63 protein-coding genes and 1 tRNA gene are annotated in these 56,617 nt (G+C 68.1%); 60 read left to right on the top strand and 4 right to left on the bottom strand.

The features are described from left to right. Positions 1-396 precede the first annotated feature (396 nt). On the top strand, positions 397-918 hold the full coding sequence (locus tag ADL12_RS39900; protein WP_062712576.1) for a hypothetical protein: 522 nt from the start codon (positions 397-399) through the stop codon (positions 916-918). A 162-nt stretch (positions 919-1,080) separates the two neighbouring features. Here the strand turns inward: ADL12_RS39900 and ADL12_RS39895 are convergent, their stop codons facing one another. Continuing rightward, a complete protein-coding gene (locus ADL12_RS39895; RefSeq protein WP_063806791.1) occupies positions 1,081-1,593 on the bottom strand; it encodes a hypothetical protein in 513 nt (170 codons plus the stop codon). Positions 1,594-1,756: 163 nt separating this feature from the next. On the opposite strand from ADL12_RS39895, the gene ADL12_RS39890 reads away from it, so the two are divergent. The 5 genes from ADL12_RS39890 to ADL12_RS39870 all read left to right on the top strand — a co-directional run bounded on the left by ADL12_RS39890 (position 1,757) and on the right by ADL12_RS39870 (position 3,605). Next, a complete protein-coding gene (locus ADL12_RS39890; RefSeq protein WP_159053440.1) occupies positions 1,757-2,131 on the top strand; it encodes a hypothetical protein in 375 nt (124 codons plus the stop codon). Beyond that, entirely contained in the window at positions 2,121-2,540 is a 420-nt protein-coding gene (locus tag ADL12_RS39885) for a DUF6093 family protein (protein ID WP_062712571.1), read from the top strand. The genes ADL12_RS39890 and ADL12_RS39885 overlap by 11 nt, the downstream gene beginning before the upstream one ends. A gap of 86 nt (positions 2,541-2,626) precedes the next feature. Beyond that, positions 2,627-2,938, top strand: a complete 312-nt coding sequence (locus ADL12_RS39880; RefSeq protein WP_159053438.1) for a hypothetical protein — start codon at positions 2,627-2,629, stop codon at positions 2,936-2,938. Continuing rightward, the gene (locus tag ADL12_RS39875; RefSeq protein ID WP_062712566.1) at positions 2,935-3,174 is read left to right on the top strand and encodes a hypothetical protein; all 240 of its coding nucleotides are present in this window, start codon (positions 2,935-2,937) and stop codon (positions 3,172-3,174) included. Before ADL12_RS39880 ends, ADL12_RS39875 begins: the two co-directional genes overlap by 4 nt. Then, positions 3,171-3,605, top strand: coding sequence for a hypothetical protein (locus tag ADL12_RS39870; RefSeq protein ID WP_062712563.1), 435 nt, complete (start codon positions 3,171-3,173; stop codon positions 3,603-3,605). Before ADL12_RS39875 ends, ADL12_RS39870 begins: the two co-directional genes overlap by 4 nt. A gap of 534 nt (positions 3,606-4,139) precedes the next feature. Here ADL12_RS39870 and ADL12_RS39865 read toward each other — a convergent pair. After that, entirely contained in the window at positions 4,140-5,564 is a 1,425-nt protein-coding gene (locus tag ADL12_RS39865; protein WP_062712560.1) for a tetratricopeptide repeat protein, read from the bottom strand. Between the two features lie 339 nt (positions 5,565-5,903). Between ADL12_RS39865 and ADL12_RS39860 the strand changes: the two genes are divergently transcribed. From ADL12_RS39860 to ADL12_RS39820, 9 genes are all read left to right on the top strand, one after another. Further along, positions 5,904-6,404, top strand: a complete 501-nt coding sequence (locus ADL12_RS39860; RefSeq protein WP_482262878.1) for a phage tail tube protein — start codon at positions 5,904-5,906, stop codon at positions 6,402-6,404. 139 nt (positions 6,405-6,543) lie between these two features. Next, positions 6,544-7,131 (top strand): hypothetical protein, encoded by a 588-nt coding sequence (locus tag ADL12_RS39855; protein WP_159053437.1) that lies wholly within the window; start codon positions 6,544-6,546, stop codon positions 7,129-7,131. Between the two features lie 32 nt (positions 7,132-7,163). Further along, a complete protein-coding gene (locus ADL12_RS39850; protein ID WP_062712551.1) occupies positions 7,164-7,478 on the top strand; it encodes a hypothetical protein in 315 nt (104 codons plus the stop codon). A 37-nt stretch (positions 7,479-7,515) separates the two neighbouring features. Next, positions 7,516-12,480 carry a phage tail tape measure protein gene (locus ADL12_RS39845; protein WP_062712549.1) on the top strand — a complete coding sequence of 1,655 codons (4,965 nt, stop codon included), beginning with the start codon at positions 7,516-7,518 and terminating at the stop codon, positions 12,478-12,480. Continuing rightward, the gene (locus ADL12_RS39840) at positions 12,477-13,367 is read left to right on the top strand and encodes a phage tail family protein (RefSeq protein WP_062712546.1); all 891 of its coding nucleotides are present in this window, start codon (positions 12,477-12,479) and stop codon (positions 13,365-13,367) included. The genes ADL12_RS39845 and ADL12_RS39840 overlap by 4 nt, the downstream gene beginning before the upstream one ends. Positions 13,368-13,388: 21 nt before the next feature. Beyond that, positions 13,389-14,321, top strand: coding sequence for a hypothetical protein (locus tag ADL12_RS39835; RefSeq protein ID WP_062712542.1), 933 nt, complete (start codon positions 13,389-13,391; stop codon positions 14,319-14,321). Next, complete coding sequence (locus ADL12_RS39830) at positions 14,318-15,409, top strand: hypothetical protein (protein WP_062712538.1); 1,092 nt, start codon at positions 14,318-14,320, stop codon at positions 15,407-15,409. Before ADL12_RS39835 ends, ADL12_RS39830 begins: the two co-directional genes overlap by 4 nt. 20 nt (positions 15,410-15,429) lie before the next feature. Next, entirely contained in the window at positions 15,430-17,715 is a 2,286-nt protein-coding gene (locus ADL12_RS39825) for a hypothetical protein (RefSeq protein WP_062712535.1), read from the top strand. Positions 17,716-17,733: 18 nt separating this feature from the next. Next, positions 17,734-19,065 carry a glycoside hydrolase family 6 protein gene (locus tag ADL12_RS39820; RefSeq protein WP_079052527.1) on the top strand — a complete coding sequence of 444 codons (1,332 nt, stop codon included), beginning with the start codon at positions 17,734-17,736 and terminating at the stop codon, positions 19,063-19,065. A gap of 88 nt (positions 19,066-19,153) precedes the next feature. Here the strand turns inward: ADL12_RS39820 and ADL12_RS39815 are convergent, their stop codons facing one another. Beyond that, entirely contained in the window at positions 19,154-19,783 is a 630-nt protein-coding gene (locus ADL12_RS39815) for a hypothetical protein (protein WP_062712531.1), read from the bottom strand. A 135-nt stretch (positions 19,784-19,918) separates the two neighbouring features. On the opposite strand from ADL12_RS39815, the gene ADL12_RS39810 reads away from it, so the two are divergent. The 7 genes from ADL12_RS39810 to ADL12_RS58715 all read left to right on the top strand — a co-directional run bounded on the left by ADL12_RS39810 (position 19,919) and on the right by ADL12_RS58715 (position 24,380). Beyond that, on the top strand, positions 19,919-20,278 hold the full coding sequence (locus ADL12_RS39810) for a hypothetical protein (protein WP_062712520.1): 360 nt from the start codon (positions 19,919-19,921) through the stop codon (positions 20,276-20,278). Between the two features lie 60 nt (positions 20,279-20,338). Then, entirely contained in the window at positions 20,339-21,394 is a 1,056-nt protein-coding gene (locus ADL12_RS51740) for an N-acetylmuramoyl-L-alanine amidase (protein ID WP_079052526.1), read from the top strand. After that, positions 21,391-21,609, top strand: coding sequence for a hypothetical protein (locus tag ADL12_RS39800; RefSeq protein WP_062712517.1), 219 nt, complete (start codon positions 21,391-21,393; stop codon positions 21,607-21,609). Before ADL12_RS51740 ends, ADL12_RS39800 begins: the two co-directional genes overlap by 4 nt. Before the next feature lie 373 nt (positions 21,610-21,982). Next, a complete protein-coding gene (locus tag ADL12_RS54540; protein ID WP_062712514.1) occupies positions 21,983-22,543 on the top strand; it encodes an RNA polymerase sigma factor in 561 nt (186 codons plus the stop codon). Next, positions 22,540-23,172: a hypothetical protein gene (locus tag ADL12_RS39790; protein WP_062712512.1), complete on the top strand. Its 633-nt coding sequence runs from the start codon at positions 22,540-22,542 to the stop codon at positions 23,170-23,172. The genes ADL12_RS54540 and ADL12_RS39790 overlap by 4 nt, the downstream gene beginning before the upstream one ends. Continuing rightward, positions 23,169-23,336 carry a hypothetical protein gene (locus tag ADL12_RS54535; RefSeq protein ID WP_159053436.1) on the top strand — a complete coding sequence of 56 codons (168 nt, stop codon included), beginning with the start codon at positions 23,169-23,171 and terminating at the stop codon, positions 23,334-23,336. Before ADL12_RS39790 ends, ADL12_RS54535 begins: the two co-directional genes overlap by 4 nt. 477 nt (positions 23,337-23,813) lie before the next feature. Further along, positions 23,814-24,380, top strand: coding sequence for an ATP-binding protein (locus tag ADL12_RS58715; RefSeq protein ID WP_079052524.1), 567 nt, complete (start codon positions 23,814-23,816; stop codon positions 24,378-24,380). Positions 24,381-24,503: 123 nt separating this feature from the next. Here the strand turns inward: ADL12_RS58715 and ADL12_RS39780 are convergent, their stop codons facing one another. After that, a complete protein-coding gene (locus ADL12_RS39780; RefSeq protein WP_063806790.1) occupies positions 24,504-25,367 on the bottom strand; it encodes a GNAT family N-acetyltransferase in 864 nt (287 codons plus the stop codon). A gap of 265 nt (positions 25,368-25,632) precedes the next feature. On the opposite strand from ADL12_RS39780, the gene ADL12_RS39775 reads away from it, so the two are divergent. The 38 genes from ADL12_RS39775 to ADL12_RS39600 all read left to right on the top strand — a co-directional run bounded on the left by ADL12_RS39775 (position 25,633) and on the right by ADL12_RS39600 (position 56,428). After that, positions 25,633-32,148 (top strand): SDR family NAD(P)-dependent oxidoreductase, encoded by a 6,516-nt coding sequence (locus ADL12_RS39775; RefSeq protein ID WP_079052523.1) that lies wholly within the window; start codon positions 25,633-25,635, stop codon positions 32,146-32,148. Positions 32,149-32,198: 50 nt separating this feature from the next. Then, entirely contained in the window at positions 32,199-33,692 is a 1,494-nt protein-coding gene (locus tag ADL12_RS39770; RefSeq protein WP_062712504.1) for an FAD-dependent monooxygenase, read from the top strand. Beyond that, the gene (locus ADL12_RS39765) at positions 33,682-34,125 is read left to right on the top strand and encodes a nuclear transport factor 2 family protein (protein WP_062712501.1); all 444 of its coding nucleotides are present in this window, start codon (positions 33,682-33,684) and stop codon (positions 34,123-34,125) included. Before ADL12_RS39770 ends, ADL12_RS39765 begins: the two co-directional genes overlap by 11 nt. Beyond that, positions 34,008-35,066 carry an NAD(P)-dependent oxidoreductase gene (locus ADL12_RS39760; RefSeq protein WP_341846399.1) on the top strand — a complete coding sequence of 353 codons (1,059 nt, stop codon included), beginning with the start codon at positions 34,008-34,010 and terminating at the stop codon, positions 35,064-35,066. Before ADL12_RS39765 ends, ADL12_RS39760 begins: the two co-directional genes overlap by 118 nt. A 303-nt stretch (positions 35,067-35,369) precedes the next feature. Beyond that, complete coding sequence (locus ADL12_RS39755; protein WP_159053434.1) at positions 35,370-35,945, top strand: hypothetical protein; 576 nt, start codon at positions 35,370-35,372, stop codon at positions 35,943-35,945. A gap of 130 nt (positions 35,946-36,075) precedes the next feature. Then, positions 36,076-36,408 (top strand): hypothetical protein, encoded by a 333-nt coding sequence (locus tag ADL12_RS39750; RefSeq protein WP_159053433.1) that lies wholly within the window; start codon positions 36,076-36,078, stop codon positions 36,406-36,408. A 44-nt stretch (positions 36,409-36,452) separates the two neighbouring features. Continuing rightward, entirely contained in the window at positions 36,453-37,565 is a 1,113-nt protein-coding gene (locus ADL12_RS39745) for an AAA family ATPase (RefSeq protein WP_062712492.1), read from the top strand. Between the two features lie 73 nt (positions 37,566-37,638). Beyond that, on the top strand, positions 37,639-38,784 hold the full coding sequence (locus tag ADL12_RS39740; RefSeq protein WP_107120146.1) for a hypothetical protein: 1,146 nt from the start codon (positions 37,639-37,641) through the stop codon (positions 38,782-38,784). A 90-nt stretch (positions 38,785-38,874) separates the two neighbouring features. After that, positions 38,875-39,729 carry a helix-turn-helix domain-containing protein gene (locus ADL12_RS39735; protein WP_062712487.1) on the top strand — a complete coding sequence of 285 codons (855 nt, stop codon included), beginning with the start codon at positions 38,875-38,877 and terminating at the stop codon, positions 39,727-39,729. Between the two features lie 221 nt (positions 39,730-39,950). Next, positions 39,951-40,367 (top strand): hypothetical protein, encoded by a 417-nt coding sequence (locus ADL12_RS39730; RefSeq protein ID WP_062712484.1) that lies wholly within the window; start codon positions 39,951-39,953, stop codon positions 40,365-40,367. Continuing rightward, complete coding sequence (locus tag ADL12_RS39725) at positions 40,364-40,882, top strand: hypothetical protein (RefSeq protein ID WP_062712481.1); 519 nt, start codon at positions 40,364-40,366, stop codon at positions 40,880-40,882. The genes ADL12_RS39730 and ADL12_RS39725 overlap by 4 nt, the downstream gene beginning before the upstream one ends. Positions 40,883-40,912: 30 nt before the next feature. Then, positions 40,913-41,374 carry a hypothetical protein gene (locus ADL12_RS39720; RefSeq protein ID WP_062712479.1) on the top strand — a complete coding sequence of 154 codons (462 nt, stop codon included), beginning with the start codon at positions 40,913-40,915 and terminating at the stop codon, positions 41,372-41,374. Further along, a complete protein-coding gene (locus ADL12_RS54530) occupies positions 41,371-41,535 on the top strand; it encodes a hypothetical protein (RefSeq protein ID WP_159053432.1) in 165 nt (54 codons plus the stop codon). Before ADL12_RS39720 ends, ADL12_RS54530 begins: the two co-directional genes overlap by 4 nt. 101 nt (positions 41,536-41,636) lie before the next feature. Continuing rightward, positions 41,637-41,984, top strand: a complete 348-nt coding sequence (locus ADL12_RS39715) for a hypothetical protein (RefSeq protein WP_062712476.1) — start codon at positions 41,637-41,639, stop codon at positions 41,982-41,984. An 85-nt stretch (positions 41,985-42,069) separates the two neighbouring features. Continuing rightward, positions 42,070-42,378 (top strand): hypothetical protein, encoded by a 309-nt coding sequence (locus tag ADL12_RS39710; protein WP_062712473.1) that lies wholly within the window; start codon positions 42,070-42,072, stop codon positions 42,376-42,378. A 172-nt stretch (positions 42,379-42,550) separates the two neighbouring features. Next, positions 42,551-42,859 carry a hypothetical protein gene (locus ADL12_RS39705; RefSeq protein ID WP_062712471.1) on the top strand — a complete coding sequence of 103 codons (309 nt, stop codon included), beginning with the start codon at positions 42,551-42,553 and terminating at the stop codon, positions 42,857-42,859. 85 nt (positions 42,860-42,944) lie between these two features. Continuing rightward, the gene (locus tag ADL12_RS39700) at positions 42,945-43,253 is read left to right on the top strand and encodes a hypothetical protein (protein ID WP_062712468.1); all 309 of its coding nucleotides are present in this window, start codon (positions 42,945-42,947) and stop codon (positions 43,251-43,253) included. After that, the gene (locus ADL12_RS54525; protein WP_159053431.1) at positions 43,250-43,426 is read left to right on the top strand and encodes a hypothetical protein; all 177 of its coding nucleotides are present in this window, start codon (positions 43,250-43,252) and stop codon (positions 43,424-43,426) included. Before ADL12_RS39700 ends, ADL12_RS54525 begins: the two co-directional genes overlap by 4 nt. A 3-nt stretch (positions 43,427-43,429) precedes the next feature. Next, positions 43,430-43,876, top strand: a complete 447-nt coding sequence (locus ADL12_RS39695; RefSeq protein WP_062712465.1) for a hypothetical protein — start codon at positions 43,430-43,432, stop codon at positions 43,874-43,876. After that, positions 43,873-44,109 (top strand): hypothetical protein, encoded by a 237-nt coding sequence (locus tag ADL12_RS39690; RefSeq protein WP_062712462.1) that lies wholly within the window; start codon positions 43,873-43,875, stop codon positions 44,107-44,109. The genes ADL12_RS39695 and ADL12_RS39690 overlap by 4 nt, the downstream gene beginning before the upstream one ends. Then, the gene (locus tag ADL12_RS39685; RefSeq protein ID WP_062712459.1) at positions 44,106-45,131 is read left to right on the top strand and encodes a DUF3560 domain-containing protein; all 1,026 of its coding nucleotides are present in this window, start codon (positions 44,106-44,108) and stop codon (positions 45,129-45,131) included. The genes ADL12_RS39690 and ADL12_RS39685 overlap by 4 nt, the downstream gene beginning before the upstream one ends. A 131-nt stretch (positions 45,132-45,262) precedes the next feature. Beyond that, positions 45,263-45,790 (top strand): hypothetical protein, encoded by a 528-nt coding sequence (locus tag ADL12_RS39680; RefSeq protein WP_159053430.1) that lies wholly within the window; start codon positions 45,263-45,265, stop codon positions 45,788-45,790. Position 45,791: 1 nt separating this feature from the next. After that, complete coding sequence (locus ADL12_RS39675) at positions 45,792-46,361, top strand: hypothetical protein (RefSeq protein ID WP_159053429.1); 570 nt, start codon at positions 45,792-45,794, stop codon at positions 46,359-46,361. 112 nt (positions 46,362-46,473) lie between these two features. Further along, positions 46,474-47,526, top strand: coding sequence for an N-6 DNA methylase (locus ADL12_RS39670; protein ID WP_079052521.1), 1,053 nt, complete (start codon positions 46,474-46,476; stop codon positions 47,524-47,526). Positions 47,527-47,675: 149 nt separating this feature from the next. Further along, positions 47,676-48,047: a hypothetical protein gene (locus ADL12_RS39665; protein ID WP_062712448.1), complete on the top strand. Its 372-nt coding sequence runs from the start codon at positions 47,676-47,678 to the stop codon at positions 48,045-48,047. 73 nt (positions 48,048-48,120) lie between these two features. Next, positions 48,121-48,723 carry a hypothetical protein gene (locus ADL12_RS39660; RefSeq protein ID WP_062712445.1) on the top strand — a complete coding sequence of 201 codons (603 nt, stop codon included), beginning with the start codon at positions 48,121-48,123 and terminating at the stop codon, positions 48,721-48,723. A gap of 62 nt (positions 48,724-48,785) precedes the next feature. Then, positions 48,786-50,468 (top strand): ParB/RepB/Spo0J family partition protein, encoded by a 1,683-nt coding sequence (locus ADL12_RS39655; protein ID WP_062712442.1) that lies wholly within the window; start codon positions 48,786-48,788, stop codon positions 50,466-50,468. Between the two features lie 117 nt (positions 50,469-50,585). Continuing rightward, positions 50,586-51,239 carry a hypothetical protein gene (locus ADL12_RS53420; RefSeq protein WP_062712437.1) on the top strand — a complete coding sequence of 218 codons (654 nt, stop codon included), beginning with the start codon at positions 50,586-50,588 and terminating at the stop codon, positions 51,237-51,239. After that, positions 51,236-51,682 carry a hypothetical protein gene (locus tag ADL12_RS39645; RefSeq protein WP_062712435.1) on the top strand — a complete coding sequence of 149 codons (447 nt, stop codon included), beginning with the start codon at positions 51,236-51,238 and terminating at the stop codon, positions 51,680-51,682. Before ADL12_RS53420 ends, ADL12_RS39645 begins: the two co-directional genes overlap by 4 nt. After that, positions 51,679-51,960, top strand: coding sequence for a hypothetical protein (locus tag ADL12_RS39640; protein ID WP_062712432.1), 282 nt, complete (start codon positions 51,679-51,681; stop codon positions 51,958-51,960). The genes ADL12_RS39645 and ADL12_RS39640 overlap by 4 nt, the downstream gene beginning before the upstream one ends. Further along, positions 51,948-52,484 carry a hypothetical protein gene (locus ADL12_RS39635; protein WP_159053428.1) on the top strand — a complete coding sequence of 179 codons (537 nt, stop codon included), beginning with the start codon at positions 51,948-51,950 and terminating at the stop codon, positions 52,482-52,484. The genes ADL12_RS39640 and ADL12_RS39635 overlap by 13 nt, the downstream gene beginning before the upstream one ends. Continuing rightward, positions 52,481-52,852: a hypothetical protein gene (locus ADL12_RS54520; protein ID WP_062712426.1), complete on the top strand. Its 372-nt coding sequence runs from the start codon at positions 52,481-52,483 to the stop codon at positions 52,850-52,852. The genes ADL12_RS39635 and ADL12_RS54520 overlap by 4 nt, the downstream gene beginning before the upstream one ends. A gap of 70 nt (positions 52,853-52,922) precedes the next feature. Further along, the gene (locus ADL12_RS39625) at positions 52,923-53,720 is read left to right on the top strand and encodes a YgjP-like metallopeptidase domain-containing protein (RefSeq protein WP_062712421.1); all 798 of its coding nucleotides are present in this window, start codon (positions 52,923-52,925) and stop codon (positions 53,718-53,720) included. Beyond that, positions 53,717-54,235, top strand: a complete 519-nt coding sequence (locus ADL12_RS39620) for a hypothetical protein (RefSeq protein ID WP_062712418.1) — start codon at positions 53,717-53,719, stop codon at positions 54,233-54,235. Before ADL12_RS39625 ends, ADL12_RS39620 begins: the two co-directional genes overlap by 4 nt. Then, entirely contained in the window at positions 54,232-54,702 is a 471-nt protein-coding gene (locus ADL12_RS39615) for a hypothetical protein (protein ID WP_062712416.1), read from the top strand. Before ADL12_RS39620 ends, ADL12_RS39615 begins: the two co-directional genes overlap by 4 nt. After that, entirely contained in the window at positions 54,695-55,162 is a 468-nt protein-coding gene (locus ADL12_RS39610; RefSeq protein WP_062712413.1) for a hypothetical protein, read from the top strand. The genes ADL12_RS39615 and ADL12_RS39610 overlap by 8 nt, the downstream gene beginning before the upstream one ends. Then, positions 55,159-55,887 (top strand): hypothetical protein, encoded by a 729-nt coding sequence (locus ADL12_RS39605; protein WP_062712410.1) that lies wholly within the window; start codon positions 55,159-55,161, stop codon positions 55,885-55,887. The genes ADL12_RS39610 and ADL12_RS39605 overlap by 4 nt, the downstream gene beginning before the upstream one ends. 468 nt (positions 55,888-56,355) lie before the next feature. Further along, positions 56,356-56,428: transfer RNA gene (locus tag ADL12_RS39600), tRNA-Arg, on the top strand. Positions 56,429-56,617: the final 189 nt, after the last annotated feature.

Here is a 56,617-nt window from a genome sequence, read left to right as displayed (position 1 = left end):
GGCTGTATGGCCGGATTCCCCAGCAGCTCCACATCCCACAGTGGCCGATGAGCTGTCAGCTAGCGGTTTCTAGCCATGCTGTGGCGCCATCCCGCCCAAGCCCTCTACCGCGCTTCAAGGTGATCCGAAAGAGAGGACCTAGCCCCGCCGCACAAACCGATGCCTGCCTGCGTCCGGCGGGGGTTCAGAAGCCTCTGCACCAAGAACGGCTCTCCATCTGGCGCACCGAGACCGTCACGGCCCGGCCCAGCACGATCACTTGGTTCGAAGAAGGGCCCCCGCCACCCGTCATGACGCGTCCTCGCCACCGGTGAGACTTCCACGACCCCGCCCACCGCAGGAAGGGAACACAGCCCCGACGTGCTGGATGAGGGACGAGACCAGCAGACTGGGCCCATGGACGCAGGACTCGCCGCTCTGCTCGGTGCCGCCGTCGGCTCTCTTGCCACCCTTGGTGCCGCGATCGTGAGCGGCCGGGCACAGGCACGATCACAACACGACCAGTGGCGCCGTCAGCACCGCCGTGACGCATACGCCAGCTACCTCAGCGCCCTCCATGACCGCGACATCGCCATGGACGCCATCCTTGACGCACTGCGTTCAGATGACCCCGAACTACCCGACGTCGACGAGAAGATACGCCGCTTCATCACCCTGGCCCGGGAGGTCCACCGCGCAGTCGAAGTCGTCATCCTTGAAGGGCCGGCTCCCCTCGCGGAAGTCGCCGGACGAGTCACCCAGGCCTCTGCCGATCTCTCACATGTCATGCGGCGGATGGCCGAGAACGCGCGTGGAGGGGACACCACCCGCAAAGCCGAAGACACCGCCCTGGCGGCCGAAAGAGAACGAATCCTCTACCAAGCGGTCAAGGACTTCCGCCTCGCAGCCCGCAGCGCCCTCGGCAACACCGTGGAGTAGGCGGAGAAGATCCGTGCTCCGCCCCTGCCTGACGGAGGTGCGGAGCACGGTCGAGCAATGCAGCCAGCAGCTCGGATAGGACGTGCTTCACGGTACGGCAGCCAAGGAGACATTTCTGGTGTCTGCCGTGCGGCTGCTTGGAGGGCTCGCGCTGGTGGTCGCCTATGCGAGTTCGCTCGCGATCGGGGCGGCATCAGACGGCAAACGGGTGCTGGTGTCGTCGGATTCTTCGCTTGAGAATCCCCAGAAGTAGATCTCACGCGGTGTGCCCTCATTGTCGTGGAGCACGGCGCAGCGGCCGAATCCGCGTTGTGAGGCGAGGTCGCGAATCGCGTCCACATGCGCGCGAGTCAGCACATCAGTGCCCACTCGGGCCCGTGCCTCGTCCGCCGAGACGATCTGTGCGGTTCCGGGCTCAGGGGTCGCGTCCGGTCCGATAACTTTGTCTACGTCGAGAATCGAGTCTGTTCCCTCCTCTTGCACGTAGTCGTCGTCCCAGAGCTCATCGAGGGTGAGCGGTCGCGGCAGCCAGCCTTCTCCCTCGTCGCCGAGCGGTTCGTCCTCCCGCGGCCACCAGTACTCGTCCTTCGCGAAGACCGTTCGGTGCAGCTCGTTCAGAGCCGCATTGAAGTCTTCGCGGTACGGGACGTAGTAGCTCCAGCCTGATGCGTCCACGATGTTGTCCTCCCCGTGCTCTCTGCGTGACCTTGCTTGTCGGAAGCTACCGGAAGCCACTGACACCCCTTTGTCCATGGTGCTCCTGCATCACTTCGCCGGTGTGAGGGGCTGGCCGGCGCAGCTGAGAGGGCGCGTTCTTCGCGCACCTAGGGTCGGGATCATGAGCACCACATGCGAGGATCACCGCCGCGTACGGATTACCGGAGCCCCCGGTGAAGGGGCGGTCATCGAGATCGACGGACACGACGTTGCGTCCGCGGTTGAGGCGTACCGGATCACGCAGACCGTCGACGAGGGGCCCGAGGTCACTCTGTATGTGCAGCAAGGCTGGAAGGGCATGCAGTTCGAGGGGCTGGCCGAGGTACTCGTGGAGCCGGCAGACGTACGGCACGTCGTCATCGGATTCCTCGACAGCGTGGACTGGCGGCAGCTCGATGATGCGGTGCTCGGCCGTAGCGACCTGGACGGGAAGCCGGGCGAGCTGACTCGTGGTGTGCTGGCGCAGCTGAGGGAGTGGGCTGCGGGTGCCGCTTGATCAGACGGGCATAGCCCGGTTCGCGGAGCGTCACCTCATGCCGGACAGGGTGGAGATTACCCGCGGCAGCTGGGAGGACATGCTGGATCCGGAGACTGGTGATCTGGTTCCCGCGCCGCCCTTGCTCGTGTACGCCGACAGTGCTGGCTTGTATGCGCATCAGGAGCGCATCCGCGGCAAGGGAAGCCGCGACGGGGCCTGGGTGGAGGAGGTACGGCCGGGCTACCGGATGCTGCTGCCGCTTGCCGCCCCGGAGGTGCAGGAGGACGACTCCGTACTGGTTGTGGAGGCTCGGGACGAGCAGGCGGTTGGCCGCACGTACCGGGTGGCGGCCCTCGGTGAGGTGTCTTCGTTCCCTGTGCTCCGGACGGTGTGGCTGGAGGAGCACAACCGGAAGGCCGTCTCGTGAGTGGCGGCGTGTTCACGGAAGCGGGAGCGTTGGCTTCGGCTTTGGGTCGCGGGGCGCAGCGTTCGCTGTCGGCCACGGAGACGGTTATGCGTCACAGCGTCCAGGTCCTGGTGAAGGGTGTGCAGTACAACGCGTCAGGGCGCCCTGGTCCCCGCGTGATCACTGGCAAGTACAGGGCTTCGTGGACGAGCGACGTGCACCGTGCGGGGCCCGTTGTCGTGGGCGAGGTGGGCAGCGCGGCACGGCAGGCACGGCGTCTGGAGTTCGGCTTCGTCGGCGTCGATAGTATCGGCCGGCACTACAACCAGCGGCCTTATCCGCACCTGGGACCGGCTGTTGAACAGACCGGGCCAGCACTGGTGCGGGCTCTCGGGCACGCTGTGGCGGAGGCGCTGTGAGTGCGCTGGCCATGGACATGGAGCAGTCGCTCGCCAAGGTCCTGGCCGAGCACGAGCGGGGCATGTTGGCCCGCGCCGTTGTCGTCGCCGAGCTTCTGGACGATGACGGCGATCGGTCGCTGTCTGTGCTGACTAGTCCCGGCATGCCGGAGTGGGATGCGCTGGGCCTGTGCCGCTACGGCGCGCTGTCCATCGAAGGGCCTGCTGCCGCGTTCTTCACTGAGGACGGCGAATGATCGACCGCGCGCCGGTGTCCGAGGCTCTCCAACACCTGATCGTGAAGGCGACGGGCCGACCGTGCGGTCTTGGCGCGCTGCCGTTGGTGAATGGGAAACCTGCCGAGGTGCCATACGTGGTGCTGTATCCGCTCGGCGGGCCAGTGGGGGGTGCGCCGCTGGCGGATGCGTCAGAGGATGCCGAACTCGTCTATCAGCTGACGTCGGTCGCTGGCCGCACCGATCAGGCGGAGTGGATGGCCGACCGTGGGCGTCGAGCCGTCCTGGAGCGCGCACCGTCGGGCGCCTGGCGGAATTCACTCGAGATACCCGGAGTTGATGTCTGGGGGCGCGAGCTCGATGCCGACGACGGCACGGACACCACCGCCTCCGCCCAAGGCGTGGTGACCAGCTCACAGCGATACCGGCTGAGCGCCACCAGTAGGACCTGACGCTCCTGCCGTCCGACTCGGACGGCGCCCAGCACGCCTGACCCAATTAGTAAAGGTGCGCGGTACCGGCCCCCTGGGGATATCGGCCGCAGAGTTCCCGGTTCGGCCCCGGGGGCGGGCACAACAACCTGCGCTGTCTGGCAGACGCCTGTGGCCGGAGCCGCTTATGACCAGATGATTGAATCCAGGGGGTTAGGCAGTTTCGTTTGGATCATCTGGCCAGAAGGAGATGCCTGCGATGTGGAGTCCTGCCAGGTAGATCGTGGCGGTCTTCTTGTAGCCGGTGGCGATGCTGGCCACTGGTCGGGGCTGTTGATGCGCCGCTCGGCGGTGTTGCGCTGCCGGTAGGTGTGGCGGTCAAAGCCTGGTGGCCGACTGCCCCAGCTGCCTCGCCGATTGCGGTTGGCGACCTGATCCGCCGGCTGCGGGATCACCGCCCGGATGGCAGCCTGCCGTATTCGCGCATCATCTGCGTCCATCCGCCGATGCCGTGGCGGTTAAGTCCGCCGCCAGTTCACCGGCCTGCGCCGCTGGTCACCGGTTGATCAGCGGCCGGAAGGCGTCACGTACGTCGGCCTTGGACTCGGTGACCTGCACGTCCGACGGCGGGCCGAGATCGGTGGGGCCGTAGGTCTCGTACTCAAGGACCTCGGGGCAGCTCGCGCCGCCGATTTGCACCTTGCGGTCGGCCACGAGCTTTCCGGTCCGCAGCTCGTAGACCTTCACGGGGATCGCGATCTTGTGGAACGTCACCTTCCTGGGGAACTGTGGGAAGGTCTTGTTCTCGTAAGGGCACGTCCGGACGGCGGTCCCGTCCTCGTCGTCGTCCGCGCAGACCACCAGCACGGCGTGGGCGGCGTCGGTGGCCTTCCACTCCGCGGGGAGCAGGTCCGCGTAATATTTGTTGCCATAGAACAGCGCGCGGTTGGTTCCCTTACCGTAGGGGGCGGCGCCGCTGTACTTCGCCGGTGTGTCGCAGTACTCGGGTTCCAAGTAGGTCGATCCCTTGAGAAGGCTGCGAACGTTCGCCAGCTCGATGGTCAGCGTGGTCTTCTTGACTCCGCCGCGGGCCTTGGCCGTGAGTGCGTCGTCGGGGTACTGGTCGAGCAACTGCTGATAACGCGTCCGTGCCTTCTCCCAGTCCTTGTCGGCCAAGAGGTCGTCACCGCATCCGACGAGCGCCGCGGGCGCGGTCCGCGTGGCGGTGTCGGCGGACCGGTCCAGCACGTTGTGGCTCGGCTTCCGTTCACGAAGCCAGTCGGTGACCGTGACGGTGTCGCAGGGTTCCTTGGCGGGCAGGCCGCTGAGGAACCCGTTCAAGACCGCTTCGACCGTCTTGTCGTTGCCGGGATCCGTGAGGACCGAGGCGAGCGTGGCGAAGCCCGCCTTCAGCGCACCGGTGTCGCCGGTCAACCCGGTGGTCAGCCTGTCCTTGGCCGTCCGCAGCCGGTGGCACGCCTGGACGGTTTCGTCGCCGCGGACGGTCAGCGGGGCGTCAGCTATGCGGTGGCCGAACCACACCCTGTCCTGGGCGGTCAACACGTCTGCGCAGTCGCCGCTTTCGCGGGCTCCGGTAACGCTCCGCTCGATCCTGGAGGCGTCGAACCGCAGGAGCCCCACGGTCAGCAGCACCGGAACCGTAACGCCGAGCGCGACCAGGCGCAGCCTGCGCACCGCGACCCGGCGAGTGCGCCTGGCCGCCAGGAACCACCCGTGCGCAATAACGGCTGCCCACCACAGGAGCACGACGACTTCGCACCACGGCCGGGCGACCGAGGCAAGAACGGAGACGAGCACGACGGTGACCACCACGGCGGCGACAGCGAGTTTGCGCCGCCCCAGCATCAGGTAGCCGACGCCGAGCAGGGACGCATTGCCAAGGGCAACCGCCAGCGGGTCATGCGCCCGACCCTCGGGTGGCGCGGGCTCTGACGGAACGGTGTGTGTCGGGTAATCCATCCTGGTCTCCCCCTGTCACGGAACGAGCGCGAGCCGTCCCTCAGTGTTTGTCCCCGTTTCCGGGACCCCTCCCGGAAACGGGGACACTCGTGACACCGGGAAAGGCGCCCTTCCGCTGGGGTTCCGGACAAGCGGGATCTTGACGGCAGTATCGTGATCTACACGCAGCAGCTCGGACTCGCCGATCTTGACTGAGGCTGCGAGCACCCTCACCGCGGAGGCCCCGCGCGGACGCCCACCCAACCCCTGGGATGGGCCGGTTCCCCGACACCACGTCGAGGGACGGGGCCACCCTCTGATGCGTAACTGGCTGCCGTCCCTGGAATCGGACAGCAGACCTTGCAGGTAAAGAAGTACTCACGGCGCGGCGTGACGCGCGTCCTCTGGCTCAGCGCGGTCGCCGACCCGGGCCATGTGCCGACTCGTCCCGAACTGACCGCCGGCACCGACCTCACCAACGCCGTTGCCGCGATCGACGGCTGGACCCTCGCCAACCAGGGCATCGAGACACCCGACCTGGGCAGCACCTTCGAGAGCAGCATCCCCGGGTCGGACAAGGCCGACGACTCCTCGCTGGGCTTCTACGAGGACAAGGTCAGCGACGATATCGAGCGGTTGCTGACCAAGGACGCTACAGGGTGGATCGTCTTCCTCCGCAAGGGCGATGTGCCGGGCTCCCGGAGCATGGACGTCTTCCCTGTCCGAGTCGGCTCCCGCTCGCCGAACTATTCGACGGACAACGAGGCCGCGAAGTTCACGGTGAACTTCTCGATCACCGAGAAGCCGACCCAGGACGCGGAGATCCCGGCCGTTGGAGCCCCACCGAAGATCGAGAAGTAGCCCGGCCGCCGCCCTTGAACTGCCCGGCAGGCCTGCGCGCGTTGCAGCGCCATCCCTCTCCGTTCCGGCGCTCCGCCGTACGGTCCGGCCGGGCTCCCCGCCTGTTTCCCCCTCATCGCGCTTCTGTGTGGAGTCCTGCATGTCCAGCACCACCCGTCCCACCCCTGCACCGCCCGCGAACGCTGTTGCCCGTGACGCACATTGGGCTCGCAAGCTGGCTCGTCTTCGTGCCCGGCAGCTTCCGGAGCACACCCTGCAGATTTGCGACGACCTGGCCGCGAAGAAGCGCCTTGAGCAGGCGAAGCTGGAGGTAGCTCGCTGCCGCATGGCCGACGCGGAGGCCGAGCGGACCACCAGCGCGGAGACGGAGCGGGCGGAGCACGACCTCGTGGTGGCTCGGGAGGCGTTCGACGAGGTCTCGCTGACGCTGACGTTCAAGGCTCTGCCCCGGCCCGTGCTGGACGGGCTGATCAAGCGGTTCCCGCCGACGGAGGCGCAGGCCGAGGACGGGGACGCCTGGAACCCGGAGACGTTCCCTGCGGCGCTGATCGCGGCCGCGCACATCGAGCGGCACGACGCCGGCAAGGCTGTCGAGGGACTGACCGAGGACGACGCCCAGGACCTCCTGGACTCGTGGCCGGTCGCCGAGTCCAATGCACTGTTCGCCGCGGCGTGGCAGGCGCAGCAGATCGTCCGTACCAGCACCGTGGAGCTGGGAAAAGACTGATCGCGGACGCACAGCTCCGGGCGGAGCTGGAGTTGTGCGACCGGTATCGGATCCCGCACAGCTTCTTCCTCGGTGCGGGTGACGGCGCCTGGTCGGAGACGGACCGGGCGAAGGCGCTCGCGTACGAGGCGTACCGGTCCAGTGTGTGCGCGAACTGCGGTACTCGGGCTGCGGAGTGGGATGAGGCCCAGGGTGGTGACCGGTACGCGTACGTCACCACCACAGTGCGGTGCGTCGGCTGTGAGCTGATCACCGCTGAGCAAGAGCAGGTCCCGGACGGGGCCGATGGGTATGGCGTGCGGATCGGCCTCGTTCCGCGCCGCCAGTGGGAGCAGCGCAAGGGGTAGAGCGGGAAAGGGGCGCGGGGAGTAAGGGCACCGTCCGGTGTCGAACTACACGCTCAGCGTGCAGATGCGCGCCGACGCGTCCCGCCTCCTGTCCGAGGTCCGGCAGGCATCGCGCGCCGTCCGCGGACTCGGTCGGGACGTCACTGCGCTGAACCGGCAGCTCGGTCAGACCGGCTCCGGTGCGCGGGGCGCGGCATCCGGGCTGCACACCCTGGGCCGGCACGCCGATGGTGCCCGCGCCGGTCTGCGCCGCGTCGGCTCGGACGGGCGTGCCTCGATGCGCCAGCTGCGGCACGGGCTGCTCGGCGCCCGGCAGGAAGCGCACCACCTGCGCAATCTCGTCGTCGGTGGCGGCATCGTCGCCGGCCTCGCGGAGATCGCGAAAGAGGGCAACGAGTACCAGCGCGCCATCAACAAATGGGGCGCGGTCACCGGCGCTTCCGGCCAGGAGATGGTGCAGGCCGCGGCGAAAGCCCGCGAGCTCGGCGCCGACCTGAACATCCCCGGTACGTCCGCGGCGAAAGCTGCGGACGCGATGCTGGAGCTGGCGAAGGCCGGCCAGACCTCCACGTCGTCACTCGCGAACGCCCGCGCTGCGATGCAGCTCGCCGCCGCCGACAACCTCTCGGCCGCAGACGCCGCCCGCTACTTGGGCGACGTGATGGACCAGTTCGGTCTGTCGTCGAACAACGCAGGCCGAGCGGCGGACGTTCTTGCCGCGTCCGCGAACGCGGCGTCCGGCGGGTTGCAGGACATCTACTACGCGATGTCCTACACGGGCCCGGTCGCCGCCCAGTTGGGCATCTCGATCGAGGACACCTCCGCGGCGGTGGCGATGCTGGCCCGTTCCGGCATCCTCGGCTCGAAGGCCGGTACGTCGCTTCGCGGCATGCTGACGAACCTGGCCAAGCCGACCGCGAACATGCGCAAGGGCCTGGCAGAGCTCGGCATCGAAGCCTGGGACACCCAGGGCAACTTCAAGGGCCTGCGGACGGTCATCGAGGGCTTCGAGCAGGCCCAGCACCGGATGTCGCAGAAGGACTTCCTGGGGGCGCTGGCCAACGTTGTCGGCAAGCCCGCCCTCGCCGGTGCATCGGCCCTCGCGCATCAGGGCGTCGAGGCGTACGACCAGATGCACACCGCGATCGCCCGTACCGGCGCTGCGGAAGAGATCGCCGCCTCCCAGACCAAGGGGCTGTCGGGCGCGGTCACCCAGCTGAAGACGCAGTGGAAGAACACCGGCCAGGTCCTCTACACGGCTGCTGCTCCCGCGCTGGAGAAGGTGACGCGGCTGGCGACGTCCGGGCTGCAGGCCGCGACACCGCCGATCGCGAAGGCGATGGACTACGCCCGCGGCCTGTACACGCTGGCCAGGCCCGGGCTTTCGTCGGCGGCGGCATCCGGGGTCGAGGAGCTCACCGACGCGTTCAGCGGGATGGGGAAGCCGCTGAAGGAGCTGACGTTCGATGCCGCTGCGGCGGGTTTGAACGTCCTGGTCAACGGCGGCCGCGCGTTGATAGAGATCCTGCGGAACGTCGGTTCCGCCGTCTCCCCCGTCGCTGAGGCGATCGGGGACCTGGGAGACGAGTCGGACGCCGGGTCGACGGCGCTCGACATGATCGTCACGGCCTTGAATCTGGTCTCTTCTGCGGCCGGCACGGTCTCCGGGGTGCTCGTGCCGATCGGGCACACCGTCGCCTGGCTCGTTCAGGGGTTTGCTGCTCTGCCCGGGCCTGTGCAGACGGCGATCATGGCGATGCTGCTGGCCCGCCGGGTCACCCCCACGTTCATGAACCTGGGCCGCACCGTGTCCGGCCCGGTGACGGGGGCTTTCCGGACTTTCGGCGACCAGATGCGGGTCCAGCAGCAACTCGCTGCCGCATCCGGGCAGTCCATCGGCCGAGTGGGGCAAGCCCTGGCCGTCTTGCAGACGCGGATACCCGTGGTCGGGCAGATGACGGCCGCGTTCCGTAGTGCCTCCGGGCCGGTCTCCGGTCTGACGCGGGCCATCGGTACCGGGCTCGGTGGCGCTGCCCGCGGGCTGATGGGCGCACTCGGCGGGCCGTGGGGTGTCGCGATCGCAGCTGCGGGTGTCGGCCTGTCGATGCTCGCCTCCCACCAGCAGAAGGCCGCCCAGGCTGCGGCCGAGCACCAGTCGAGGATCAATACCCTCACCCAGGCGCTGCGCGACTCCAACGGGGCGGTCAACGACAGCGTCCGTGCCGCGGCCGCGCAGTCGATCATGGACACGAAAGTCTTCGACGGGAAGAACCGGCTCGTCGACGTCATGTCGAAGGCCGGCGTATCCGTCAGGGATCTCACGGAGGCCTATCTCGGGCAGGACGGCGGTCTAACCGCACTCCAGAAGCGCCTGAACGAGACTGCCGAGGCCAACGTCGAATGGCTGGCCACCCAGGGTGGCGCGGCGAAGGCGTACAACGACCAGGGCCTGGCCGCAGCGAGGGCTGCGGATGCGCTCGGCTCGGTCAAGGGCGAGATGTCGCAGGCCGTCAAGGACGCCAAGGACCTCGCCGATGCCACCGGATCCGGAGGTCGCTCCGCAGCAGACGCCGTCGGCCCGTTCGGGAAGTTCTCCGACGCGATGCGCCGCCTGTCCGACAACACAGCCGACGCCGACACCCGGGCCCGCGCCCTCCACGATGCCTTGAACGTCCTGGCCGGCGGCTCGGTGAACCTGTCCGCGGCCGAGGCCCGGTTGAACCGGTCCGTGTCGGATGCTGCGGAGTCGTTGAAGGACGGCGTCGACCAGGCGCAGGGGTACGGCAAGTCGCTGCTGAACATGGACGGTTCGCTCTCGACCGTCACCCGCAACGGGCAGAAGCTGTACGACCTGTTGCAGGGGCTTTCGACGAACTCGGCGGACGCCGCGCTGGCGGCGTACCAGTACGCGGAGGCGAACGGAAAGAGCGTCCCGGAGGCGCTGAAGGCCGCGCAGCAGCAGATGGAGACCGCCCGCGAGTCGGCCATCACCACGGCTCAAGGCTTCGGGCTGGGCGCTGATCAGGCCGCGAAGCTCGCCGACGCTGCCGGGCTCGTGCCCGAGCAGGTCTCCATCCTTCTGCAGACCGCCGGCATGGACGAGTCGATGGCCGAGCTGATCGCCGTGCAGCAGGCACTCAAGGCCACGCCGGACAACAAGACCGTCACCATCGCCACCCTGAGCAATGAGGCTCGCGAGGACCTGAAGAAGCTCGGCTTCGACATCAAGGACCTCAAGGACCGGCGCGTACAGGTGACCGCCCCGACCGACATGGCACGCACGGATCTGGACGCGCTGATCGCGAAGATCGCTCAGACCCCGGGCGGTAAGCACGTCAAGGTCACGTCCGCGACACAGGAGACGATCGCCAGCCTGGAGGGGGTCAAGCAGAAGATCGCCGGAGTACCCGGCGGAAAGACCGTGACGGTCAGCGCGCCCACTGACGAGGCGCGGCAGCAGCTCGAAGCCCTGGGCATCAAGGTCACCGACATCCCGGGCAGCAAGAACGTCACCGTCACGGTGCCGACCAGCGGGCCCATTTCGGCGGCGGGGAGCATCCAGAGCGCGATCAACGGGATCATGGGCCGGACCATCGGTGTCGGCGTGTCCCTCAGAGCCACGAGCTGGGACCGGGACGGCAACGGTGTCCCGGACGCGATCCAGGCCCCGCAGGCCCGTGGCTCTGTCCTTGAGTTTTACGCGAACGGTGGCGTCCGCGAGAACCACGTCGCGCAGATCGCTCCGGCCGGAGCGATGCGCGTCTGGGCGGAGCGGGAGACTCAGGGCGAGGCGTATGTGCCTCTGGCGTCGAGTAAGCGGCCCCGCAGCAAGGCGATCGTCGAGGAGGTCGTCCGCCGTTTCGACGGGGATGTCACCTGGTATGCCGATGGCGGCCTGTCGAACTGGTCGTACCAGCCCCTCGGGGGCTCGGGCTTCTCTGTCTCGGACCTGGTCTCGAAGTCACAGCGCAAGGGCAAGGGCGGCAAGGAGCACTTCGACCTCGGCATGTTCGAGCGGAACCTCCGAAAGTCGGTCCGCACTGCCTCGGCCTGGCGCAACGACCTGGCGACCGTGTCCCGTCGCGCGGGAACGGATGTCGCCAAGGCCCTGGAGGAGATGGGCGAAGACGGTGTCGCGCTCACCCGGAAGATGGCTCGGGGCTCCAACAGGTACGTGAAGTCGATGGCCGCCCAGCTCACCAAGCTCGCCGGCACCGCCAAGGCAACGTTGGGCGACTACACCGGGCAGCTCCAGAACGCGGTCAGGGACTCCACCACCTTCCAGGACAACCTCGCCAAGCTGGCCTCCAGCGGCTACGGCGCGCTCGCTTCGCGGCTGGCGGAGCAGGGCGATGAGAACGCTGAGGCGCTCGCCGCCCAGGCCGTGCGCGACAAGAAGAAGGCGAAGCAGGCCAACAGCGCAGCCCAGTCCGCGGGCAAGACCCTCGACTCAGATCAGCTCGGCGACTTTGTGAAGCTCATCGGCGCCCTGGCCAAGGGACGCAGCATCCATGCCGTTGCCGAGTCGACGGGGATCGACGAAGACCGGCTCATCGAGATCGCCAACCGCTCCAACGGTCAGATAAGGAAAACGGGCAAGGCGGACCGGTTCCTCGCCGACCTGGTGAAGGCCAACGCTGGGAAGGCGTACGCGAATGGCGGCCTGTGGGAGCCCGGCGTCTATCCGCCCTCGGGGAATGGGCTGATCAAGTTCGCCGAACGCTCGACGGGCGGGGAGGCATATCTGCCTCTCGGCACTGCCAAACGTGGCCGGGCGACGGCCGTGCTGGGGCAGGTCGCTGACCGGTTCGGCTACGGACTCGCGCCGAAGAAGCTCATCGACGCCGCAGGCGGGCGTGCCCGGGTCGTCGTCATCCACCAGGCGCCAGCCATCGGCAGCCAGACCATCCACGTCGCCCAGACCGGCGCGACCGCGAGCGACATCGCATCCACGGTCGCCTATCAGATGCGGCGGGCGAAGCGCGGAGGCGTCCTGCGATGAGTACCGCTGAACTGAAGGATTTCCAGCTGGACTTCGGTGGCATCGTCCTCGGCCACGACACCGCCATCCCGATCGCGGAGATCGAAGGCCTCGGCCGTCCGGGTACGCGCGGCGAGCTGGTCGAGCAGCCCGGCGCGGACGGCGCATGGGCGGCACCGGACTGGTACGAGGCCCGCACCTTGCGCATCGATTGCGCGATCAAGACCCCGGGTGACCCGGCCGCTGCCCGGCAGGTCCTCGCCGACCTGGAGACCATCGCAGACAACAGGAAGATCCGCACGGTCGGCGGGGCGGTGATGCCGCTTCGCATCAAGTGGCCCGGCTCTCCGGTGCGGGTCCTGTACGGGCGGCTGAGCAAGCTCGAACCGTCATGGGAGAAGGCCGCATTCGGCTGGGTACCCCTCGATGTCGAGTTCGTGGCCCCGGATCCCCGCTACTACGCCGACTTCGAGCAAGGAACGCAGCTGCGGCTCGGCTGGCTGTCCGGCGGCGGGTTCACTGCGCCCGTGCAGGCACCGATCCGGGTCACCAGCGGCAGCCCGAACGGGCAGAACCGCCCAGGTTGGGTGACCAACGGCGGAGCCATCGACGCGCATCCGGTGATCACTGTGCACGGGCCGTGCGCGAACCCCGTCATCACGCACGTCGGCACCGGCCGCTCCGTTGATCTGCCGGTCACGCTCGCCGCCGGCCAGTGGATTCGCATCGATACCCGGCCCAGCCGGATCAGCGTGACCCGCGAGAACGGTGGTACCGCGCCGACCACTTCCCGCCTGGACACGTTCGTGCTCCCGCCGGGGCGCAGCGAGATCCGCTGGACCGCATCCGATCCCACCGCCACCGCGCGCCTCACCGTGGCGTGGCGCGACGCCTACATAGCCCTCTGAACCGAAGGAATCCGTACACCTATGACGCTCGCGCAAGCCCCTCTGCTCGTCGACGGAGCCACCCACTCCGCGCAGACGTTCCGCATGATGATCAAAGATTTGAGCCGGGGTGGTGAAGGCATCACCGAGGCCGCGGATCTGAAGGTGACGCCGCTTCCCGTGCCCGGTGCCGGCGTGCAAATCGCGGACGGGTCGGCGGTGATCCGCGGCAAGGCGAACATGTGGCAGGGCTCGTACACCGCCTACAACATCGGCGTCGCGACGGTGCCGGTCGCACCGACAGGTGCAACACCGCGCTCGGATCTGATCGTCCTGCGGATCACGGACCCGGAGTTCGAAGGCGGTCTCGATCCAGCGAAGGACCAGATCAACGTCTTCGACGTCATCCCCAATGTCGCTGGCACCGCCACCACCGTGCCCAAGGGCGTCACGGGGATCGCGATCGCGCGCCTCGACATCCCGGCGAACACCGGAACCATCACGGCGGCGATGATCCGCGACCTGCGCAAGGTGGCCAATCCCCGCCGCGAACGCACCCTCTACACCGCTTATCCGAGCAAACTGACCAAGGCATACAAGGACGATGACAAATGGCATAACTGGCCGCCCGAGGCACGCTGGACGATCCCGGTCCCGGACTGGGCCACCAAGCTGATCCTCACCGTGACGATCGCCGGGCTCCGTATGGACTTCGACAGCCTCTACGGATACCTCCAGCCGGTCTTCGGCACCATCGAGGGCCAGGACACCATCGTGGACGACAACCAGGGCAAAGTCGTTCGCCGCGGCACAGCTCTCGTTGCCGACACCATCACCCTGCCCGCCTCTTACCGGGGCACCAGCCAGGCTCTGTACCTCCAGGCCAAGATGTCGAAGGACTGGAAGGGCGACCTCGGCGCGGACGCCGGCACCAGCATCATCGCCGACGTGGAGTTCACCGAGGGCCCGGTGTGACCTACCGCTACCTCACCCAGAACGCCCTGACCGGCGAATGGCTGTCCCCCCACCTGCCGCTCAGTGGCGTCGAGTTCGGACCTGAGCTCAACGGGCCTGGCCATCTGCGAGGGACGCTCTCGCCACGGTTGGCGTGGCTGCATCCTGAGCTCGCGGATCCGGGCAACACGCTCATCTACGCCGAGCGGAACGGGATTCTGCGGTGGGGCGGGCTCATCTGGCAGGCCGAGCCCGAGGGCAACGCGCTCAAGGTCGAAGCAGCAGGCTGGTCCTCGTACTTGCACAGTCGGCACGACCTGGACGGCGAGCTCGGCGGGCGTGGCCCGTACGTACGCGCCGATCCGTGCAAGGTCGCCCGGGACATCGTGGCCTACGCCCAGTCCATCCCCGATGGGAACCTCGGCCTGAGCGTCGACTCCACGGTGTCGAAGGCAACGGTCGGTACCCCGGCGGAGCCGTGGCACTCCCGATGGTGGGAGACCCCGGTCCTGGGCGAGCAGCTCGATGACCTGGTGAAGGGGCCGGACTCCCCCGACTACACCTGCACGACGTGGTGGGACAGGGACCGTCGGCCGGTCCGCCGCATTCAGCTCGGCTACCCGCGTCTGGGGGCCCGGCGTACGGACATTGCGTTCTCGAGCGGCATCAACATCATCGACAGCCCTCCGGTCATATACAGCGCGGACGAGTACGCGCAGGTGGTCATCGCCACCGGCACCGGCGAGGGCCGCTCACAGCAGCGCGCGATCGAGGCCGTCCGCAACCGCAGGCTCCGCCTGGAGCACGTCCTGGAGCTGCCCGAGGTGCGCGGACGCGACGTCCTCGCGCAGCGGGCGAAGGCGGAGAGGGCGTGGCGGCAGACCCTCGGCCAAGTCGAGGAGATCACCGTCCGCGATCACCCCTCCGCACCCATCGGCTCCTGGCAGATCGGCGATGACGTACGGGTCACCGTCCGCGACCAGTGGACGAACTGGTCCGGCTGGTGCCGCATCACGGGCTTCACCATCCGCCCCGACACCGAGGCCGGCGAGACGGCCACGCTCCAGCTCGACCCGGCGGGCGCCCACCAGTACGGCACTGCCGCCTGATCACCCTCAAGGAACATCGCTTGCCCACCGACATAGGTACCCGTCTCGCCCGGCTGGAGAGGCTCCTGCGGAGCACTGTCCGCGCGCCCAAGCTGGTCAACGCCAGCATCGAGAGCGGCGCGATCGACGTGTACGACGAGAGCGGCTCCCTGCGTGCCGTCGTCGGCCAGCAGCCCGACGGCACGAGCGGCGTCGTAGCCGTGAACGGGCCACGACCGCCCACCCCATCGGTCCCGGAGGTGGAGCCGGTCCTCGGCGGACTGCGCATCACCTGGGACGGCAGCTTCGCCGACGCGGCTGCCGCACCGCTGGACTTGTCTCGCGTGCAGGTGCATGTGCTGACGTCGGCGAGCATGGTGCCCGATGCGCGGTGGCCGACGGCGACGATCGAGGCCGCGTCCGGCGCCTCGGTCACCGTCGCGGTCAATCACTACGGGTCGCTGTGGGTACGGCTGGTGGCCGTCAACACCTCCGGTGCCCCCAGCATCCCCTCCGATGCTGTCCATACGACGGCACGCCGTGCCGTCTCGGGTGATCTCGGCAATGCCGTGGTCCAGCAGGGCCACATTGCGGTCGGGGCCATCACCACGCCTCATCTGGCGGTCGGCTCGGTCACTCCCGATCAGCTCGCCGTCGGCCAGGGAACGAATCTGGTGCCGGACCCCGGGTTCGAAGGTGCCGCGACGGCCAACGTCGTCGCGGCTGCCGGGCCGGCGTGGTCGTTCGCTCCGGGCAACCGGTCCGGTGTGGGAGTCCGGCTCGACTGCACAGCGGACACGGCCACGCACTTCACGCTGCCGCTGGCGGCCGTACCGGTGCTTGCCGCTTCGCAGCTGTTCCTCGGCGTCGACATCCTGGCCTCCGAGAACCTCACCGCCCAGGCGCTGAAGATCCTCGCCCGCTGGGAGACCAGCACCGGCGAGGTCCTCGGCTATGGCGTCGCCGAGTCGACAGCCCTCAAGGCAGGTGTGTGGCAGCGGGTTACCGGTCAGGTCAGCGCCCCGCAGGGCACCACCCGCGCTGTGCTGTGCCTGGAGGCTTCCGCGGCCACGGCCGGATGGTGCGTCTTCGACAACGCGGAGGTCCATACGATCTTCGGCGATGCGACCGGTGGTGCTCGCGCCGAGCTCGGCCCGCAGGGGCTTCGCCTGTTCGACGAGGACGGCGAAGAGGTCGTCTCCCTGGTGTCCGGGCAGGCGAACTACCTGACGCTGCGCGACGGCACCACTCGCGTCGCGGCCATCGGCTCCACCGGCGACGCTTCCTTCCAGGACCTGAACGTCGCGGGGAAGGTCACGATCGGCGGCGACGACCTCACCGAGCTGTACAACGGGCCGCGCGGCATCGTCGCCATGGACTGGATGGCCGCAGGGGTGAAGACCACCACCGGCACCGAGATGGGCTACGTCGAGCTGGCCTTCGACGCCGAAGAGGGCCGCATGTACCGCGTCGTCTACAACGGCACCGCCGAATGCTCACAGACCGGCGGCTCCCTCGTGCTGCGGCTGAGGACTGGCTACGCGACCGCCCCGTTGATCAGCTCCCCTCAGTTGCAGGAGGCCCGCCATCCGCTCACCGCAACGCGCCGTGACGTGCGCCTCGAAATGGTCAGCCCGTGCGCGCCGAACGATCTCATCCGCCCGGGCCGCAACCGACTCCTGCTGACGTTCAACAGCGACAGCGGCGCCCCCTCGGGCCAGCAGGTGACCCTGACGGGCGCGAAGGGCCGCTTGGGGCACATGACGGTGGAGGACATCGGCGAGCAGGCTCCGGACACCGGCGTCTACAACACGGGCGGCGCCGTCGTGCCCGATCCTCCGGTGAAGGTGCAGCGGACCTATAAGGCTTCGTGGTCTGGGAGTTACGCGAACCGGTCCGGCTACAACTCGTACTACGGCAGCCAGATGGTGGCCGGCCACTTCTCGGCGAACAACGGCACCCAGGCCGCCCTGGTCGGGTTCGGCGGCAGCCTCGCCAAGGACCTCGATGGCGCGAAGCTCCTCAAGGTCGAGGTGTATCTGTACGCCAACCACTGGTACTACGCCTCCGGCGGCACCGCTGTCCTCAAGGCCCACGGCCACGCCTCACGTCCGGCCAAGTTCACCGCGGACCAGAGCGGATCGAAGACAGTCACCGGCTGGGCTCGGGCGAGTGGCCGTTGGGTCGACATCACCTCGATCTTCGACTCAACGAAGTTCCGAGGCATCGCCATCGACCCGAACACCACCAACAAGACCTCGTACGGCAAATTCGACGGCGTGGGAAACGGCCACCCGCCGGCGCTGCGCGTCACCTACATCAAGTAACCCAAGGAGCAAGCACCTGTGGCCGCCCTGTACGGAGACCTCGTCACCAACGGCACCTTCACCAACGGCACCAGCGGCTGGTGGTCCGGCGACCCCAACATGGTCACCCTGAATGCCCCGGGCATCGGCCTGGAGGCAAACGCCACCACCGACGCCGCCAACCTGTGGGATGCACCGTTCGGGCAGGACAACATCGCCCTGCGCTCCGGCTGCACCTACACGTTGACGTTCACCGCGCGCGCCAGCCAGCCCGGCACCACATTGCGCGCGCAGGTCGGTCTCGGCGCGGATCCGTGGACGGCCGCGGTGGACCGCACGGTAACGCTGCCGGCGGTAGACACGCACTTCGTCCTCACCTTCACTTCCCCTCTCGACACCACGGCGGGGCAAGTGAGTTTCCAGTTCGGCCAGGGAACAGCGGTCACCGTCTACCTGACGGAGGTCCGCCTGACCTGCTCCACCGTTCGTGAAGGCTTCTACGCCGACCCGGATTCCAACGCCGCGAAGTGGGTCGCCGCGAACCCCGCCGATCCCCGGGCCACGAAGATCGCCCGCTCACTGGTACGGCGGCCGACCGCGAAGTGGTTCGGCGACTGGAACAAGGACATCCGGGCCGACGTGGACGCCTATGTGACGGCTGCGGCAGCGGCCGGTCGGCTGCCGATCCTGGCGGCCTACAACATGTTCAACCGGGACAACGGTGGCCAGTCCAGTGGCGGGGCCAGGTCCCCCGAGGAGTACCGCACATGGATCGACGCCTTCGCTGCGGGCATCGGCGACCGCCCTGCCCTGGTCATCGTCGAACCGGACTCCCTCAGCCAACTGGGCAGTCTCCCCACAGAAGTGGCGCGAGCAGAACGGGCCGGCCTCGTCGCATACGCGGCCAACGCGCTCGCCGCGCGTCCTCTCGTCCGCTCCTACCTCGACGGGGGCAACGCCACCTGGATCAAGCCTGACGACATGGCCGCCCGGCTCGCGGCAGGCGGGGCAGCCAGTGCAAGGGGTTTCGCGATCGGTGTGGCGAACTACGACTCCACCGACGTCTCCTGTACCTACGGGCACCAGGTCGCCCAAGCCCTCGCCGCACTCGGCGTAACTGGTGCACGGTTCGTCATCGACACCTCCCGCAACGGCAACGGCGCCATGGACGAGAACGGGCAGCACGTCGACTACTGCAACCCGGCGGGCCGCCGCCTCGGCGTCCCCTCCTCGATCGGCGTCGGTGGCGCCGAATACCTGCTGTGGATCAAAGTCCCCGGCGACTCCGACGGCATGTGCGGCGTGGCCCCCGACGTTACTGCCGGCACGTTCTCCCCTTTCCTCGCCGAGCACCTCATCGACGGCCGGTAGAGCCCAGCAAGAGGGCGACTCCGTGCGAATTCCCGCTACAGGCACGCCCGCGTCCGCCGAGCACTGCGACGCATCAGCGGGCGGTGGTTCATCCCATCCAGTCAAGGCTCAGAGGATGGCGGCCGGCCCGGAAATCCGCGCGACCCCGAATGATCCACTGCTCCAGTTCGGCGAGGCAGTCCTGCCGATCACGGTCGGTGGTGTCGAGGATATGGGTCTGCCACCTCGGGTCATTGGCCGTCCACGACGTCCACCGATGCCAAGCCATAGTGGGCGCGCCCTTGTCCATGATGACCTCGGGGCGATGCTCGGGATCTTGTGCGTGCCCCCGATGCCAGGCCGCCCAGTTGATGTACGCATCGATGGCGGCTTCCGACCAGCGTCCCGGATCACGCACGTCCAGACGCCGACGTCGTTCAGCATCGGCCACGTCGACCAGGCACATCGCGATCCCGTCCAGCAGAGGTGCCGATGGCGCGGCCAGGATCTCGCCGAGTGGAGTCTGGCCAGTCAGCAAAAGGTCAACGCCGTCGGCCTGGTACTCGAGCGTGCGCTGAATCCACTCCTCGGTGATGTGGTTTCGCCAGTACCGGGAAGGGTTCTGCGGGACGCCGCTCTCGTCCATCTCGTGGACAACGAGCCGGTCAAACCGTTCCCCGACAGGGAAGGCGAGCGTGGACTTACCCGAGCAGCTTGATCCCGTGAGTATCAACAGCATCCAGACAAGCTGGCAGGAAGACGGCGCGCGCTGCCACCGGATTTCCCTGCTGCGATCACGTCGCCGTAAGAATCACCGGCCCCCTTGGGCCCCGTACGATCGAAGCAGGGCGCGGGGCCGCCGGGAGTGATTGCGGTGTCCGTACCGCCGAGTGCCGAGCCCACGCTGTGGGAGCTGCACCGTGCCGTCTCGCAACTGCGTGAGGACCTTCGCGGCGACCTCGCACAACTCGCCGCACGCCTCGACCAGGTCGTCACCCAAGACGTGTACCGGGCAGACCAACGAGCGGTCGATCAGCGCATCAGCCAGATCGAGGCTGGCCTGGCCGGGCTTCGCGGTGAGCATGATCAGAGCCTGGAGCGGGCCGAGCAGCAGCGGCGCGAGGACCAGACGCAAGCTGCCGCGACGAGGCGGCTGGTGATCTCGTCCTTCGTGGCCCCGCTGCTCCTCATGGCCCTGCAGCTGTGGATCGTCTCGCGCGGGACACCGCCGTAGGCAGAGGGTCGAGCATCCTCAACTTCAAGATCGGGCGCGGGGAGATATCGAGCGCCGACGTTGGCAACACCCCTGAATCCTGACCGGCTGGTCGCGGCACTGCGCGCAGAAGGCGTGCGGGTCGTCGAGCGTTCCGGCTGGCGCACCCACAACCGAAACCACAAGGGCCCGTGGGGCCCTGTCCGCGGCGTGATGATCCACCACACGGTGACGTCCGGTACGAGTAACACCGTCAGCATCTGCGAGCGCGGGTACGAGGGCCTTCCGGGTCCGCTGTGTCACGGCGTGATCGCTAAGGACGGCACGGTTCATCTGATCGGAAACGGCAGGGCCAACCACGCCGGACGCGGAGACAGCGATGTCCTCCAGGCCGTCATCGCCGAACGCGCGCTGCCCACAGCCAACCAGGCTGATACAGACGGCAATACATCGTTCTACGGGTGGGAGTGCGAGAACCTCGGCGATGGCCACGACCCGTGGCCGGCCGCGCAACTCGATGCGATCGAGCGGGTCTCTGCCGCGCTCTGCCGGCTCCATGGCTGGAGCGCGGCGAGCGTGATCGGCCACCTGGAGTGGCAGCCGGGGAAGGTCGATCCCAAGGGCTTCGCGATGAGCTGGCTTCGCGGCCGGGTCGCGGCTCGCCTGGAGGGGCGCCCCATTGGAAGAGAGCCCAGCGGGGGCTCCGCTGGCGGCACCACGTACACGGTGAAGAGCGGGGAGACGCTCTCCGGGATCGGCAAGCATCTCGGCATCAGTTGGCAGTCCATCGCCCAGACCAATGGCATCACCGCGCCGTACGTCATCACGGCTGGGCAGCGGCTGAAGATCCCCGGCAAGACCAGCGGAAAGACGTACCCGGCGCCGCCGTTCCCGGCCGGGCTCGCCCCGGGCCGTAACTCGCCCTCGGCCAAACGACTCCAGCAAGCCCTCAAGGACACCGGATGGCTCGACCGGTCGGTGCCGCTATCCGACAACTACGGCCCGCAGACCCAGAAGGCGGTCTCCGGCTTCAACCGCAAGCACAACCTCCACACCACCGGCTGTCCCAATGACCCGGCCATCGGCCGACGCGGCTGGGACCTTCTGCACCAACTCGCCTACGGGAACCGACCTTGATCAACGACTTCATCCATGACCACAGCACCCGCCTGTACGCCATCGCCGCTGCGGCGCTTTCGCTGATTGCCTACTACGTCGATGGGCTGCCGACCGGGCTAATCCTTGCCCTGGTGGCCGCGATTCTCGGCACCGGCGAAGCGGTACAGCGCGTCGAGGACCGCAAGACCAGCAGGGCCCTGCTCCTGGAACCGCCACGCACCATCCAGGACTGAACCCGGTCAGCCCGCCTGCCCCTCGGACCATCCGATGACGGACGCGGGCTTCAGTCTTCCTTGTTCAACCGCCATCGCCCCTTCCCAGTCGGAAGATCGGCACCGACGGGGGACGCCTCGTATGCGTCCAGTGATGCATCCTGTGGATTGTGGAACACGCTCTACCGGAAATCCCCACGCCTTCGCATCGGAGCTACGGGCAGCTGGGCGGAGCCTCCACTCGACTCGGAACGGTTCACAGTCGCCTTTTCGGCTTCGCTGTCGGTCTTATAGACATGACCGAAGTAGCCGACCAGGCTCGCCACATGGGCCACCGGCCCGGACGCGGACGGGGGGTGAGGGCACCGTGGTGCGCCGCTCTCTGACCCGTTCCATGAGCCTCGACCAGATCGAGGCTCTGTTCGACCGCACGTACACGGAGTGCAAGAAGCACGTCGAGGCCGTCATCGCCCCGCTGGCTGGGCCGAATGCCGACGTCGATGCACTCAGACAGGAGACATTCGAGCGTTTCTACCGGATGCTGCTCAACGACGAAGTGAAGGACGTCAACCCGAAGGGCCTTCTCGGGCTGCTGCGCCAGATCGCGTCGGGAAAGGCTATCGACGCCTTCCGCGCCACGGCCCGGCGTCCGGTTGACACCGTGGACGAGTTGCCGGACGCCAGCGCCTGGGACACCGTCGCCAAAATCCACGGCCCAGAGGTCGCGTACGAGCACGCCGAGACGCTGCGGGCCATCAACCGGCTCAGCCCGGAGCTGCGCGAGACCCTACTGCTGCGTGAGTACCTCGGCTTCTCCCGCGAGGTCACCGCCGAGATCCTCGGCATCAAGCGCGCCTCCGTGTCCGCCAACGTACGGCGCGCCAAGGAGCGGTTGCGTAAGCAGACCGCAGAACCCGAACTGCCCCACCTCAGCCTGGAAGGAGGAACCGCATGAACGCCAACGACCGCGACTGGGACCGCCGACTCGCCCAGCTCAAGCAGCTCGACAGCGCCCTGGTCCAGCACTACCAGGACCAGCCCGGTGACACCGCCCGTGAACTGGCGGCATTGCGCGCGGCGTCCGCCATCGAGCGCGACGCCCGGCGCGCCCGCGCCCCCGAAGGGCGAGCCCGCTCCTGCCGGACCCGTGTCGCAAACTGCATCCTGACGCGGCTCACCACTCCTGATATCCGGGGCGGTTCCCGCCGGGCCCGCGAAGCCCGCGCATGGAAGCGCCTCAACATGGCGGCGCACACCGCTCCCAAGCGGTATGCCCGCCGGGTCCGCCGGGCCCAGGTATGGGGTCGCATCCTCACCGTGGGGTTCGCGGCCGTGGGTGTCCTGGGTATCGCCACCGGCATCGGTTTCCTCGTCGCCTGGGCCTTCTCCGGTGGGGAGGACACTTCCGCGGGTACGGAGGCGCTCGCCCCCCTCATCATCGCGACCATGCCCGCAGTGATCTTCCATGTGGGCAGCGTCATCGCGAGGCTCGCTGCCGACCAGGAGCGTAGGCCCGCTGATCAGGCACTGGCGGCGATCACCCGCAGTGTCGACGTCCTTCTGGGTCGGAAGGAGCGCACGTGACCAAGAACCGCCAGCCGCCGCAGCAGCCGTACCTCGAACTGCGCGTCGGCGACTTCCATCTGACGCTGCAGCGCCGCCCGGTCCGGGTACTGACCGTGCTCACGCTGCTGCTGTGCCTGAGCGGCGTATGGACGCTGGGTGGCGGCACCTTCCCGATGCTGTAGCTCCAGCCAATTCGCACTGTCGCCGAGGGCGGACTACGCAGTGAAGACCGCGGGCCCGCCCTCGGCGTTCGTGTTCACCGTCCGCGGCTGGGTCTGCTGCGTACGGGCGCGGCGGGAACGGGATGTTGCTGGGCCTGGTGCTGGGCCGCTTTCTAGAGGGCTTGGAGCAGGGCCTGGTCGCGAGCCGCCGATTCATCGGTAAAGCCGTTGGCGCTGAAACCGATCCCTTGCGGCGGAGGACTCCGGCGATGGCCCACGCCCTCCGTTACGTCTGCGGGAGGAATTAGCCGGAATGACATTGCTGGAGTGATATCACTCCGGGAATAGGCAGTTGGCCAGTTCATGGGCATGGTGGTTGTCCGCCACCTGGCCGGGTTACCGCTGGAGGCTTGGCTGCCCGGTGAGGCTGGCGAGCGATCCGTCGTCTCTAGGAGATCGCATTGATGCGCTAGCTCACTGCCCGCGAAAGGTCTAGCCATGTCGCACCATCCGCTCGAAGAACTGCCCTATGCGTTCAAGGTTCCGGCCGCCCTCGGCGAAGTGCGGCCTGCACGGAAACGCGTTGTCGAGCGTGCTCGGAGGATCGGCTTGGTCATGAACGAGCAGCTCGTAGGCGACCTGGAGCTGTTGGCCGGCGAGGTGATCGCGAACGCCATCAGGCACACAGACGCTCCGTGTGTGGTGTGCGTGAGGTGGACTGGGGAGCGGCTGCGCGTCGAGGTCACCGATGTTGAGGCCATCGTCCCGATTCCGACGAGTGCTGGTCCGGAGGACGAGGGTGGTCGGGGGCTGTTTCTTGTCGACGCGCTGGCTGACGCTTGGGGGGCGGTTCCTGATCCAGCGGGAAAGACGACATGGTTCGAATTGGAGCCGCGGCCAGCGCAGGCGACCTCCCTCGTGCATGTGTCGGCGTGCCCCGGCTCCCGGCCAAGCCGCAATGCTGTTGCGGGGTGTACGGATCCGGCGTCCGGTGTCCCGCGTTCCGAAGGGACGCGGGTGGCTCTGCCGAGCCGAGGAGCTCAGCAACGTCACCAAGCTGCCTGAGGTGTCCTTCCCGCCGGGCCTCCTCCACCCGCCTGGCGAGTTGGTGCCGCAGGCTACGGTGCGCCTCGCTGATGTCAGTTCCCCCGACAGCGAGGCGCACCGGCTCCATGGTCAAAGGGCGTCTCATTCAGGGAGCCGTGTGAAGGAGAGCAGCCGGTCGACTTCAGTGAATCCGACAGAGTCGTAGAGGGCGTTCGCGGCGGTCCTGTCTCGTTCGGGATCCCTGGGGTCATCGTCGTCGACGTAGCCGATCACTTGCGTAGCTCCGAGGCCGGCCAGGAGGTCGACTGCTGAGCCGAGGAGTGCCCGGCCCATTCCCTGCCGTTGCGCGCTTGAGGTGACGTGCAGCCAACGCAGCACAGCGATGCCGTCGAAGGGGTTCCCGATGACGGCTTCGGCGACCACCTCGTCCCCATCACGGACTTGAAGACGACGGCCTGGCGGCTTGTGGACCGGGCCCGTCGAGTAGGCGGCCATGAGGGGAAGTCCCGTGAGCGGTAGTGGTGACTGGATGTAGCGCCTCAGGTCACGGGTGGTGAACCCAGCGCGCTGAAGGACTTCGCGGGTGGTGGCGCGATGCCGGGCCGACAGTCCTTCGACGCCAAATGTCAGAGCGGAGGCGCACTCGAAGGCGAAGTTCGTGCGGGGTCCGAGTTGGTCAAGCGCGTGACGGAGGAGTGCCCCTGCGGCTGCATGGTCTTCACGGCAGTGCATCCACAGCAGCAGCCCGGCCTCATCACGCGGGCGGATCGCATAGGAGACCGCACCCGTGAGGAGGCCTTCGCCATCGAGGAGGACGTTGGTGCGCGGAGGCTGGAGCTCTTCCCACCAGCGGGAGTCGATTGGCGAGCGACCGTCCAAGGCATGCTCGAGCATCCCCGGCGTACATGCCGGTTGGCCTGGCAGGCGATCCGCATCGATCAGCGCCAGCACGGTGCAGTTGTCGGTCTCGCGGTACGGGCGGATGGGGGCAGAGAGCTTGTGCACAAAGTGCTCTTCCCACACCTGTCGCCTTCGATGCCGCCCGCACCGTCGACGCCCTCACCGACTTGACCCGCACGCGACTCAAGCGCATGCGCTACTGGCCTGACCTGCTCGACGTCTTCATCACCTAGACCGGCCTCACCCTGGCCCCGCTTTGACGTCGCCCCAAAGCGAAAACCCCCGAAGGGATCCAGCTTCGGTCATGACTTGACGCGTTGTGGACAGCCCGGACGTCGTTCCGCTCAGGCACTGCCCATTGTCGTCGCGGATGGGATGTTCTCGAGTCATCGGCGCGCGGCTCAGCGCGAGCGCACGTGTGGGTCGGGCGGACCGACGGGCGTGGGCTCGGCGTGCGCTTGGGCGCTCTGCCTGTCTCTGTGCACTCCGATTGCCTCCGCGTGCACCGGCGATTTTTGTCCGCATTCACTGTTTCCTTGGATTCACCACCCGGATTCCGATTCCCGCCCACGTCGTTCGTGGGAGGAGCCTTCGGCTGAACCAGATCAGGGAGATGGTGGCCATGCCGTCGAATGTTGCTGGGCATGAACCGATTGCCGTGATCGGTGTCGGATGCCGGCTGCCGGGTGGCGTCGATACTCCTGGGGCGATGTGGAGGTTGCTGGCGGCCGGGCGGGACACGGTGAGCGAGGTTCCTGCTGATCGATGGCAAGCCGAGGATCTGGTCGGGCTGAAGCCAGATGTCATCCGGCGGATGCGGTGGGGGTCGTTCCTGGACGGCGACATTGGTGCTTTCGATCCGGAGGCGTTCGGCCTCAACAACCGGGAGGCGCCGTGGGTGGATCCGCAGCACCGGCTGCTCCTGGCGGTCACTTGGGAGGCGCTGGAGCATGCGGGCGTGCCGGTGGGCGGCGTCGCCGGGTCTCGTACGGGTGTGTTCGTGGGCATCTCCCAGATCGACTACGCGATGCGGGCACATCGCAGTCTTGAGCAGACGGAGATGTACGCGGGCATCGGCGGCATTCACAGCGTCGGCGTGAACCGCCTTTCGTTCTTGCTCGACCTTCACGGGCCGAGTCTGGCGGTGGACACGGCCTGCTCCTCCAGCCTGGTCGCCACCCACCTTGCCTGCGAGAGTCTGCGCCGGGGCGAGTCGAATATGGCCCTGGCCGGTGGGGTATCCGCGACCCTCAGCCCGGAGTTCTCCTTCACGTGCGCCTCGTGGGAAATGTTGTCCACGTCGGGGCACTGTCACCCCTTCGACGCCGACGCGGACGGATACGTGCGCGCCGAGGGCTGTGTCGTCGTCGTACTGAAGCGGCTGTCCGACGCTCGCCGCGACGGTGACCGGATCCTTGCGCTGCTGCGCGGGACTGCGGTGAATCAGGACGGCCGGTCCACTCGGATAACGGCTCCAAACCCGGAGGCCCAACGCGAGGTCTACCGCGCGGCATTGGCGGATGCCGAGGTGGATCCGAACCTGGTCGGCATGGTGGAGGCCCACGGGACGGGCACTCCCGTGGGCGACCCCGTCGAGTTCGACTCCCTGTCCTCGGTGTATGGGCAGGGGAAGAGCCCGTGCGCGCTCGGGTCGGTTAAGTCGAACATCGGGCACACCGAGGCAGCGTCGGGTCTGTCCGGGTTGTTGAAGGCCGTCTTGTGCGTGGGTGCGGGGAGGATTCCTCCGACCTTGCAGTTCCGTCGCTGGAATCCGCAGATCGACCCGAGCCGGGCCCGGTTCTTCGTGCCCACCCGGCTGGAACCGTGGCCAGTGGCGGAGGGCCCGCGCTTGGCAGCGGTGTCGTCCTACGGCGTCGGCGGCACCAACGCCCATGTGATCGTGGAGCAGGCCCCCGCGTCGCATCCGCCCGACGCCGCTTCGCCCGCGGACGACGGTCTCCACACCGTGTTGCTGTCGGCCAAGTCCGGGCCAGCTCTGGACGCTGCCGCCGACCGGCTCGCGGACTGGCTGGAGGACGAGGGGCGGTCCACGGCGCTGCACGACGTGGCGCACACCTTGGCTACGCGGCGTAGTCATGCGCGGCACCGGCTCGCCGTGGTGGCGGAATCCCACGAGGAGTTGGTGGGCCGGCTGCGGGCCGGCGCCCGGCGCGAGGTCGTGCCCGGTGTTACTACGGGGACCTCCCGGGATGCGGCGGCACGCGGGGCGGTATGGGTGTTCTCGGGACACGGGTTCCAGTGGCCCGGGATGTGCCAGCGACTGCTGGACGATGATCCTGCCTTCACCGCCGCCATCGACGCACTGGAGCCCATGGTGGCCGCCGAAGGCGGGTTCTCCCTTCGCGAGGCGCTCACTCGCCCGGACACCGCGACGGGCATTGCGCACGTTCAGCCGCTGTTGTTCGCCGTCCAGATGGGACTGGCGGCGATGCTGCGGGCCCAGGGCGTGCGGCCTGCCGCGGTGATCGGCCACTCCTTGGGGGAGATCGCCGCGGCGGTCACTGCCGGGGCGCTGACCCCGGAGGACGGCGTTCGGGTGGTCTGCCGCCGTGCCCGGCTGCTCGCCGGGGTCGTGGGCGGCGCGATGGCCTCGGTGGACCTCGGGTGGGACGAGGTCGCCCAAGACCTGGCTGCGAGCGGAGTGGTCGGGGTGGAGCCGGCCGTGATGGCCTCCCCCAAGTCGACTGTGGTCGCCGGCGACCGCGAGCAGCTCGAACGGCTGGTGTCCGATTGGGAAGCGCGGGATGTGACCGCCCGCATGGTCGCGGTGGACGTCGCAGCCCATTCACCGTTCATGGACCCCATCCTGGACGACCTGACGGCCGCCCTCACCGGCCTCGACCCCCGCGCCCCGACCGTCCCCTTGTACTCGACGGTGAGCGAGGACCCGCGTGCCGCCGAGGCTCGCAATGCCGCCTACTGGCGGGCCAACCAGCGCGAGCCGGTGCGCTTTTGGTCGGCTCTGACAGCGGCGGCCGACGACGGCCACCGACTGTTCCTGGAAGTCTCCGCCCACCCCTTGCTGGTCCGCCCCGTGCTGCAGACCCTCGCCCACGCGGGACACACCGACGCCGTCGTCCTGCCGACGCTCCTCCGCAACCGCGACGATCGGCTCACCTTCCGTACCCAGCTCGCCGCGCTGCACTGCGCTGGGCATCCGGTCGACTGGGCGCGGCAGTACCGCACTGGGGACCTTGTCGACGTACCGCCGACGACGTGGGAGCGCAACCACCACCTCGTGCCCCCAAACCCGCTGGTGAAGCGGGACGACACTCATCCACTGCTCGGCGCCTACGTCCACAGTCGCGACGGCGGCGACTGGCACCTGTGGCAGGCCCTGCTGGACGAAGCGACGCTGCCCTGGCTGCCCGACCACCGAGTCGAGGACACGGTCGTGCTCCCCGGAGCGGCCCTGTGCGACATGGCGGTTGCCTCTGCGGCGCGGGTCTTCGCCACCGGCGCGACCAGCGTGCAGGTCAGGAACGTGGACTTCGAGCACACCCTGTCCCTCGACTCCCCGGTGGAGGTGACGACTACCGCAGCGGACGACGGCACCGGGCTGGTCCGCTGGGAGGTCTCCTCCTACCTCGAAGGCGGCGAGCGGATCCGGTACGTCACCGCGGAGCTGACCCGGTCGAGTTCCGCGGAGCAGCCTGAACGAGTCGACCTCGACACGCTCCTGGCGAGTCATCCGGTGCACCGCCCACCGGGGGACTTCTACGGCACGTCAGGTGCGGTGGTCCGGGGAGTGTTCCTCGGTCCGGCCATCGCCGGCATCCGCGACCTGCGGCTGCGGGAGGGAGACTCCCCGGGGGTGGTCGCCGAGATCGGCATCCCTGACGCAGGGCTGGCCGGGGCACGCTTCGCCCACTGGCATCCGGTGCTGCTGGACAACTGCTTCCAGGCGGTGGCCGCTCTGTGGCTGGCTTCCTTCGACGTAGCGGACGGGCCTCTCCTCCCGGTGGACATCGCCAGCATCACGATCCACCGCAGCACCGCCCAGGGGCGGTTCTGCCACGCGTGGCTTACACATGCGGACGGCGAGTCCGCCACGGCCGACTTCCGGCTCCTTGACGAGGACGGGCTCCCGCTCGCGGATGTCCACGGGGTCCGCCTGGTTCGGGGCGCCGCCAACGCGCAGCAGGCATTCGACACGAGGCTGCTGCAGGTGTGCTGGGAACCAGAGCCGCTGCCCGTCTCTGCAGCAACCGACCGGGGCAGCTGGCTCGTCGTCAGCCCTGGAACGGATGCCTGGGCAGACACCCTCGGCGCCGCGCTGAGCAGCGCCCTGGGGCACAAGGCGGTCACCGTGACCGACGCCCGCGCGAGCGGCACCGACTTTTCCGGGCACCGGGCCATCGTGGTCTGCGCCAGCCCGGAGCATGCCCCCGGGGACGAGTCCCCCGTCGAGGCAGCGACCCGGCAGATGCACACCATCATGCCGCTGCTCCAGCAAGTCTGCGCCACCGGCGACGCCGCCCCGCCGCGCCTGTGGCTGCTCACCCGCGGCGCACAGCTGGTGCGTCCCGACGACCCCGTCTCCCTGGCGCAGGGCGGACTGCACGGGATGATGCGCGCCCTCACCTACGAGCACTCCGAACTTCGTCCCAGCACGGTCGACGTCGGCCCGGGAACACCGATCGAGGACGTAGTCGCCGAACTCCTCACCGACGGCGCGGCCGACCAGGTCGCCTACCGCGACCGGACGCGCTACCTGGCCCGTCTGCGGCCCGCCCCGCTGCGCGACGACGAACGCAAGACCGTGCTCTGCCGGTTCGACCAGGACCCGGCCGCCCTCGACCTTAGGCGCAGCGGCGACCTGGACAGCCTGGAACTGGTCCACACGCCGCGGCGCGACCCTGCACCAGGGGAGATCCATATCCAAGTCCGCGCGAGCGGGCTGAACTTCGCCGACGTGCTGATCGCCATGGGGCAGTACCACTCCGTGGACGGGGTGCCCCCCGCCCTCGGCTTCGACTGCGCCGGCACGGTGGCCGCCGTGGGTGAGAGCGTGCACGACATTCAGGTCGGCGACCGCGTCGCGGCCCTTCTACCGGGAGCCGGCCTTGCCTCGTCGGTGGTGGTGCGGGCCGACTGGGCCATGAAGCTGCCGGAGGGCACCGACTTCGAGGAAGCGGCTGCGCTGCCCCTCGCCTACGTCACCGCCTGGTACAGCCTGCGCGACCTCGCCCGGCTCGCCCCCGGCGAGCGGGTGCTCATCCACTCGGCCACCGGCGGCGTGGGTCTGGCTGCAGTCAACATCGCCCAAGCGCGCGGCGCGGAGATCTTCGCGACCGCCGGCACTGCGGAGAAGCGGGCATACCTCCGAGAACTGGGCATCGCGCACGTCATGGACTCGCGATCCCTGGACTTCGCCGTTCAGGTCCGCGAGGCCACCGCAGGCCGCGGCGTCGACATCGTCCTGAACTCCCTCGCGGGGCCCGCCCAGGCTGCCGGGCTGGAACTCCTCGCCCCCGGCGGGCGGTTCGTGGAGATCGGCAAACGCGACATCTACGCTGACGCAACCCTCGGTCTGCATCCCTTCCGTCACAGCATCGCCCTGCACAGCCTCGACGTCATGGTGCTCATGACCGAGAAGCCCGAACTCATCGCGGGCGTCATCAATGAGCTGCACGAAGCCTGGACCGACGGCAACCTGCCGCCCCTGCCGACGACCACACTGCCCATCGGCGACGCCGTCACCGCTCTGCGCACCATGGCCAACGCCGAGCACCGGGGAAAGACGGTCCTGACCTGGCCTGCCGGCCAGCGCGCAGCCGCCGTGGTCAAGCCCGAGGACGTCCCGCTGGTCCGCGCGGACGGCAGCTACATCATCACGGGCGGGCTGGGCGGGCTCGGCCTGCTGACGGCCCGGTGGCTCGCCGAGCGCGGTGCCGGGGCGGTCATCCTCAACGGCCGTTCCGCGCCGAGCCCGTACGCAGAGGAGGCGATCAAGACCATCCGCGCGGGCGGCACCACCGTCGAGGTCGTCAGGGGCGACATCGCCGAGCCCGGCACTGCCGAACGGGTCGCGGCCGCGGCCTGCGCGCGGCACCCGCTTCGCGGTGTGGTCCACTCAGCGGGCGTCCTGGACGACGCCACGTTCCTGAGGGTCGACGCCGACCGCCTGCGGCGCCAGTGGCGTCCCAAGACCGAGGGGACGTGGCGGCTGCACCAGGCCACGCTCTCCCACGAGGTGGACTGGTGGGTCGCGTTCTCCTCAATCGCGTCACTGTTCAGCGGAGCGGGAGAGGCAGGCTACGCGGCGGCCAGCGGGTGGATGGACGCCTTCATCGACTGGCGCCGCCAACAAGCCCTACCGGCAACCGGATTCCACTGGGGCGCCTGGGCCGAGTACGGCTTGGCAGCCGGGATGGATGTCTTCGGAGACGGCATGATCCGGCCCGAGGAAGGGATCGCAGCCCTGGAGCGGCTCCTCGCCTACGACCGCCCCCACCCCGCCTACTCGCACGTGAACCTGGCGGACTGGCTCAAGCCCTACCCCGCCACGGCCGCAGTCCCCTTCTTCGCCGGCGTATTGGGCTCCTCTGCCGAAACGGCCGCGGACGAATCCATCCTCGTGGCGTTGCGCGACGCGGAGCACCCGGAGCAGCGCCGGGCCCTGCTCGATGCGCATATCACCCAGCAGATCCTCACAGTGCTCCAGATGCAGAGCCAGAGCCTCGACAAGGACACCCCGCTGGCGTCGGTCGGCCTCGACTCACTGGCCGCAATGGAACTGCGCGCACGGTTGCAGAACAGCCTGGGCGTGAGCATCCCGCGCACGATCCTGTGGGCACGCCCCACCATCGCCGCACTCGGCGACGAACTGACCAAGATGCTCGCCCAACACCCGGACACATAGGCGGTACACGCCGCGCCCAGGGTGGAATCAACCATGGGAAGGACGACACTGTGAACGCGCGCGATCCCGTCATCGTCATCGGAGCCGGACCCTGCGGCCTCGCCCTCGCTGGTGAACTCCTGCGCCAAGGCTCCCCCGTGCGGATGGTCGACGCCGCCTCGTCCGCGCAGCGGGGGTCACGCGCCATCCTGCTGTGGCCCCTCGCTCAGACGGTCCTGGGTGACCTGGGGGTTCTGCAGAAAGCGGGCGAACTGGCGGTGCGACCGCAGGCGCTCGACTACTTCGGCGACCACGGACGTCTGGCCCGCGTCGAACTTCGGTCGCAGGACGCCCCTCTCCTCCTACCCCAGCAGATCACCGACCGCCTGCTCGAAGCAGCCGTCGTCCAACTCGGCGGGCGTGTCGAACGGGGCGTCCGGCTCACGGAGGTCAACCAGGACCGCGATGGGGTGGACGCCGTGGTCGTCAACGAAGCCGGGCGCCGGGAACAACTGCGCGGATCGTGGCTGGTCGCGGCCGACGGCGTGCGCAGCACCGTAAGAGAACTCCTCGGCATCACCTTCGCGGGCGCCGCGCTGCCCTCCCGCTCCTTCCTTGCCGAGGGCACCCTCTCCGGCGCGAACGACGACGTCACCGCGTTGTCCTACTTCCTGACCTCGCGCGGAGGCCTGCTGATCGCCCCACTGCCCAATGGGCGGGTGAGGCTGGCGGGAGACATGCGCCCCGGGCAGGACGTATCCCCGGAAATGGTCCAGCAGTTGCTGGTCGCGCGCGGCCCCGCCGGGCTGCGGATCGGCGACCTCGTCACCCTGACAACGTTCACCTCCGCGGAGCGGATGGCCGAGCGGATGCGCGACGGCCGCTGCCTGCTGATCGGCGACGCTGCCCACACCCACTCGCCGCTCGGCGGCCAAGGCCTCAACCTCGGGCTCCAAGACGCCCACAACCTCGCCTGGAAGCTCACAGGCGTCCATGCCGGACGGTTCAGCCCCGCCATCCTGGACACCTACGACACCGAACGCCGAGCCGCCGCGCGATATGTCACCCGGCTCACCGGCACCACCGTCCGCCTCGCGTTCCTGGAACCACCGTGGAACCACCTGCGCAACCCGCTCATGCGCGCGGCACAGAGCCAGGCGTTCCTGCGCGCCCGCTACACCTCGGCGCTCGCCGGATGGCGCATCCGCTATCCCCCAACCCCCCTCGGCTGCCCGCGTACCTCCGGAGCCGGAGGACTGCCCGCACCCACCTGGGCAGTCCCAGAGACCACCGACCCACACAAGTACCGGCTGGTGACCACAGGGACCTCCCGCGCGGGCGCATGGCCCGGCGCAGCCGCCTCGCTGGCCCACAGTCACGCAGCCATCGTGACCCACCACCACGTCCACCGAACGCCGCCGGGGTTCCTCCTCGTACGCCCAGATGGCTACGTGGCCCTGGCCGGCCGGGTCCGCGACCTCGAACGAGTCAACCGGCTGCTGACGGCCGTCACCGCAACCCGGATCCCCGTACCTGACACGGAGGCAGAGTCGCATGACACCTGAGCAGACTCGCGCGGTCCACGCCGAGACGTTCCGCACGTGGGCCACGGCCCTGGAGGCCGACGACCTGGCCACCTACCTCGACTGCTTCACCCCGGACGTCGAATTCGAGGACATCCCCCTCCAGATCACGCTCCACGGACGCGAGGAACTCGGGAAAGCTGTCTCCGACGGTCTCAAATGGCTCGGCCATGAACGCATCGACATCGATCTCCACCTGGAAGGCACCGACGGCCACGCCGCCGTCATGATGCGCGTCCACATGCGCATCCGCGATCAAATCCCCGCCATACCCCACCGCGTCAACGTCGGCACCCTGTGCATCGTGCACACCACGAGCGTCTTCCTGTTCGACGAAGACGGCCGGTTCACCTGGGAACGCTGCCACTGGGACCTGGGAGAACTATTGCGCCAGATCCGCGCACCACAAGCGTGACCACACTGTCCGCCCCGACCGAACGGTGGGGTGCACCGAGAAGGGAACCGCTGACGATGAAGTCACCTGACACGGTGGGGTTCATCGGCCTCGGCCTGCAGGGCACACCCATCGCCCGGCGGCTCGTGAACGCCGGCCATCCGGTGACGGTCTGGAACCGAACCCCAGCCAAGACCGAACCGCTGCTGGCAGAGGGAGCCCACGAGGCAACCAGCCCGGCCGAAGTCATGGAAGCCTCCGACGTGGTAATTCTTTGCGTCACCGACGCCGCGGCCGTGGAGGAAGTTACCTTCGGCCCTGCCGGACTCGCGTCAACCGCGACCCCTGGCAAGCTCGTGGTCGACCACTCCAGCATCCGCCCCCAGACGGCTAGGGACCTGGCGAACCGCCTCGCCACGGAAAGCGGGGCCAGCTGGGTGGACGCCCCCGTCTCCGGAGGCGTCGCGGGCGCGACCGCAGGCACCCTCACGATCATGGCCGGTGGCGCCCAAACCGACTTCGACCGCGCGGACACCCTGTTCGCCGCCTACGCACGCCGCCGCACCCTGATCGGCCCCGTCGGCTCCGGCCAGACGGTCAAACTCTGCAACCAGATCATCGTCGCCACCACCTCCTGGGGTCTCGCCGAAGCCACCCAAGTCGCAGCAGCCGCTGGCCTCGACCCCGCCCGCCTTCCCGAATACCTCGAAGGCGGCCTCGCCGACTCACCCCTGCTCCGCGCCTATCAACCCCATATGGTGGCCGGCCACGACACCAGCCTCGCCTCCATCGAGAACCTCATCAAAGACCTCGACTCAGCCCTCGACCTCGCCCGCAAAACCAACTGCCCCGTCCCGCTCGTCGCGCAGGTCACCGAACTACTACGCACAGCCGTGAAATGGACGCCACCAGCAGAAGCCGGACGCTTCATCGACCTCCTCAAAGGCCCCCAGGCCCAGTAGCGAAATCGACCCTTGACCATGGATCTTGGACACCCGAGAGACTTGGATCTTGATGGTCCGGAGAACGGATGCCCTGGTCATGAAGCACTGTCGCCCGGGTTGAGGGCGGACACGGTCGCGCTGTACGAGTCCCGCCCATCCCCCGAGCACTGGCTTAGTGGGCTGCGGAGTCCTTGCTACCCCTCTTGGAAAGTGCAGCCTCTCGGCCTGACAGCGCCCAGCTCAGGGGCCTCGGCGCTCGGATCCGCGCCTGCTGCATCTATTCTGCTCTTCCAGGTACGACGTAGTGGAAGGGAGGCTGTGGTGGCGAAGCCGCTGCTGTTCGGGCGCATGGAGATCGGCCGGGTCTACAACATCAGGGCCTCGGCGATCAGCAACAACTGGGTTTACAAGGGCATCCTCTCGTATGAGGACGCGGCGATCGTCTCCGGTAAGCCGTACTGGCCGGGAGGGCTCGTGGTCGCGCTGGCGCTTCCGCCGGGCAGCCGTGGCCGGCAGTTGGACGAGCGGGAACTGGCCGCCCTCGAGGCAGAGCAAGGGGCCGGCGTCCGGCCGATGAAGAAGGGCGAGCTTCCGCCGCTCGTCGGCGCCCAGGAGTACGCCGAGCTGTTCGGAGTGACGCAGGTCGCGGTCGGACAAGCAGCGCGCGGGGGTGCGGGGCAGCTGCCAGAGGCTGACTACACACTGTCGGGGTCGAACCTGTGGCTGCTGGATACGGTGCTGGACTCGGCGGAGGCGACGATGAAGAAGTCCCGGAAGGGGCTTTGGGTGTTGCGGGACGAGGTGGCCGCCGCGTTGCGTGAGGGCCGTTATGAGGGCCCGGGCTCGTTCTTCTCTCAGCGGGGGAACAAGGCGCAGTCGGGTTCCGGGGGCGCATAAGCGGAGTTGCCGACCCCCTCGAATAGAGTAGAATATCGACATGAAGCCAGAGGGGTCCGTTGGATCAACCTCTCGGCATGCCGCAAGATAGGTCGCGACACTGAAACAGAGGGGGAGGATCATGCTTCCTGTGCAGTTGGAGCTGCCCATCGCGCCCTTGCGGCACCTGGACCCGACACATTCGGGACTGAGCATCCAGGAGCGATTCGAATCGTTCCACCAGCTCAATCCCTGGATCCTGGAGCAGCTGGAGGCCCTGACCGCCGACTGCGCCGAGCGCGGCCTGCGCCGCATCGGCATCGGGATGCTGTTCGAGGTCCTGCGCTGGCAGTACGGGCGTGCGACGCAGGGTGAGCCGTTCAAGCTCAACAACGATTTCCGCTCACGCTACGTGCGCTCCATGCTCGACCGGCACCCAGAGTGGTCCTCCCTGTTTGAGACCAGGGAGCTCCGCACCGCCTGATATAGGTCGCGATAGAAAATCGCGACCACCTCTTGGAGAAGTGCATGACCCACCCCATACCGAAGCTCCGCACCCGCAAGCCCACCGGCGTCATCCCCTGGCCGATCATCCTGATCGAAGGCGACGAGAAGGCCGGGAAGAGCCACCGGGCCGCATCGTTCACCGGCTCCGAACTGACCGGTCAGGCGTACTGGCTGGAGCTCGGCGAAGACACGGCCGACGAGTACGCGAACGTGCCGGGCGCGGACTACCTGCTGATCGAGCACAACGGCAGCTACCGCGACATCCTCGGACAGATCGAGGCCGTGCACGCTGAGGCGAAGCGCGCGGCCGCCGCGAAGGAGAAGCCGGTCGTCCTGGTCATCGACTCGGTGTCCATGCTGTGGCGAATGCTCGTGAACTGGACCAACGAGCGGGCCAGGCGCTCCAGGAGCGGGCAGAAGGTGCTTCGGCAAGACCCGGACGCCGAGGTCAAGCCGTCCATGAACCTGTGGAACGACGCGGCCGAGCGGTGGGCGAAGGTCATGTACCTGGTTCGCACGATGCCCGGCATCGTCGTACTGCTGGCACGCGGCAAGGAGGTCGCGGCCGTCGACGGCAACGGCGACCCGATCCCCCGCACGAAGGACTGGCGGGTGGAGGCGCACAAGTCGCTCGCCTTCGACGCGACCGTGTGGGTACGGCTGCGCCGCGACGAACAGCCGCAGATCATCGGCGCCCGCTCCCTCAAGTTCGAGGTGCCACGCAGTGGCGCTCCGAAGACGCTGCCGGACTTCTCCATCGAGAAGCTGGTGTTCGAGCTGATGGGCTGCTCGATCCACAACCAACCGAAGGCTGCCCCCGAGCTGACCGGCGATCTGGCGCAGCTGTGGCTGCCGAAGGTCCACAAGGCGGCAGAGCAGGGTGTGGACGGTCTCAAGAAGCTGTGGCGTGTGGTCGAGGCGGACGAGGACCTGAGCCGCGACGAGGTGCATGTGGTGCGTGCGGCAATCGAGCGCAGGGCCGCCGAGCTGAAGAACCCGAAGAAGTTCAGCGACCCGACGAGTGACGACGTGGCACGACTGCGGACGGCTGCGGCCGACCAGCAGAACGAGGACAGCGAGGCCAAGTCCGACTTCGACGAACTGCCGCACGACGACGAGTTCGCCGCCGCCTAGCCCTTCCCCGCTCGTGATGCCGGGGCCCGTCGCCCACAGGCCGGGCCCCGGCACGCCCTCTTGGAGATCAGTAGTGACCGCACCAACCCTCGCCCCGACGGCTCCCGTGTCGATCTGGGATGCCGCCCATGCCGCCGATGCCCGCCGACCGCGGTCCATACAAACCCAGTTGGGCGCATCGGACACGATCTGCTCCCGCCGCGCCGGTTACATCCTGGCCGGCGCCGCACGCACCAACGCCGGGGACAAGCGCGCCGCGATCCTCGGCACGTACATCCACAGAGGACTCCTTGAGGACGCACGCCGCGAGTACGGGTGGCTTGTCGAGCGCACCGTCGCGGACGACACGCTGCGCGGCCACATCGATGTCGTTCAGCTCGATAGCGCGACCGCAGCGCGGCTGCCCAAGCGGCACCGGCCACTTGAGCCCGCGGAGGTCGTGACGGTTGAAGACGTGAAGACGAAGTCGAGCCGTGTCTGGGACCGCGTCGTGCGGTACGGGCCGACAGCAGCTGAGATGCGGCAGGTCCTGCTGTACGCGGATCTGCTGCGGACGGTCGGGTTCGCCGACATCCCTGGTCAGCGGTACCTGCACCGGCTCGGCCCGGTCGACGTGCAGCGCATCCGGTTCAGGTTCGTGTGCCGCGATACAGGTGAGGAGCACATCCAGGAGTTCGCGTTCGACGAGTGGCTGGCTGTCGAGGCCCGGTGGTGGGTGGACCGTGTCATGGAGGCCGCTTCCCCGGAAGAACTTCGGCGGGATCACGACGGGCCGGGTCTGTCGGTGATCTGTGACAACTGCCCGTTCGTGGATGCCTGCTGGCCGGGCGTCGCACCGGGCAAGCCTGCGCAGACGATCCTCGTCCACGACGACGAGGACCGGGCCAAGGCGCTGGCCGACTATGTACGCGCGCATGAGCGGTACCGGGAGAGCAAACGGGTCAAGGAGACGGTCCGCGCGATGCTCGACGACTCCCCGGAGGGCAACTACGGGGACAACCACCTGGGCTGGGGTGGCGAGAACGACAAGGAAGAGACCGACGTCGCAGCCATGGTCGAGCAGTTCGAGGACGCCGAGCTGGTTGTGCCGATGGTGCCGGACGAGAAGGCCATGGTCCAGATTCTGCGCCGCGCCGGGATGGTCGTGCCCCGGCGTAAGGCCGCTGGCCAGAAGACCGCCCGCACCATCAAGGTCACTCGGGCCCGCAAGATCGCCTGACCGCCCTTCTGGCGGCCTCACCTGCCCGCCGAGTGGCCACACCCCTTCTGTGTTCTCTCTGCTCCTTGTACTGCCCTGGAGGCATGCTCCGTGACGATCCTGCGCCGCCACCTCAGCACTGGCTACACCGTGCTGCCGACGGCCGCTCTCGAAGATTCCCGGCTGTCGTTCCGGGCTCGGGGCATCCTTGCCTTCCTGATAGCCAAGCCGGACGACTGGAAGGTGCGGGCGGAGTCGATCGCCAACGCGGGCAAGGAGGGTCGCGACGCGGTGCAGGGTGCACTGCGGGAGCTTCGGAACTGCGGCTACTACCGGGTGGTGACCGAGCGGCTGGCGGACGGGACGCTGACGCGGATCACGGAGGTGTACGACACGGCGCAGGAGTGGGCGGCCGAGGAATACAGCCGGCAGGTGTGCAGACGGGTCGGGCGCAGGCTGAAGCGTGATGCAGAAGCGGCCGCGGGTCGTGATGGCGAGGGAGACGGGGAGACCGAAGACGGGTTTTCAGGCGTCGGTTCACCAGGCGTCGGTGAACCCGTCGCAGGTTCTTCAGGCTTTCTAGTTAGTAACCAGACCCAATACCCACAGGAGAAGAACCCCCCTCCCCCCGCAGCTGACGCTGCAGGGGAGCTCGACGCCGCCCCGACTCCAACCACGGACCGGACAGCGCAGTCGTGTCCGACGCACCGGGACCGCCCCGGTCGCTCCTGCCGCGGCTGCGGGACGAGTCCGAGGCAGCGACGCGAGGCAGAGCAACGGGCACAGAAGGAGCGGTTCAAGACCGCGGAGCGGGAGGCAAACGAGCGGGTGCTGAAATCGGTGCGGCGCGATCCGGGCGCGCAAGGGCTGTCGGCGGTGGCTCGCCGGAGCATGGAGGAGATGCGTGAGGCGCGCGCGAGGGGTGCCGATGGCGGCAGCAAGCAGGTGGCCGACAACACGAGATAGGTCGCATCTGATATTAAGGATCTAACGGCGGCCCCATTTGCCACCCCTGGACGGAAGAGTAGAATTGAGGTATCAAACAAGGGTCCGCAAGGTCGCCAATGGCGAGCATCGAGCGAAAGCGCCCTTACCGCAAGGCCAACCCGGCACCCCTCGTCGAACACCCACGACACTTCGAAGCGGTCTTTTATAGGTCGCGATAGACAAGCCCAGATCGGATCCTCATGCTGACTGCCGCCTCAAAAGTTGCCGCCATCCGTGCCACCTACGGGCCCGAGGAGCTGGATGCGCTCGCCATCTACGGCGACGTGCACTCCGCGCTCGAATCGATCGGGCTGCATCCGTACATCGAGACCCGCGGGGGGCTCGCCGTCTGCGCGTACGCGCCGGACGGCACGTTGGTGGTGGTCGCCTGCCAGGACGCCCTGCCGCTGCGGCGTCGCATGCTGATGGGCTGGCACGTCACGCACGTCCCGGAAGACTCCAACAGTCCGTTGTGGCGCTGCATCGTCCGGGACACGACTCCCGACGACCTGTGCTGCGATCCGCCGGGCGATCTGCGTCTTGACGCGCTATCCGAGGCGATCAGCCGGCACTTGGCCACCTGCTCGCACACCGCCGTCGAGGAGGCGGGAGCGTGAAGCTGTCGGCCGACGACCTGCAGATGGCGGTTCGCGATTTCTTCACTCCGGCGCAGCTGCTGGAGTTCGTCGACCTGCCAGACGGCGTGGCCCGCGCCAAGTGGGGCGAGCAGCAGTTCAGGGAGCGAGAGGGCCGTTTCACCGTACGCCGCCTGGACGGGGAGCCCGACGCGGGGGCGCTGACGGTGTGGACGCCGGCACCTGGCGGATTCCGTTACGAGGTCGAGGCCTCCCGAGGGCCGCGTGCCGACTACGTCGCCTGGCGCGAGGTTCATGAGATCGCCGACAGGCGCATGACCGCGGTGCGCTACGGCGCGCTTCGCGAGGCGGTCGAGCGGGTCCGGGGGCATCAGGCCTCGTACGTGGCCTGCCCGGGGCCGTACGCGGACCCCGGGGTCTGGGACACGCAGTTCTATCGCCCCTGGTCGCGCCGCAGCATGACGCTCCAGCTCCAGGCCGCCGCCGCTCTGGACGCGATTCTGCCCGCCGCCATCGCACATCCATCGCTGTTCTGAATTCCCCCCACCGCAAGGAAGCACTACCCCGTGATCAACTCCACCACCTCGGCCGCCTGGACCTCGCTCGCACCCTGCGCAGACCTGGACGGATACATCCCTGACGACTCGCTCGTGCGCGCACCGAAGCAACTACTCCAGTCCTGCGGCCCGTTGATGGAGGACTGCGCGGCCCTGTGTCCGTTCGTGGTCCAGTGCTACGACCGTGTGCGGCCGGAAGTCAGCCATTTCGACGGGGTGTGTGCGGCCCGGATATGGGTCAACGGCAAGGCAGTTGCGACAGCCGAGAACGCGCCTGAGCTGCCCAAGCTCCCCACCCAGGCCGGGACGTGCGGCACGAGCAGTGGTGTGGCCGGGCACCGGCGCCTCGGCGAGGCGCTGTGCGGGGAGTGCCGGGTGACGGCGCAGCGGGCCGGTGCACGCCGCGCTGGCGCAGCGAGCATCCGCAAGCGCGCCCACCGGGGCAGTGCCCTGGTCGGGGCGGCGGCGTGATCGAGCCGCGAATCGCCCTGATAGCTGCACTTCGGGACCAGTTGCCGGACATGGATCCGCTCGGCTGCGTCCACCTGGCCGATGCGCTGATCGGCCAGCTCGCACAGGACGGTGTGCGCCTTATTGACGGCCGACTGTCAGATCCGCCTGCAGGCCTGTGACCTGCGTGGACGGGTTTGACGCCCCCCACGAATAGAGTAGAATTTAGATACAAGGGAGGGGGAGCCCATCCCGAACCGAACCGCCGGAAGGAATCATCTCGATGCACGACCCCCTGCCGGACCCGCTCGCCGTCCTCAAGCTAGCCGCCGACAAGGCCATCAGCGAGGAGCAGGCCGCCACCGCGATGAACTGGGCCGCACGCATGACTGTCGACGCCTGGCACGAGTACGCCGACTTCTGGGGCCAGAGCCGGGACGACCTCCTCGCGATGGACCGATGGCTCACCCTTCTCGGCGACAGCCAGATGAGCCTGCTCGACGATGCGGTGAGCATGGTTCTGGGGGCTGAGAGCATCCTCGAGGAGCTGTACCGGGAGAGCGACTCGGAGAACCCCGGGCGGCAGGCGCGGGCGATACGGACGAACCGGCCGCGCATACACATCCGCTGAGCCTCACACGCCACCAGCCCGCCCCGGAGCGGGACGGGGCGGGGCGGGCCATGCCGCCGTAGACCAAGCACTCGGGAGCACACCGATGGGCGCCACTTCCTTCTACACCACCGCCAACAGTTCAGACCTTCAGACGGCATTCCAGGAGGCCCGCATGGAAGCCGCCGCAGAGCATGGTCGCGGCGGCTTCTCGGGGAGCATCTACGAGAAGGACACGTTCACGCTGATCGATGAGCCGCGGCGCCCCGAAGAATCGGCCATGGAGCGGGCGGTGGAGCTGGTTCGTGCAGATGACGCACGCATCAGCGACAAGTGGGGTCCGGCCGGCGCGCTGCGGATCACGACGCGCCTGGGCGGCGAGGGGTGGCTGCTCTTCGGGTTTGCCCCCTGCTGATCCGACTGCCGCTGCCACGCATGTAGCGACGCGGGAGTCCGTTCACCCAGCACCGAAGGGTCCTGAGCTGCGCAGACACGGTTTGACACCCTTTACGAAGAGTAGAATTTAGATATAAGGAAGAGGGGGTCGACCCGGCCCCTCGTCTGAACCACTCAACGCAGGAGCACCCATGGGCGCCATGCCCTTCTACACACCCGCTGCCGGCCGCAACGTCAACAGAGCCTTCTTCAACGCGCGTTCAAAGGCTGCCTGGGAGCACGGCCACCGCGACTACTCCGGGACGGTCTACGAGAAGGACGAGGTCACGCTCCTGGATGAGCCCAAGCGCCCGCTGCCGCAGGCCATCCAGCGGGCCGAGGAGCTGATTGAGGCCAGGGACCCGCGGTTCTTCCCCCGGTCGGGACCTGCCGGCGCGCTGCCGATAGAGGCAGGCACGGCTGAGCCGAGCTGGCTGTTCTTCGGGCTGGCCGCCTGCTGAACGGCCCTTGGGCTGCGCCCACTTCAGCGTGGGCGCAGCCACGACGCAGCACCTCTTGGAAATCCCGGAAGGAATCCGTACGACCGTGCTCGACAAGCACTTGCCGCTGGAGGCGGCTGCAGAGGTCATCAACGAACTCGGCCTTGACAGCGGCCAGACCCGCCGGGCCAACCGCACCATGCAGCGCATCGTCCACCGCGCGTGGACCAGGCGGGGCACCGCCAAACGGGCCTTGACGTTCGACGAGTTCGCCGACGCGGTCCCCGAGTGCCACTGGTCGTTGATGTTCGAGGTCTGCGCGCTGATCCTCCTCGGCCGCGACACCGACGCCTGCGCACTGATCACCGCGGCCCGCCGCCTCGAAGCAGCGCGCTCCGTACAGGGAGCGCCGTGATCCTCACGCCGCGCGAGATCGCCCGCATCGGGCTGAGCCACCGCTACCCCGACGAGCTCTACAACGCCCGCGCGACCCGGAAGGCCCGTCGCGCCTTCCGGCATCGCGACACGCGCCGTACCCGCCGACAGATCGACGACGCGATCTCCGACCACGCCAGCGAGGAAGGCTGACACATGAGCACCGACAAACCCGGTCACACCCTGCGCGAATGGCAGCAGGCCCAGCTCATCACCCACCTGATCCAGGACGCCCTCGACAACCGGGAGGGCGAGGCGGGCCGCGTAATTGAGCAGGATGCATGGCTGGGCGAACTGTGGGCCGCAGTGGAGCCCGAGGCCCGGCGCAACACCCTGATGCTCGCGGCCTGGCAGGCCCGCAGGGCATCTTGGACCACCGCGGACAGCCTGGAGGAGCATTACGCGGTCGTGCTCGCCACCTGCGCCGCCCGGTGGGAGGCCGATCATCCCGGCGCGACTTGGCAGACGTTCCGCCTTACCCCGCATCCGTCGTACAGCCTGACCTCTTCCCTCGCGTTCGACCGGGACGACAACGGCTTGGCCTGGTCAGCCGCCGTACTCCTCACCGCGCACGCGGAGCGCACGACCGAGGCCGGGCAGTGAAGCCCGGCGACGAGGTGTGGCTGCTCACCCTCGCCGGCACACACCTGGCCGACGAAGACGGACGCAACATCGCCTTTCGCATCACCGGCATGGAAACGCTGCCTCACTCCGGCACCTGGTACCAGCTGAGCACCGAACACGCCACGGCCGAGGAGATCTTCGGCGGCTGGCACTCCTCCCGACCCCTGACCCGTATCCATCACTCCGAACAGCACGAAGGACGAACCCTGTGACCATCGAGATCACCCATACCCGCCGCGACGGAACCCTCGTGGAGGGCACTGACAAGGGCGACGGGTCCGCCGAGATCCTCAGGATGCGCGACTACGGCTGGCGCCGGTCCGTGCCGTTCAAGTGGTCGCGGTACCTGGGTTGCTGGTACCTGCCCCACAGCCGAGACAAGCAAGCCGTCCGTCCCACCATCGACCTGCTCGCCGAGCGGCTGCGCAAGAAGGACTTCGAAGTCAGCATCACCATCAACGAGGACGAACGCAGGTCATTCGCCGAGGCCGAGGCCGACCGCGCAGAGAGGGCGGAGGGGCGGGCTGAGCGGTTCGGCGGATACGCCGACAACGCCGCAGCCAGTTCGGAATCCCTGCACGGCCAGGCGCGGCAGATGGCTTCGAGCATCCCCTTCGGACAGCCGATTCTGGTCGGCCACCACAGCGAGCAGCGCGACCGGAACTTCCGTGATCGCATCCACAACACGATGGGCAAGGGCATAGCCGAGGGTGAGCGGGCTTCGTACTGGGCGAACCGCGAGGAGGCTTCGGCGAACTACGAGAAGTTCCGCAAGAACCCGCCGCGGACCCTGCGCAGGATCGCCAAGCTCGAGGCCGAGCTGCGGCGGGTGGAGAAGTGGCAGAAGGGCGAGTCAGCGGGCGGTTTCACGCGCGACATCGGTAACCCGGAGACTGTCGCCGAGCTGGAGCGCCGGAACCAGGAGCTGACGGAGGAGATCGACTACTGGCAGCAGATCATCAAGAAGGCCGAGGAGGACGGGTTCAAGGTCTGGAGTCGGGCCGACTTCAAGCGGGGTGACTTTGCCCGGGCGCACGGCCGGTGGTTCGAGGTGCTTCGCGTCAATCCGAAGTCGGTCACCGTGCCGAGCATCCTCAACGTGCACTCCAAGATCGTCACCAAGGAGAATTCGGCGTTCCGGGACATGACGCACACCGTCCCGTACGACGAGGTGTTCGGCCGCAAGTCCGCCGAGGAGATGGCTGCGGCGCTCGTCACCGCCGGTGACTCTTAGCCGAACACCCCCATGTGAGCTGGGTGTTCGCAGTTGACCCATCCCGCATGGAGAGTAGAATTTAGCTATAAAGTGAGGGGGTGGCCACCACCCCCTCACCCACGCCCCATCACAACGAGAACGGCACGCGCATGAGCAACGACAGAACCCCGGGAAACGGCGACGGCCATACGACCGGAACCAGCGCCTACCTCGCAGGCCTGAAGCCCTCGGTCCGCAACATCACCTCAGCCGCCATCGCCGTGGCCCGCATCGACGAACTCGGCTGGGCACCGCTTGGCGGATACCCCGGCAGCGACGTCCTGTGGCCGGTGCGCTGCCTGGTCTGCGGATGGACCGGTACTCGCTTCTACAGCCACCTGCGCCGGGCGCGCCCCGCCATCCGCCACCGCGAATGCCTCCCACAGAGCGAACATCCCGCAGCCCTCGCGAAGCTCAAGGAACGCGCGCGGAGCGCATGCGAGTGCTCTGCGGCCCACCCGACCACTGCGGAGCAGGTCGCCCAGGCCTTCGAAGCGATAGCCGAGGCCCAGCTGCGGGGCGACACCGCCCGGCTGCTCGCCGAGCTTGGCCGCTTCCTCGGCCCTTGCCCGGCGACCGGTGCACGCGCTGCGGCCGTCACCGCCCACCTGACCGCCTCGCCCCCGAGCAAGTCCTGACGTGGCGGGCTGGATGCGCGGTATGTGGCGGATCACGATGTGGCACCCGGATCATGACGACGGACAGTGGGTCTACCTGGTGCCCCATTGGCAGGCCCGCACCGAAGTGGCCGCGCGGGCCGTGGCGGCAGCCAGGCATGCCGATCGGGCCGCAGTGATGACCGATCCTCCCCGCCTGCTTGAGATGGTCGTCGGCGAGGCGGCGTTCCGGCCCGCGGTGCGCTCGAAGGAGCGGGCGGTCGCCTGGGTGGCGCTCGTGCAACACGACGCGATCACCGAACGCGGATGGCCGCTTGCCGCTGAGCGTGGCGAGCGCCCGCGCGATGAGGTGTGGCGCCAACGGGTCCGGGAGATGCACGAGCAGTACCGGCAAAGGGTCGTCGGATTCGGCGACTCGCTCGCCGACATCATGACCTCCCTGGCCGGGACCGATGCGGTCTGGGACCTGACGTCCTACCGCGACCGGTTCGGCCGCATCGTGTGGGACGAAGTCCGCGCCGACATCCACAAGTCCGCACTGTCCTACACCTGGCACACGCCCTACGGCGTCGTCTGGATCAACCAAGGCTGATCTTCGCCCCGACCGGCTTGAGCGGTCGCCCTCCCCCTCGTGGCCCGCCCCCTGGTTCTCCCGGGGGCGGGCCCTCGCATGCCCACACCCACCGACTGAAAGCGATCAACTCGTGACGCAGCTCGACCTGTTCGCCGCCCTTCAAGAAGAGCCGGAGCCCACCTTCGCCACCTTTACCGCTCCCAAGAAGCCGACCACTCCTTCCAGCCCTCCGGCCGCCGTGACGATGGCCGCGCCTCGGCCGCGGCGGCCACAGCCGTTGAGTGACCCGCACGGGCGGGCCTTGCGTATCGGCGAGGCTGTCGCGGGCGTGTGGCACCGGCAGCACGGCGGTACGCGGATCGAGGTGCCCATAGGCATCGTCGCCGCGCTCGCCCTGATCCGGCAGAGGGACGAGAACGGGCCGGACCTGAAGGCGCAGATCCTCGGCCAGGACGACGCGCAGCTGATCGGCATGTTCCGCGAGATCTGGTCGACGCACTGGATGCACCGCCCTGACCTGATCGACCGCGCCCGCGTTCTGCACGAGTGGCTCAACGACGAGGAGATAGACGACCACCGCGCCTACGTCGTGCGCCGAGTCACCAAGGCGGCGTTGGAGTACGGCCTGTTCGACCTCACCGGGCACGCGGACCCGTACCTGCGCGCCCAGACCGACGTCCTGTCGCCGGTCATGATGCTCGTGCGCTCCACCGGGGCCCAGCAGGGGCTCGGCGAGTACCACACACCGCCGCCGGTCGCCGACACTATGTCGAACATGCTCGCGGCCGAGAGCGTCATGGACATCCAACTCCACATCGATCAGCCACAGGCCGGGGAGCACATCCACGACCCGGCCGCCGGCAGCGGCGGTCTGCTGCGTTCAGCGGCGCAGCACCTGCGCGAGCGGGGCCTCGACCCGGCTCAGTTCCAGTGGTCGATGTGCGACATCGACGAGATAGCCGCAGCCTGCGCAGCCGTGAACGCGATCATCTGGGACCTCGGGCAGCGCGTGACGGTCGCCTGCGCCGACTCGCTGGCGAACCCGAACGCGGTCGAGGACGCCATGAAGCACGCGCGCGCCGTGTTCGCGCACCGCGACGAGATGCTCGGCAAGGCACGCATCCTCGCCGCCATACGTCAGGCGCAGCAGCTCTTGGAGCAGGGCACCGCAATCGCCGCCTGACGCTGGCAGGCCGGAGCTTGGCAGCGATTCACACGAGCCACACCCCTCATGACCTGCACAAACGGGTTTGACCCTCCCTCGATGTAGAGTAGAATTTAGATATGAGTTGAAGGGGGGAATCCCTTCCACTACGACGAACGGACTCCTGCATGACCGCCACCATCCACGCCCTACTCATCGACGTCACCGGTGCAATCACCGACCTGTCACTCAGCACTGAACCGAGCAGCCAGCTCGCTCAGGTTCGGGAGGCCCTCGGCGGCGACGCCGAAGTAATCCGCAACGTGCATTCCAGCTACGGGGCGACGACTACGGCGCCGGTCAGGGACGAGCGCAGCGGCCATCTGCCCAACCTGCCCGCCGCCTACGTCCTCGGCACGCTGCTCAACGAAGACCTCGCTGAACTCGTGCAGGGTCCTGTGCTGTTCATCGGCACGAAGAACAACGGCGAGTTCACCGATCTGCCGAAGCATCTCGCCGATCGAATCCGAGTTCTCACCCCCGCGGCCTTCCTGGTCTGACCTGCTCGCGCGGGCAACCCAGGCAGTTGCCCGCCCTTCGCCCAGCATTTCTTGGAACAGGAGCCCCTTTCGTATGACCGACACCGACACCACAGATCCACAGCCGAACGTCATTTCCCTGATCGACCTGTACCTCCTGGCTGAAGCCCTGGCCGACCAGCTCGGCGCCTGGAACGTCGTCGATGACTTCGAGCCGAGCCAGGACTCCTCCGTCTATCTCGTCGCTGCCGACCGCCGCGCAATCGGTCTGCGCCTTCTGTTCGACGGACGGGCTGTGCAGGCGTTCGCTATCGGTGGCACCGCCCCCGAGTCCTCGGCCGGCACCGACGAGACAAGCGCGGCGGGCCCTCGCCACCTGGCGGAAGGCGTGCGCTACAGCACCGGCATCACCTTCACAGCCGACGCGACTCCGCTGGAGTCGATCCTCACCGGTGTTCGCACTGTGCTGCTCCCGGCGTTCAACGGTCACCGCTCTGCGCTGGACTCGCACGGCCGCCGCCTCACTCCGCCGCCAAGTGGTGGCCCGGCCCTCACCAAGCAGGCCAACGAGACGGAGCCCGCGGCGAAGGACACTCCGAAGCCCCGGGTGCGCAAGAGCACGCCCCGGACGAAGTCGACGAAGCCCACCCGCCGCAGCACCACCCGCAAGAAGGCCGCTGCCACCGCCTCCGCCTGATTCCCCAGCACACCGGCATGGGTCACCAATACCCGCCCACGCCTACATCTTGAAAGATCACCATGACCGTCATTGACACCGCAGCACCCGTGAGCACCGCCGACATCGAAGCCGAGGCGGTGACCGAACCGCCCGTCGGCATCGAGGCATTCGCTGGCACGTTCGCCTGGGTCGATCCGCGCACCCTGGTGGTCGACCCCTACAACCACCGCAAGCCCCGACCGTCCGCCCCTGTGAGCAGCGCAGAGCAGGACGACGAGGGTGACGAGGAAGAGGGCAGCGAGGAGGTTGAGGACACCACCGAGCCGGATGCGGAGCTGATCGCCTCCGTCGACGAGATCGGCGTGCAGAGCCCGCTACTGCTACGCCCGCAGGACGACGGAGAGACGCTCGGCATCATCTTCGGCCAGCGCCGCTTCAAGGCCGCGGTCCTCGCCGCGGAGAAGGCGATAGCCGCTGGCCGTCGCCACCGGCTGGTCCCGGCGATCATCCGTACCGACCTCAAGGGCGTGGACGATGACGCGCTGACACTCAGCCTGATCGAGAACAAGCACCGCAAGGCCGCCTCCGTACGCGATGACATCGACGCCGTACGCCAGTTGTCGCTCATGAAGATCAGCAAGACCCGCAAGGCGAAGCACGCCCGATCCCTGGGGCTGACTCCAGAGCAGGTGAAGGCTGCCGAGACGGCCAACAAGCTGAGCAACGAGAACCTCACCAAGGCCCTCTCGTACGACTTCGACTTCGTGGAACTCGCCGACCTGCACGAGGTCGAGGACCTCGACCACGCGCTGCGGTGGCTCCAGAGTGCCAAGCGAAGTGACCTGAGCGAGGGGAAGGGGCAGCGCGGCAACTGGGCGCACACCATGCAGGAGTTGCGTGACCAGAAGGCCGATCGAGCGGCGCGCGAGAAGCTCACCGAGGAACTGGCCACCGCCGGCATTCCACTCGTCGAGCGATCCTGGAACTGGGCGAAGACCGCCGCCCGCCCGCTCACCGACCTTGTGACGGTGGACGGCGAGGCGGTCACACCCGAGGGGCACCGCGACTGCCCCGGCCATGCCGCATTCCTCGACCGGGATGAGCCGGTGGCGGTGTGGCTGTGCCAGGACTGGACGAAGTGCGGCCACAGGCTCGGCCCCGACGCCCCGAAGGATGCCCGGGAGCACAAGGACAGAGAGGCGGAGAAGGAGGAGCGGCGCACCGTCATCCGCAACAACAAGGCGTGGCGGGCAGCCAGGCTGGTGCGGCACGAGTTCCTCGCCACCCTGTGCACGCGTAAGGGAGATGCCTCGCCTGCGGCGTGGGCGCTGATCATGTCGACGCTCACCGGCACGAGTTACCTGTACGAGCACTTCGTCGAGACTGGCGACACCACTCTGACGGCGGCGTTCCTGCGCGTTGCCGACCCGAACGAGGGCCGCAACAAGTGGACCCGGGTCGGTGATCCCTTCGCCGAGGTGATCGCGAAGACACCGGCATCACGCCGGTGGCAGATCCTTCTCGCACTGGTCTGCGCCGCGCACGAGCAGCAGGCCATGGGCGACAGCGCCTGGCGCGGCGACATCAGCTCCACCACCGCCGCCTGGTTGAGGTTCCTGAAGTCCGAGGGCTATGCCTTCTCCGACATCGAAGCGGAGACGCTGGCGAGCGCCGAAGTGCGGGCACAGAAGCTGGCCGAGACCCTGGCCGCCGCCGAGGCGGAGAAGCAGGCGGACGAAGACGCCGAGCCTGCCGCCGCCTGACGAACACCCGCCTGTTGACCTGCATAAACGGGTTTGACGCCCCCTATGTGAAGAGTAGAATTTAGTTATAGATGGAGGGGGCGCCACCTCCCAAGCACCACGAACGGAACCACCGACATGACACCCATCACCCTCAACCGCAACGCCATCCTCAACGCGCTGGAAGCCGCAGGCCGCCCCCTGCAGCGGTACGACCTCGTCACGGTCGTGTTCTGGGCCGCCGGGTACGACCGCGACACCTACCGCACCGTCCAGGACCTGCCCGACGGCAGCCTCGAATGCGTCCAGCTCATCGACCGCCTGCACGCCGACGGCGACCTCGTCCGGCTCCCCTCACCCAAGTGGCGAGAGATCCTCGGCACCGCTTTCGACACCACCACCATCCACGGGCAGCGCGGCTACCACTGGTTCGCCACCCGTGACCAGCACGCCCGCTGGACCCAGGCAGACCGCGACCGCGCCGAACGCATCGCCGCGATCACCGCACGACTTGAAGCAGCGAACCTGCCCCCGCTCGAACTCCACCGCACCGACTGGACCGACAACGGCGGCCTGGTCGACGCCGACGATCCCGACGCCGTGCACACCTCGCTCGAGATCCTCGAACCGGGCGGCGCACGCGTCGCCGAAGTCCTGTGCAATCACGCACCCGACGACGAGCAGCCCGAACAAGCCCTCGCCGCCGCGGAGACAGCAGCAGATCTCTTCATCCACGCCCCGGCCGACCTCGCGTTCCTCCTGACCCTCGTCAACGAGAACACGAGCCGATGACTCTCGTGTACGGCACGTCCGTCTCCGGCAAACCCCACCTCGTGACCACGACCACCTGGCCGGCCGACCCCAACCAACTCGTCCTCACCCGTTGCGGCCGCCTCTCCCTGCGCGAGATTCCCGAACCAGCCCCAGGGCACCTGTGCGGCAGTTGTCGACGGCTGCACGCGGGCGACCAGCAGCAGCAAGCCGCTGCCCGACGCCACCACCAGCGTCATCTCGAACCGGTCTGCCGCCAGATCGCCGACGAGGTCAACCGGCTGCGCGCCCAGCTCCTCGCCGACATCGAACTGCCCGCCCACTCCGCCATGACACCTGCGCACCGCTTCGAGATGTCCGCCATCGTCACCGGACTCCTCACCGCCTTGTCGATCGCCCTCGGCGCACCCGGCGACGACAGCGCAGCCGAGATCTACGCCCAGCGGCAGGCAGATCAGCGATGAGCGGACTTCCCTGGCAAGCAGGCTTCCCCACCACCATCTACGCCTTCGGAAGCGTCACCTACGACCTCACCCGCCCCTACATCGCACCCGACGGCTCCCTGTGGCACTGGACGCGCTGGTGCACCGGACACCAGCGCCCCGTCGCCACCCGCGCCGAGCACACCCCAGGCGATGTATCGGCCAGCGCAGAGATCAGGGAGCTCATCGAGGGCCACGCCTACCGCTACCTCCCGCGCACCCGTACCAACCAGCAAGGACAACACCCGTGGAAGCAGTGACCTGGCTCCGGCCCGAATACAAAGGGCGCGAGGAGGAGCTGATCACGCTCGCTGACGGTGCGCGACTCGTCGGTGTCAGCCGATCCGCCGTCAGCAACTGGGCGGCCCGCCACGCCAACTTCCCGCGCCTGGTGCTGCTGACCGGCCCTCTCACCAAGCGGGTCAAGTACGTCGTCCGCGAAGAACTCGTCGACTTCGCCCGCGCCCAGCGCAACAAGCCCCGCAAGACCGCAAGTACACACCAGCCTCGAAGGCCAGCCGTCGAACTCCGTGCAGGCGAAGTCCAGCACTACACGCAGCAGGTCGCCCGCCTCACCGAACTCGTCGACCGCCACCGACAAACCCTCGCCGGCGCAGAAACCCGCCTGCGCACCGCCCGGCAGCGGCTACGCAAAGCCCGAACCCAGCTGACCACCGAACTCATCGCCAATCGCGCCTACCGCCACCTCAGCCCGCCATGCACCAACCCGGCCGCCCCTCACCTCAAGCAGACCACCGCACCACACCAGAAAGACCAGCCATGAACTCCGCGCCGAACCCGCCCATGCCCAACCCTCGCCAGGCCAAAGGCTTCATGGTCACCATCGCGCTCCCCTCGGCTCTTCCGGCCTCACGCCTCCAGGTAGGCGACACCTTCGCCCTTCACGAGAACCCGGGCGAGCACCTGCTCGTCGAGCAGACGACAGCCCACCCTGATCTGCCCTCTCAACTGATCATCACCGTCCCTGGCAAGACCACCCCGATCACGCTGCACATCGACGAACCAATACGGCCCCTGCGGATGCTTCGCACCGTCCACGTCACCTGCCAGCTGTGCGACCAGAGCACCGAGACCGAACTCGAACTCGTCGCCAACGGCGAACCGAAGACCTGGGTCTGTAACCGGCACTGACAACCCTGTGGGCGGGCCTCACGGGCCCGCCCACACCCGCCACAAGCACCATGAACAGGACGCCAGTGCAGTGACCTATAAGACCCAACGCACCATCACCGTCGGCGACATCACGATCAGCGTGCGAACCAGCGACCGCACCACCCTGGACGTCGACGTCACCTCCACCGGACAGGTCGTCGTCCGCGGGCCGCACCACACCACCGACACGCAAGCAGCCGACCTCGCCCGGCGCCGCCGCCGATGGATCTACCGGAAGCTCAACCGCATCGCCGACACGACACCCAACAGGCCGATCAAGGTCCTCGACACCGGCGAGGAGTTCACCATCCTCAGACAGTCTCACCGCCTCCGGATCGTCTCTGACACCCAGCAGGTCGAGCCGATCCAGCGCCACCAGGGCGTTGGGACCGACCGCTGGCTCTCCATGCGTCACAGCGCGTCGGCAAACCTGCACAAAGCCCGACATCACCTCATCAACTTCCATGCCATCACTGGCCAGAAGTGGCTGAAAATCATCGACCCTCAAATAGCTGCACACTTCATAAACATGGGCATACGGGTCTCATTCTCGACACGCCTTCGCACCTCCCGAGCCCACCACCACTCCACCCGCGGACTCACCCTCCACTGGGCCACCATCCAGCTCGGCGAACCGCTCCTCCACGAACTCATCCACCGCACCCTCAACCTCCACACCGTCGCCGACCCCCAACAACTCGACCACGGTCTCCGCAACCTCTGGCTCGGCAACCTCACCGCCCCCAGCAAGGACCCCCACGACGGCCGAGAGGTCGAGCACGCCTACGTGAAGCCGGTCCGCGAGGGCTCGATCGCGCTCTCCCACCCGGGCGTGATCGAGCGATGAGCTACAACGGGATCAACGTCGGCGAGACGTTCCTGGCCCGCGACGGCGCACGCTGGAACTTTCACGTCTACAACGACGTGGCCGACGACGTGATGACCATCGACCGCGGCGGCGAGGCCATCACCGCGCGGGAGCTGATCTCCGGGATGCAGTACCGGCACATGCGGCCGGCGCACCCTCTGACACCGGTCAAGCTGAAGACGCAGCACGAGCTCGGCCGCCCGATCGGAACCGCCCAGTCGTGGCCGCGCGACGCACACGGCCCGGCCGACGTCTGGGAGGTCCACGACTACGACGCCGACCTGCGCCGCGTCTGGCTCGTCCACTCGGGCCTGTACTGGGACCACACCGGCCGCATGCAGTGGGACAAAGGCCACTACAACCGCGACGGCAACCGGCTCGTGGTGATGCACACCGAACACATCAGCGCCCTGCCACGCCTGACCCTCTGGTACGAGGCCGATCAGAAAGCCATGCGCCTGACCACCCGCGACAACGAAGGGCGCTGGCTGTGACCACGACGCGCATACCGCACGCAACCGCGATGCGGCCTGGCCTGGGCGACGAGACACGGGCCGTTTGGGCGGCGACCTTCTACGAGGCCACCGAAGACGGCACCGGCCGCAAGCCGGACGGCCAGTGCTGGACCACCACCGTGGAAGCCCACCCGCTCACCTCGAACCGGACCGTCGGCCACCAGGTGTGGTTGCACCTCAACCGTGAGCCGGACATCCCCGAGGTGGACATGCTGAGCGCGCACATCCAACTCCTCGGCTACGCCGCCGGCGAGCCGGACGAGGACGGGAAGCCGCCCCGCCTCCACGGGGCGCGCTGCACCGGATGCGGCTCGAGCCAGGTCGTCTTCACCACGCGCGGCCGGGCGAACTGCCACTCGTGCGGCACGGGCCAGATGCAGGGCGAAGCGGCGCTGTGCTCCCAGCAGTGCGACGAGTGCGAAGCGGCAGGGCTTCCGAGTGAGTGACGCGATCAGCGCGGCCGTGGCGGCGGAGATGTTCCCTCCGCCGCCCGGCGGCCGCACAGCAGAGGAGCTACGGGCCGAAGCCGAGGCCCTGGTGCCCGTCGACGTCAGCGAGTTCGACGAGACGTACCGGACCGCGTACGGCGTAACGAACGTCGAGGGCCCGTGGCCGCGATGGCTCGTGGTGGCGCTCGTCGTGCGCGGCATCAGCAAGGGCGCGACCGTCGCCGTCGAGTACAGCGAGCTCGTCATCCGGCACACCAACGACTCCTCGTCGACGCTGCGCCCCGCGGGCGCCGCCCCGGTGCGCCCGGACGCCGACCCGATGGGCTGCCGGTACTGCGGACTCACCCGCAGGCACGGCGAGCAGCCGACCACGTGGGGCACCCACGCATACACCAAACCGACGCAGTTCCAGATCAAGGCGCGAATGCTGGAGCGCCGAAAGAAGGCAGGGAAATGAGCGAGCAGGAGATCGTGACGCCGGACGGCGTGCGGCGACCGACGTCCTGGGAGTGGGACGCCGAGATGATCACGGGCATGGCGGCGCGGACGCTGCTGTGGGGGCTAACGCCGTGCCCGCTGGACGGCCGGGAGAACCAACTCCACGACTGGATGCGGTTCGAGGTCTCGTACAACGACAAGGGCGACATCCACGGGCTGACGACGATCGCGTGCGACCTCATGCCCAAGCACGAGGACGAACCGAAGTCGGCGTTCGAGATGAGCATTCACCGGATCCCCGCGCTCGACTTCGACCTACGTAGCAGCGTGAACTTCCGGCCGGGCATGGTGCTCATCAGCATCAGGGACGAGCGGACGAGCGAGGACGTGTTCTCGTGCCTGTTCGAGCTGAACGACGCTCCGGGCCAGCACTTCCACGTGGGCAACGCCATCGACGCGACGCACGGCGACGAGGGAGTATGGGACCACGAGCGGATCATGACCGCCGCCGGCCGCAACCCCTCCTTCCCTCACGAGCAGTGCCGCATCTGCGGGCAGGAATTCCAGCACCACGAGCGCCTGGTACTACGCGTCGCCCGCGGCGACGAGCACGACCCAGCCAAGATCCGGTGCGCCCTCGTCATAGCCTGCGGGCCCGAGGCGGACATCCCGGAGTCCAGCCGCACGATCGCCCGGCTGGAGGCCCAGGGCATCGGCAGGGTGCCGGGGCTGAACCGCCGGTGATCGAGCTGGCACTTCGGACCTGGTGGAATGTGTCGGCGCTGTCGTACGCGCGGGACAACCGGATCAACCCGGTGGATGGCGAGGAGGCTGCGCGGCGCTCAACGCAGTCGGCGGTGCCCCGAGCCGCAGGTGAGACCGCAGTGAGACGTGGGTCTCATTGAGCAGTCGCGAACGCTTTGCGGTAGTCCCTCGAATCCTTAGCAGCCGGTCACCTGCGGCGTTAGACAGCCCTCGCCACCTGGGAGGCGTTACCTCCCCCGTGGGGACGCGGTGGGGACGCGGTGGGGACAGGGTGGGGACAGAAGGGCGAGGACAGGTGAGGAAAGACAAGGACAGACGGGGTACGTTTCCGGCTCCGCGAGCCGTCGGCCAGCCTCGTCAGATCCGTTCTGACCTGCGGAAACGAGAACCTTCCCACTCTCGATCCCTTATCCGCTAGGCTAGTCGCCGGATCGCACAGATCTCCCCGCCTTCGTAGCTCAGGGGATAGAGCACCGCTCTCCTAAAGCGGGTGTCGCAGGTTCGAATCCTGCCGGGGGCACAACGCTAAGGGCCAGTTCAGAGGCATGATCCCCTCGAACTGGCCCTTTCGCGTGATCACGGCCGTGCCACACACGTGCCACAAAGTCCACTAAGACGTCATCTCATTTGGTGAGCCTGCGGTAGCAGATCAGGGTGCAGGCGATGCTGGTGAAGGCGAGGAAGTGGTCGGCTTTGCGTTCGTAGCGGC

Origin of the sequence: Streptomyces regalis (assembly GCF_001509475.1) — a bacterium.
GTDB classification, from domain to species: domain Bacteria; phylum Actinomycetota; class Actinomycetes; order Streptomycetales; family Streptomycetaceae; genus Streptomyces; species Streptomyces regalis.
Note: the sequence above shows the minus strand (reverse complement) of the source record. Positions and strands in the feature narration are given on the sequence as shown.

Excerpts from the sequence above, each read along its gene's own strand:
- ADL12_RS39900 (WP_062712576.1), top strand. The coding sequence starts at position 397 with ATGGACGCAGGACTCGCCGCTCTGCTCGGTGCCGCCGTCGGCTCTCTT.
- ADL12_RS39890 (WP_159053440.1), top strand. The coding sequence starts at position 1,757 with ATGAGCACCACATGCGAGGATCACCGCCGCGTACGGATTACCGGAGCC.
- ADL12_RS39880 (WP_159053438.1), top strand. The coding sequence starts at position 2,627 with ATGCGTCACAGCGTCCAGGTCCTGGTGAAGGGTGTGCAGTACAACGCG.
- ADL12_RS39870 (WP_062712563.1), top strand. The coding sequence starts at position 3,171 with ATGATCGACCGCGCGCCGGTGTCCGAGGCTCTCCAACACCTGATCGTG.
- ADL12_RS39865 (WP_062712560.1), bottom strand. The coding sequence starts at position 5,564 with ATGGATTACCCGACACACACCGTTCCGTCAGAGCCCGCGCCACCCGAG.
- ADL12_RS39855 (WP_159053437.1), top strand. The coding sequence starts at position 6,544 with ATGTCCAGCACCACCCGTCCCACCCCTGCACCGCCCGCGAACGCTGTT.
- ADL12_RS39840 (WP_062712546.1), top strand. The coding sequence starts at position 12,477 with ATGAGTACCGCTGAACTGAAGGATTTCCAGCTGGACTTCGGTGGCATC.
- ADL12_RS39835 (WP_062712542.1), top strand. The coding sequence starts at position 13,389 with ATGACGCTCGCGCAAGCCCCTCTGCTCGTCGACGGAGCCACCCACTCC.
- ADL12_RS39815 (WP_062712531.1), bottom strand. The coding sequence starts at position 19,783 with ATGCTGTTGATACTCACGGGATCAAGCTGCTCGGGTAAGTCCACGCTC.
- ADL12_RS54540 (WP_062712514.1), top strand. The coding sequence starts at position 21,983 with ATGAGCCTCGACCAGATCGAGGCTCTGTTCGACCGCACGTACACGGAG.
- ADL12_RS39790 (WP_062712512.1), top strand. The coding sequence starts at position 22,540 with ATGAACGCCAACGACCGCGACTGGGACCGCCGACTCGCCCAGCTCAAG.
- ADL12_RS58715 (WP_079052524.1), top strand. The coding sequence starts at position 23,814 with ATGTCGCACCATCCGCTCGAAGAACTGCCCTATGCGTTCAAGGTTCCG.
- ADL12_RS39775 (WP_079052523.1), top strand. The coding sequence starts at position 25,633 with ATGGGATGTTCTCGAGTCATCGGCGCGCGGCTCAGCGCGAGCGCACGT.
- ADL12_RS39765 (WP_062712501.1), top strand. The coding sequence starts at position 33,682 with ATGACACCTGAGCAGACTCGCGCGGTCCACGCCGAGACGTTCCGCACG.
- ADL12_RS39745 (WP_062712492.1), top strand. The coding sequence starts at position 36,453 with ATGACCCACCCCATACCGAAGCTCCGCACCCGCAAGCCCACCGGCGTC.
- ADL12_RS39730 (WP_062712484.1), top strand. The coding sequence starts at position 39,951 with ATGCTGACTGCCGCCTCAAAAGTTGCCGCCATCCGTGCCACCTACGGG.
- ADL12_RS39715 (WP_062712476.1), top strand. The coding sequence starts at position 41,637 with ATGCACGACCCCCTGCCGGACCCGCTCGCCGTCCTCAAGCTAGCCGCC.
- ADL12_RS39710 (WP_062712473.1), top strand. The coding sequence starts at position 42,070 with ATGGGCGCCACTTCCTTCTACACCACCGCCAACAGTTCAGACCTTCAG.
- ADL12_RS39705 (WP_062712471.1), top strand. The coding sequence starts at position 42,551 with ATGGGCGCCATGCCCTTCTACACACCCGCTGCCGGCCGCAACGTCAAC.
- ADL12_RS39695 (WP_062712465.1), top strand. The coding sequence starts at position 43,430 with ATGAGCACCGACAAACCCGGTCACACCCTGCGCGAATGGCAGCAGGCC.
- ADL12_RS39680 (WP_159053430.1), top strand. The coding sequence starts at position 45,263 with ATGAGCAACGACAGAACCCCGGGAAACGGCGACGGCCATACGACCGGA.
- ADL12_RS39665 (WP_062712448.1), top strand. The coding sequence starts at position 47,676 with ATGACCGCCACCATCCACGCCCTACTCATCGACGTCACCGGTGCAATC.
- ADL12_RS39660 (WP_062712445.1), top strand. The coding sequence starts at position 48,121 with ATGACCGACACCGACACCACAGATCCACAGCCGAACGTCATTTCCCTG.
- ADL12_RS39655 (WP_062712442.1), top strand. The coding sequence starts at position 48,786 with ATGACCGTCATTGACACCGCAGCACCCGTGAGCACCGCCGACATCGAA.
- ADL12_RS53420 (WP_062712437.1), top strand. The coding sequence starts at position 50,586 with ATGACACCCATCACCCTCAACCGCAACGCCATCCTCAACGCGCTGGAA.
- ADL12_RS39645 (WP_062712435.1), top strand. The coding sequence starts at position 51,236 with ATGACTCTCGTGTACGGCACGTCCGTCTCCGGCAAACCCCACCTCGTG.
- ADL12_RS39640 (WP_062712432.1), top strand. The coding sequence starts at position 51,679 with ATGAGCGGACTTCCCTGGCAAGCAGGCTTCCCCACCACCATCTACGCC.
- ADL12_RS54520 (WP_062712426.1), top strand. The coding sequence starts at position 52,481 with ATGAACTCCGCGCCGAACCCGCCCATGCCCAACCCTCGCCAGGCCAAA.
- ADL12_RS39620 (WP_062712418.1), top strand. The coding sequence starts at position 53,717 with ATGAGCTACAACGGGATCAACGTCGGCGAGACGTTCCTGGCCCGCGAC.
- ADL12_RS39605 (WP_062712410.1), top strand. The coding sequence starts at position 55,159 with ATGAGCGAGCAGGAGATCGTGACGCCGGACGGCGTGCGGCGACCGACG.